At 41.7% G+C, this 46,132-nt stretch carries 30 protein-coding genes, 1 other RNA gene and 4 pseudogenes (2 of these 35 running past the window's edge); 23 read left to right on the plus strand and 12 right to left on the minus strand.

Translation table 11 applies throughout. From position 1 onward, the window contains the following. From ACX6CI_RS20625 to ssrA, 5 genes are all read left to right on the plus strand, one after another. Nucleotides 1–1,569 carry the 3' portion of a M48 family metalloprotease gene (locus ACX6CI_RS20625; protein ID WP_458775543.1) on the plus strand. Its footprint begins 279 nt before the window's first position, so only the last 1,569 of its 1,848 coding nucleotides appear in the window; its start codon lies beyond the left edge, outside the window; it ends in the stop codon at nt 1,567–1,569. 8 nt (nt 1,570–1,577) lie between these two features. After that, nucleotides 1,578–2,420, plus strand: coding sequence for a deoxyribonuclease IV (locus ACX6CI_RS20630; RefSeq protein WP_458775544.1), 843 nt, complete (start codon nt 1,578–1,580; stop codon nt 2,418–2,420). A gap of 175 nt (nt 2,421–2,595) precedes the next feature. Continuing rightward, entirely contained in the window at nt 2,596–4,398 is a 1,803-nt protein-coding gene (locus ACX6CI_RS20635) for a GspE/PulE family protein (RefSeq protein WP_458775545.1), read from the plus strand. Between the two features lie 242 nt (nt 4,399–4,640). After that, nucleotides 4,641–5,102, plus strand: a complete 462-nt coding sequence (smpB, locus tag ACX6CI_RS20640; RefSeq protein ID WP_458775546.1) for an SsrA-binding protein SmpB — start codon at nt 4,641–4,643, stop codon at nt 5,100–5,102. Between the two features lie 40 nt (nt 5,103–5,142). Then, nucleotides 5,143–5,508, plus strand: a transfer-messenger RNA (tmRNA) gene (ssrA, locus tag ACX6CI_RS20645). Nucleotides 5,509–5,902: 394 nt separating this feature from the next. Here ssrA and ACX6CI_RS20650 read toward each other — a convergent pair. Beyond that, nucleotides 5,903–6,364, minus strand: a pseudogene (locus ACX6CI_RS20650) (Abi family protein); the annotation flags it as partial. Between the two features lie 378 nt (nt 6,365–6,742). On the opposite strand from ACX6CI_RS20650, the gene istA reads away from it, so the two are divergent. Beyond that, nucleotides 6,743–8,296, plus strand: a complete 1,554-nt coding sequence (gene istA / locus ACX6CI_RS20655) for an IS21 family transposase (RefSeq protein WP_458774165.1) — start codon at nt 6,743–6,745, stop codon at nt 8,294–8,296. Nucleotides 8,297–8,306: 10 nt separating this feature from the next. Beyond that, the gene (istB, locus tag ACX6CI_RS20660; RefSeq protein ID WP_458774164.1) at nt 8,307–9,044 is read left to right on the plus strand and encodes an IS21-like element helper ATPase IstB; all 738 of its coding nucleotides are present in this window, start codon (nt 8,307–8,309) and stop codon (nt 9,042–9,044) included. Nucleotides 9,045–9,214: 170 nt separating this feature from the next. Here istB and ACX6CI_RS20665 read toward each other — a convergent pair whose 3' ends face one another. The 4 genes from ACX6CI_RS20665 to ACX6CI_RS20680 form a co-directional block, all read right to left on the minus strand. After that, nucleotides 9,215–10,537: an IS1380 family transposase gene (locus ACX6CI_RS20665; protein WP_458775547.1), complete on the minus strand. Its 1,323-nt coding sequence runs from the start codon at nt 10,535–10,537 to the stop codon at nt 9,215–9,217. 665 nt (nt 10,538–11,202) lie between these two features. Continuing rightward, nucleotides 11,203–12,360: a tyrosine-type recombinase/integrase gene (locus tag ACX6CI_RS20670; protein WP_458775548.1), complete on the minus strand. Its 1,158-nt coding sequence runs from the start codon at nt 12,358–12,360 to the stop codon at nt 11,203–11,205. Nucleotides 12,361–12,654: 294 nt separating this feature from the next. Continuing rightward, a complete protein-coding gene (locus tag ACX6CI_RS20675) occupies nt 12,655–13,860 on the minus strand; it encodes a hypothetical protein (protein WP_458775549.1) in 1,206 nt (401 codons plus the stop codon). An 81-nt stretch (nt 13,861–13,941) separates the two neighbouring features. Next, nucleotides 13,942–14,175: a hypothetical protein gene (locus ACX6CI_RS20680; RefSeq protein ID WP_458775550.1), complete on the minus strand. Its 234-nt coding sequence runs from the start codon at nt 14,173–14,175 to the stop codon at nt 13,942–13,944. 535 nt (nt 14,176–14,710) lie between these two features. Between ACX6CI_RS20680 and ACX6CI_RS20685 the strand changes: the two genes are divergently transcribed. The 4 genes and pseudogenes from ACX6CI_RS20685 to ACX6CI_RS20700 all read left to right on the plus strand — a co-directional run. Continuing rightward, nucleotides 14,711–15,667: a hypothetical protein gene (locus tag ACX6CI_RS20685; RefSeq protein ID WP_458775551.1), complete on the plus strand. Its 957-nt coding sequence runs from the start codon at nt 14,711–14,713 to the stop codon at nt 15,665–15,667. Between the two features lie 1,244 nt (nt 15,668–16,911). After that, nucleotides 16,912–17,841 carry a methionyl-tRNA formyltransferase gene (locus ACX6CI_RS20690; RefSeq protein WP_458775552.1) on the plus strand — a complete coding sequence of 310 codons (930 nt, stop codon included), beginning with the start codon at nt 16,912–16,914 and terminating at the stop codon, nt 17,839–17,841. Continuing rightward, entirely contained in the window at nt 17,829–18,563 is a 735-nt protein-coding gene (locus tag ACX6CI_RS20695) for a hypothetical protein (RefSeq protein WP_458775553.1), read from the plus strand. Before ACX6CI_RS20690 ends, ACX6CI_RS20695 begins: the two co-directional genes overlap by 13 nt. 431 nt (nt 18,564–18,994) lie before the next feature. Beyond that, nucleotides 18,995–19,213: pseudogene (locus ACX6CI_RS20700) on the plus strand (ATP-binding protein); the annotation flags it as partial. Nucleotides 19,214–19,423: 210 nt separating this feature from the next. On the opposite strand, the gene ACX6CI_RS20705 reads toward ACX6CI_RS20700, so the two are convergent. Next, a complete protein-coding gene (locus ACX6CI_RS20705) occupies nt 19,424–20,041 on the minus strand; it encodes a hypothetical protein (protein WP_458775554.1) in 618 nt (205 codons plus the stop codon). 736 nt (nt 20,042–20,777) lie between these two features. On the opposite strand from ACX6CI_RS20705, the gene ACX6CI_RS20710 reads away from it, so the two are divergent. Further along, nucleotides 20,778–21,935, plus strand: a complete 1,158-nt coding sequence (locus ACX6CI_RS20710; protein ID WP_458775555.1) for a Fic family protein — start codon at nt 20,778–20,780, stop codon at nt 21,933–21,935. Nucleotides 21,936–22,028: 93 nt separating this feature from the next. Here the strand turns inward: ACX6CI_RS20710 and ACX6CI_RS20715 are convergent, their stop codons facing one another. From ACX6CI_RS20715 to ACX6CI_RS20725, 3 genes are all read right to left on the minus strand, one after another. After that, nucleotides 22,029–22,634: a mobile mystery protein B gene (locus ACX6CI_RS20715; protein WP_458775556.1), complete on the minus strand. Its 606-nt coding sequence runs from the start codon at nt 22,632–22,634 to the stop codon at nt 22,029–22,031. A gap of 7 nt (nt 22,635–22,641) precedes the next feature. Beyond that, entirely contained in the window at nt 22,642–23,130 is a 489-nt protein-coding gene (locus tag ACX6CI_RS20720; RefSeq protein ID WP_458775557.1) for a mobile mystery protein A, read from the minus strand. Nucleotides 23,131–23,563: 433 nt separating this feature from the next. Continuing rightward, the gene (locus ACX6CI_RS20725; protein WP_458775558.1) at nt 23,564–24,214 is read right to left on the minus strand and encodes a YceH family protein; all 651 of its coding nucleotides are present in this window, start codon (nt 24,212–24,214) and stop codon (nt 23,564–23,566) included. A 738-nt stretch (nt 24,215–24,952) separates the two neighbouring features. Between ACX6CI_RS20725 and ACX6CI_RS20730 the strand changes: the two genes are divergently transcribed. From ACX6CI_RS20730 to ACX6CI_RS20780, 11 genes and pseudogenes are all read left to right on the plus strand, one after another. Then, nucleotides 24,953–26,233: a restriction endonuclease gene (locus ACX6CI_RS20730; RefSeq protein ID WP_458775559.1), complete on the plus strand. Its 1,281-nt coding sequence runs from the start codon at nt 24,953–24,955 to the stop codon at nt 26,231–26,233. 25 nt (nt 26,234–26,258) lie between these two features. Then, nucleotides 26,259–29,072 carry a type I restriction endonuclease subunit R gene (locus ACX6CI_RS20735; protein ID WP_458775560.1) on the plus strand — a complete coding sequence of 938 codons (2,814 nt, stop codon included), beginning with the start codon at nt 26,259–26,261 and terminating at the stop codon, nt 29,070–29,072. After that, nucleotides 29,069–30,469: an RNA-binding domain-containing protein gene (locus ACX6CI_RS20740; RefSeq protein WP_458775561.1), complete on the plus strand. Its 1,401-nt coding sequence runs from the start codon at nt 29,069–29,071 to the stop codon at nt 30,467–30,469. Before ACX6CI_RS20735 ends, ACX6CI_RS20740 begins: the two co-directional genes overlap by 4 nt. Before the next feature lie 55 nt (nt 30,470–30,524). Then, nucleotides 30,525–31,205, plus strand: a pseudogene (locus ACX6CI_RS20745) (type I restriction-modification system subunit M); the annotation flags it as partial. Between the two features lie 95 nt (nt 31,206–31,300). After that, nucleotides 31,301–32,716 carry an IS1380 family transposase gene (locus ACX6CI_RS20750; protein WP_458775562.1) on the plus strand — a complete coding sequence of 472 codons (1,416 nt, stop codon included), beginning with the start codon at nt 31,301–31,303 and terminating at the stop codon, nt 32,714–32,716. A gap of 207 nt (nt 32,717–32,923) precedes the next feature. Next, nucleotides 32,924–33,910, plus strand: a pseudogene (locus tag ACX6CI_RS20755) (HsdM family class I SAM-dependent methyltransferase); the annotation flags it as partial. After that, nucleotides 33,907–35,589 carry a restriction endonuclease subunit S gene (locus ACX6CI_RS20760; RefSeq protein WP_458775563.1) on the plus strand — a complete coding sequence of 561 codons (1,683 nt, stop codon included), beginning with the start codon at nt 33,907–33,909 and terminating at the stop codon, nt 35,587–35,589. The pseudogene ACX6CI_RS20755 and the gene ACX6CI_RS20760, both read left to right, overlap by 4 nt. After that, nucleotides 35,589–37,304 (plus strand): restriction system-associated AAA family ATPase, encoded by a 1,716-nt coding sequence (locus ACX6CI_RS20765; RefSeq protein ID WP_458775564.1) that lies wholly within the window; start codon nt 35,589–35,591, stop codon nt 37,302–37,304. Before ACX6CI_RS20760 ends, ACX6CI_RS20765 begins: the two co-directional genes overlap by 1 nt. Before the next feature lie 2 nt (nt 37,305–37,306). Continuing rightward, nucleotides 37,307–38,386, plus strand: a complete 1,080-nt coding sequence (locus tag ACX6CI_RS20770) for an HNH endonuclease signature motif containing protein (RefSeq protein WP_458775565.1) — start codon at nt 37,307–37,309, stop codon at nt 38,384–38,386. 38 nt (nt 38,387–38,424) lie between these two features. Continuing rightward, nucleotides 38,425–41,712 (plus strand): SNF2-related protein, encoded by a 3,288-nt coding sequence (locus ACX6CI_RS20775; RefSeq protein ID WP_458775566.1) that lies wholly within the window; start codon nt 38,425–38,427, stop codon nt 41,710–41,712. 381 nt (nt 41,713–42,093) lie between these two features. Next, nucleotides 42,094–43,509 carry an IS1380 family transposase gene (locus tag ACX6CI_RS20780; RefSeq protein WP_458775562.1) on the plus strand — a complete coding sequence of 472 codons (1,416 nt, stop codon included), beginning with the start codon at nt 42,094–42,096 and terminating at the stop codon, nt 43,507–43,509. Between the two features lie 254 nt (nt 43,510–43,763). Here ACX6CI_RS20780 and ACX6CI_RS20785 read toward each other — a convergent pair whose 3' ends face one another. The 3 genes in view from ACX6CI_RS20785 to ACX6CI_RS20795 are tightly spaced (at most 12 nt apart) and all read right to left on the minus strand, a layout consistent with a single transcriptional unit that may run on beyond the window. Next, nucleotides 43,764–44,630 (minus strand): isocitrate lyase/PEP mutase family protein, encoded by an 867-nt coding sequence (locus ACX6CI_RS20785; protein WP_458775567.1) that lies wholly within the window; start codon nt 44,628–44,630, stop codon nt 43,764–43,766. Nucleotides 44,631–44,642: 12 nt separating this feature from the next. Next, the gene (locus ACX6CI_RS20790) at nt 44,643–45,914 is read right to left on the minus strand and encodes a TRAP transporter large permease (protein WP_458775568.1); all 1,272 of its coding nucleotides are present in this window, start codon (nt 45,912–45,914) and stop codon (nt 44,643–44,645) included. Between the two features lie 11 nt (nt 45,915–45,925). Continuing rightward, on the minus strand, nt 45,926–46,132 hold the end of the coding sequence (locus ACX6CI_RS20795) for a TRAP transporter small permease (protein WP_458775569.1). The gene runs 393 nt beyond the window's last position; the window shows 207 of its 600 coding nt (coding positions 394–600); its start codon lies beyond the right edge, outside the window; its stop codon occupies nt 45,926–45,928.

Genomic DNA, 46,132 nt, shown 5'->3' on the forward strand with positions numbered 1-46,132 from the left:
TTTTCTGAAAGCGTTCCATCGCTTGTAAGCTTTGGTGGGTTGCTCCTTTTTGTCATATTTCTTATGGCCATGTGGCATCGGGCTCGGCCAGCCTATGAGAGAGTCTTTGGCAGGAAGTATTCTACAACTTCTTTTTTGCTCTCAAATATTAAGGCGAATTTACCCATTGTTTTGCCGTGGATGGTGTTATCTCTTTTATATGATCTAATAGCTCTGCTTCCCTTGCCGGGATTGCAGAGTGCAGTGACCTCAATCTGGGGAGATCTGTTGTTTTATGGTTTGTTTCTTATATTTATTGTGGCGTTTTTCCCGCCTCTTGTTCGATCGTTATGGGGGTGTAAGAAATTACCGGATGGAATACTTAAAGAACATCTCGATGATTTTTGCAAAAAACAAAACTTCACTGCAGATTTCTATCTCTGGCCTCTCTTTGAAGGGAGGGTGCTTACTGCTGCTGTGATGGGAATTGTCCCGGGGCTGAGATATATTCTTCTTACCCCGGCTCTCATTGAGACAATGAGCCTTTCCGAACTTGAGGCAATTCTTGCCCATGAGATTGGCCATGTAAAAAAGCGACATCTGCTTTTGTATATTTTTATTATTGGCGGATTTAGTCTACTGGCCGGACTTCTTGCTGAGCCGCTCATTCATATGGTGTTGGGTATGGGGTTTCTCAATGGTCTTATGGTTAGGTTCAATTTCTCAGCAGAGCTGGTGGTGACGCTTGTGGGAGCCGTTCCGCTATTGTTTGCCATGGTGCTCTATTTCCGTTTTGTTTTTGGTTATTTTATCCGAAACTTTGAAAGACAGGCCGACCTGTATAGTCTTGAGGCTGTTGGGGATGGAACTGCACTTATCTCAGCATTCGAAAAAATTTCTATGCTCTCTGGAAATATCAGGGAACAGCATAATTGGCATCATTTTGGTATTGGAGAACGTATAGATTGCCTCGAGGCTGCTACTGAGAAGCCTGAAAGAATTCAGCAACATAACAAAAAGGTTCGAATGAGCCTGTTTGCTTTTGTAGCTGTTCTGCTCATAACCGTGGTGGGAGTTAAGCAGCTGCCAACGGAGTTGCTTGAGCAGAGATATGAGGAGAATTTCACCGAAGCAATACTTATGCAGCGTGCTGTGCAGGAGCCTGAACAGGCATTATGGCAACGGCTTATCGGCGATTTGATGCTGAGTAAAAAGATGGAAAGAAAAGCCTTTGTCGCCTATGAGAAGGCGTTGAGTCTTGATCCTGTTAATCCGGAGATAATGAATAATCTAGCCTGGTTGGTGCTTACCAGTGAAGATCTGTCTCTGCGAGACCCACTAAAGGCATTAACCCTTGCAAGGAGTGCAGCGACCATTCATGAGAAGGGATATATCCTCGATACCCTGGCCACTGCTTATTGGGCGAATGGTCTTGTGGCAGAGGCCCTGGCTGCAGAAGAAAGGGCCATGGTCGTGGATCCTGCCAAGAGGCGATTTTATCAGGCCCAGATCAGACAGTTTGCGTCGGTAAGCTACGAAGAATCTCTGAAAGTTGTAGATAGTTCAGAGGAAGAAACGATCATGAATTAAGGAGTGTTATGCCATTATTAGGAGCCCACGAATCAGTGGCAGGTGGAATATATCGCGCATTTGAGAGGATAGAACAGGTTGGTGGAGATTCTTTGCAGATTTTCACCAGAAATCAACGGCAATGGAGTCCAAAATCACTTGCTCAGGAGGAGGTTGAACTCTATAAAGATGCCCATGAAAAGAGTGGAAACATTCCTGTTAGCTCCCATGCCTCCTACCTGATTAATCTGGCTACGGCTAAAGATGAGTTGCTTGAAAAATCTATCAACAGCCTGGTCCTGGAGTTTCAAAGATGCCATGATCTTGGTATACCCCATGTTGTTATGCATCCCGGTTCCCATGGGGGCGATGGCGTAGAAGTTGGTCTTGAACGGTTTGTTAGAGGGCTTGATAAAGCGTATAAGAAAAGTGGCCTGGAAGTGACCTTGTTACTTGAGACAACAGCTGGGCAGGGCACGAGTCTTGGTGCTCGGTTTGAGGAGATTGCATATATTATCGACAATTCAGAATTTCCCGAACTTTTAGGTGTTTGTGTCGATACGTGCCATATCTTTGCCGCAGGTTATGAGTTGCGTACAGAAGATGGGTATAGGGAAACCATGGAAGACTTGGACAACAGTTTTGGTTCAGAAAGGGTGAAGTTTTTTCACCTTAACGATTCGAAAAAAGAGCTCGGCTCCAGGGTTGATCGGCATGAACATATTGGAAAAGGGGAGATTGGTATAGCAGGCTTTAAAAATGTTCTTACTGATCAGCGGTTCAGCGGGTTGCCCATGACCCTTGAAACACCAAAGAGTGACTCTTTGGTGGAAGATACTGAAAATTTACAGACACTTCGGTCTCTTTTATAGTATTCTATCTTTAGATAGTTGGAAAAGTGAGGCAGCAATTCGTAGGAATTACTCGTCAGTACAACAAGTGTCACCTTTGAACGAATATGGTTTAACGAAAAGGTGTGTCGTAATTATTGAAAAGTTTTTGATACAATGTTTATGGGAAATACGGGTGCTATAAAAAGGGGTTTAGATGAAGTTTCTCAACAGTGAAGCCTTACTCGATGTTTTAGAAAAATATAAGGTGCTCACCCCCAAGCAGCGACAGTTTGTGGTTCTTGAAAAAGGAAAACAGCGACAGAAACTGCTGCAACAGGCGGCTAAAGATGGAACGGCGGATAAGAGCTATCCTGACATGGTCGATATTATTGGGGGCTTTAATCTGAAGATGCAAAACGGCAAAGATCGGCTTGTGGATGAAGAGTTGATTATGCGAGTCGTTGCAAAAGATAAAGGTTTACCGTTTAAAAAACTGGACCCTCTTGAGCTGGATATGGATGTGGTAACTAAGACCATCCCCCGTAACTTTGCAATCAGGCAGCTGATTCTTCCCTTTAAGGTTGAGGAAGGTGTTCTCGATGTGGCAATTTATAATCCGGACAATGATGTGGCTCTGAGGGACATTGAGCACGCCAATCAGACAAAGGTTCGGCCTCATATTGCCACTCGTTCCGATATTCAGAGAATTATTGCTGAATTTTTTGGCTTTCAAAAATCAATTAGTGCTGCAGAAGACCAGTTTGGTGTGGCGCCAGGTGCTAGTGCTCCAATTGATATTGGTAATCTTGAGAGGTATGTAAAGATATCATCGTCAAAAGGGATCACCTCCTCTGATCAACACATTAAAACTGCGGTAAACCATATTTTCCATTATGCACTCGAGCAGCGGGCCAGTGATATTCATATAGAGCCGAAGCGCAATGTTACTATGGTTCGGTTCAGAATAGATGGTGGGTTGCATACTATTTATAACCTGCCCAAAGCAGTGCATTCTGCGCTTATTTCCAGGATAAAATTTTTAGCTCGTCTTGATATCGCTGAAAAACGAAGACCTCAGGACGGTCGGATAAAAATCGGAGAAACGGGTGGTAGGGATGTGGAGATTCGTGTGTCCACAGTACCTGTATCTTTTGGTGAGAAGATCGTTTTGCGTATTCTCGATTCTGATATGATCTTTCAGAAGGTTGAAAATCTGGGATTTTCGATGCGAGATTTGGAGGTGTATAATTCTTTTATAGCCTCGCCCCACGGTATTATTCTGGTGACAGGGCCTACCGGGAGTGGTAAGTCAACCACGCTCTATTCAACGCTTATGGAAATAGCAACGCCGGAGAAAAATATTGTTACGGTGGAAGATCCGGTTGAGATGGTGCACGAGGAGTTTAACCAGATTGCGGTACAGCCGCTCATTGATATTACTTTCTCTTCAATTTTAAGAAATATCCTGAGGCAGGATCCGGATATCTTGATGATTGGAGAGATTCGAGATCAGGAGACAGCAGCCCATGCTGTACAGGCCGCGATGACAGGGCATCTTGTATTCTCGACTTTGCACACTAATGATGCGAGCTCATCAGTTGCACGTCTGAGGGATCTGGGGCTTCAGCCATTTATGATAGCATCGACCCTGCTTGGCTGTATGGCCCAAAGACTCGTCAAGACCATCTGTTCTTCATGCTCTGAGGAGTTTATCATCGAAGGGGCTGAACTCAAAAAACTTGGATTTCCAGTGGTTGAAGCGGGGCCAGTGAGTTTAAAGCGAGGAAAAGGATGTCGCGAATGTCGGGGCACCGGGTATAAAGGGCGATGCGGAATTTTTGAGGTTCTTCCCATGTCACCCCAGATTAAGAAGATGGTAGTCGACAATGCCCACTCTCTTGATTTAAGACAGATTGCAATACGTGAAGGAATGACTACATTACGCGAAGACGCGTGGGATAAGGTGAAACGCGGTATCACGACGTATCAGGAAGCTTTGAGGGTTACTTCTGATTAGAGTCATTCTAAAGAATGTCTCCAGTCAGTGACAATATGACAGTAAGTGCTAATTATTGTAAGTTCCGTTTAAGCACCATGACTCTTATCCCGGCCACCTCATAAGTCACAAAGTGTATATGTAATTAAGGATGTCCATCGGTCCTGGTCTTAAGATCAATGTTTCCGCCGGGGTTAGTGTGCTGACTACTTAATCGGCAAAGTTTTTTTCAGTGTAACGGTACATAATAAGAGTATTTCTAAATGGGCATAAAAATAGTAGCAAAAAATAAAAAGGCGTTTCACGAATATCATATCGACGCGACCTACGAAGCGGGTATGGTGCTTTCCGGCCCTGAGGTGAAGTCCCTTAGAGCTGGACGGGCTAATATCCGTGATGGGTATGTTCGTATAGATGCAAAGGGTGAGGCGTATTTGTATAATGTTCATATCTCACTCTATACATTTGCCACTCATAATCCCAATGAACCGCTTAGATCGCGGAAGTTGCTACTGCATCAGAGGGAAATAAAGAAACTAATTGGTAAATTGAATGAAAAAGGCCTTGCCCTGATACCACTCAAGATATACTTTAAAGAAAACGGTAGGGCTAAAGTTGAACTTGGTCTTGCTCGTGGTAAAAGGCAGTACGATAAACGCGCAACGCTTAAAGAGCAGCAGACGAATCGTGAGATTCAGAGAGCAATGCGCCATGATAGAGATTAAAAGTCGAAGATATTAATATTAACCATCCCACAAAAGTTAAGGGGGCGAAACGGATTCGACGGGGATGTGTAAGCTCATCGTTGCATGCCGAGATTCTATCCACTCGTAAAATTGATAGAACATAAATATAATCGCAGACGATTATAACTACGCAGTAGCAGCTTAATACCTGTCATACTGCCGTCCCACCAGTCTTCGCCCGTAAGGCTGGATTCGGGGCGTCGACTCAACGGGCTGGTCATCTGTTAGCCGTCTGTCTTTCAGTTGATGAGATTTAACAGTCTAGCTTTTAGAAATCTATGTTCCGACCGAGTTCTAAAAGCGAAACCTAAAGTCCGGAACTAAGCATGTAGATACGAGAGGGGAGCATTTTCGGACGCGGGTTCGACTCCCGCCGCCTCCACCAGGTAAATAGCTGAAATCATTGAGATTGTTTCTCTTTGATTTTGGCTATTTTCTTTCCCATTTAATAAATTTTTAACTTTGTAGATTGTGCGTGGTATAAATCTTTTTGGTGGTAACCCAAATTTCGATCTTGGGAAATTGGTTAAACCTTCAGGGAAACCCATTGATTGCAACTTTATTCCTTGGCTTATTGGCAGGGTATCAATGTGATCAGCTATTTTTTCTATCCAGGTTGAACTTGGGCCTATTTTTTTTGTCAGATACCATAGTATACAGATGCATCCATACACTCTTTTTCTCGTGTCAGTGCTACTAATGGAAAGTCGGTTAAAGTATGGGTCTCTTTTTAGTCCTGTTAAACTTAGAGGGTTATTCAAACGGAAATTCCATACCCTTGAGTGATGAGCACATTTGTTTCTTAAAGTATTGAGTTCTTTTAACCAGTTGTTTAAAGTTTTTTTATTTTCTACTCCAATTCTTTTACAGATAGTATCTTTGTGTTTATCTCCTAATATATTAAAATAGTTTGACATTAACCCAAAGTCCCATGTCTCGACCACAACCCAGAATGGGATTTGTCTGTAATTTTTTTTGTGCCATTCTATATATACGTCTTTACTCCTATTGATACCATCCTGATTCTTTTTAAGCCATTCTGCCCAGTTGTTTCTCGTAATTTGGCCTCTTGTGTAGTTACTCTTGGCTTTGGTATCAATGAATAACTCATTTCGGTAGGCCAATGGATCTAAACGGCCTAATTCATGTGCAATTATTGATCGAATATGGATTTCAATTCGTTCAATTGCGTCAATAAGCAGTAATCTAAGTTTTTTGTCAAATATGTAGAGGTTAATAATGTTCCTGAATCCGTGACGCCAGAGCTACAATCCCTTTCAAGGTTAACGCTGGGCCATAACTAGTAACTCTGACACTGCTTACATTCCAAATAGCATAGTGTTAGAGTTCCTTTTCTCATTTTTTGGAGAAATCATCCCCTTAAATAATCATTTCTCCTGCACTAAGACACAACTCTCTCTTTGTATCTCATACTTCATCTACTCAAGTGAGTATTCCAGCTGATCCCGGCCATCCATTCCATTTGATCCCGGCCGGTGATTCCATTTCATTCCGGCCACCGATTCCAGACGATCCCGGCCATTAAATTGGAGAGTAGCGACGCATAAAACCAGATGGTAGATGAACCATTTTTTGATGATTTTTCAAAGGAGGGTTCAATGCCAGGCAAGAGGTTATCTATGCGAAAAATACGAGAGGTGTTACGCCTCAAATACGAGTTAAAGCGCAGCAACCGTGAAATTGGCTTAAGTTGCGGCATTGGCCGTAGTACTGTCGGCGATTATATCCAACGCGTAAAACAGGCAGGCCTTGAATGGCCACTCCCTGAGGGGATCAGCGATGCATCTCTGGAGCATCAACTTTTCCCCGCTCCAACTCCAAAACATAGCTCTAAGTTATTCCCTGATTTCCACGAAGTGCACAAAGAGCTGCAATCCAGGAAACATGTCACCCTGATGCTGTTATGGCAGGAATACAAGGAACAGCACCCGGATGGGTACCAGTACAGCTGGTACTGTCACAGCTATCGGGAATGGACCGCCAGGCTTGATGTGGTAATGCGTCATGAGCACAGGGCTGGTGAAAAAGTGTTTGTGGATTATGCCGGGCAAACAGTGGGCATTATCGATGGGGCAACCGGAGAAATACAGAAGGCACAGATATTTGTCGCTGTCCTGGGCGCCAGTAACTACACCTATGCTGAAGCGACGATGAGCCAGAAAGTCGAAGACTGGGTAGGTTCCCACATTCGCGCCTTCTCCTTCTTTGGTGGTGTTCCGGAGCTGGTAATCCCGGACAATCTCAAGAGTGGTGTGAGCAAAACATGCCGATACGAACCTGACATCAACCTCACTTACCATGACATGGCCAACCATTATCAAACAGCGGTTTTGCCGGCCAGGGTAAGAAAACCAAGAGATAAAGCAAAAGCGGAAGCGGGTGTTCTTCTGGTGGAGCGCTGGATTCTGGCACGACTTCGAAAACACACCTTCTTCAGTCTTGGCGAACTCAACAAGGCTATCAAAGGGTTACTTGACTACCTCAATGCAAAACCCTTTAAAAAGCTCTCTGGTAGCAGGAAAAGCCGTTTCCATGAAATGGAAAAACCTGCACTGCAACCACTCCCAGCTTACCCTTATGAAATTGCCTATTGGAAAAAGGCTACCGTTCATCTCGACTATCACGTGGAGGTGGAAGGACATTATTACTCCGTCCCCTATAATCTGGTGAAAAAGCAGCTCGACATCCGTTATACAAACACAACTGTGGAATGTCTGTACCGTAATCAGCGGATAGCCAGTCATATTCGCAACCAGTCTCCTGGTCGCCATACAACCATCAGAGAACACATGCCGCCAAAACACCAGAAATATGCTGAGTGGAATCCGGAAAGATTTATCCGCTGGGCGGCGAAGATCGGACCTCAGACAAAGGTCCTAACTCAGACACTTTTAGTACAGAGAGCCCATCCTCAACAGGCCTACAGATCTCTATTAGGGATCTTGAGATTGGGGAAGTCTTATGGAGATGGGCGGCTGGAAGCTGCATGTGAACGTGCTCTACAAATCAACGCTCTCTCATACAGGAGCATAGAATCAATCCTCAAGAGTGGGTTGGATCAAAGACCGCTCAAGGCAGAGGAAAACAACTCCAAACCGGTACAACACAGCAACATACGTGGTGCTGATTACTATGACACAACTTTGCATTAAGGAGGCAATCATGCTGCTTCACCCAACTCTTGAAAAACTGAAAACTTTGAAATTTACCGGTATGGCCGATGCCCTTGATGAACAAATGCAGATGGACTCTTTGGATGACATGGGCTTTGAGGAAAGACTGGGCGTTCTACTTGACCGGGAAATGGCTGTAAGAGAAACACGACGAATGAAAACCCGCCTCCGTAAGGCAAAACTGCGCCAGGACAGCTGCATAGAAGATATAGATTTCCGCCACCCCAGAGGCCTGGATAAATCTCTTGTCATGAGACTGGCGGGTTGCGACTGGATTAAAGACCATAACAACCTGATAATCACCGGTCCAACAGGTGTCGGCAAAACTTATCTGGCGTGTGCTTTTGCAAACAAGGCCTGCCGGGAAGGGTTTAATACACTTTACCTGAGAGTGACTAAGCTCTTTGAGGACCTGAGTCTGGCTAAGGGGGATGGGCGGTATCTGAAACTGCTCACCTCATTTGCAAAGGCGGATTTACTGGTTTTAGACGACTATGGTTTGGACCACCTGAATCGGGAACAACGTCATGATTTATTGGAAATACTTGAGGATCGTCACGGCCTCAAATCAACTATGGTAACCAGCCAACTCCCTGTTGATCACTGGCATGAGCAGATCGGAGATCCAACACTGGCTGACGCCATTATGGACCGACTGGTGCACTCTGCACACAAAGTAAAACTTAAAGGAGAATCTATGAGAAAAAAGAAAGCAAACTTGACGTGAACACAGACTACGAGGTAAGGAACAAATAACAGCGTCGCTTCGCTCCGACTACCCGGCCGAGATCCTCTGGAATGGGTAGCCGGGATCACGTGGAATAGGTGGCCGGCTTCCTCTGGAATGCGTGGCCGAGATCAATGGAATACGCACTCAAGGACAGCTTTTGCTAAAAGCTAAGGAACAAGCCGCTGGTATATAGACTTGTACATCAAGAACCACGGATTGCACTTGCCGAGCTTTATGAAATTTTGATTACTTCGCCGGACATATTTACAAGCAGTCAAAATAAGATCACGAATGACACTTTTTATCCTGCGCCGTTGTACAGTAAGCTTAACTGGCGAAAGCTCTTTTAGCTCAATCATCAACGACCCAATGGTTCTCAGGCAATTAAACGCTAGCATCGACAGCAGGAGAACCAAGCTGTTAGTGCCGAAATTGCTTGACGGCAAACGTTCGACGTCCATATCTGACTTCAACTCACTGTGAAATTGCTCGCTGGTCCCATGATCGTGGTATAACCTAATGATCTCTTCAGCATCCTCACACAAATTTGTCCAATACGTATCAACCTCCAATTCAGGGAATAAAAGATAATTTCCTGCCTTGTCAATTTCTCTCACAGTAACTTCAAAGGCTACAGGAACAGGAGAGCATTTTTGATTCGCTGGCTGTTTAGAGTAGAGAACACCCCTGTAAACAGTTTTTCCCGGTCGTGGTACACTCTTCTTGCCTAAATCCATAGCCGTTTTAAGCCACTGCTCACGAACTTCTTTGCGAAGGTTGCGTTTGATGATAAAGTTGCATTGACCTTGAATGAGCTCAAGGTTTTCCGCGCTATCATTACCGGAATCCAACCGCAAAAGCACTTCACTTTTTAACCCAAGCTCTTCGATGAAACCTAAGCCACGCTTTAAAAAATCAACTGTTCCTGACTGACAATGCTGTTTGCCAGGTCGTAGCTCACAATCAAGCATAAATCCTTCTCTTCCAAGGTAGCCAAACATCGGTGCGTAGCCGTCATAGTCCTTATAGGTGCGAGACACATTTTGTTTTTTGGTTCGAGAGTTATCCAGGGGAGATACGTCGCAGTCCCATGGAATATAACTGCCGAGTTGTGTCTTCACTCTGCTAAACTGCTGATTACTCAGCAAAGCAAGGTTTACTTTACGAATGCTAGAGTCGAATAGCCCAGCACCTTCATCAAGCCGTTGCCGAATCCTTTCGACTGAGGCCAAACCTTTGATGTTTAATGAAGCAGCAAAAAACTCATTATTTTTGAAAATATTCAAGTCATCAAAAGATGTTCTTCCCTGGCACAGCAACCCAAGGTAACTCCTGATTATCAACGAATTACAATAGATAGGTCTTCTTTTGCCTGTCTGGATTGCATCTACAGCCTCGTTCAGTCCTGACTTATCAAGCAATGCACCAACGAGGGCCATACCACCGGCACTGTTGATTTTTTCAGAACTTTGTTCTATTTTGAATTTCATGGATAATCTTTTTGGTGAAGTTATATATGCAGTTTGGCGACCGCATTAATATACCTAAACTTAAGAGGTTATCCTATTTTTTTTGCTATTTTGCTCATATGTTCGTCACGGATTCAGGATGTTGTCAAAGGTAGTATCTTCAAAGAAAGCATTTGCTCGAAGTTGAATCTTGGTAGCTTCATTAAAAACAGGTTGGCTCAGATGATTTAAAACTGGTTTTCTGCATGGATACCAAAAACCACTCAAACGATAGTAACCAATTTGCAATAGTTTTCGACTAGCCCTTGCCTCATTATTGACAATCATTCCTCTCTGTTTGAGAAGATCTACGAGGTTTGGGTAGGTTTGGAAAGGCTTCGGGAGCGTTAGTATGCGGAATTTTCCTTGAGTAAATGAACTTACTGTACTGGGGGGAAGGGAATAAGGTGCAAGAGGTCCAATTGGATTCAATGTACTTTACCTTAAAAAAACGAAGGCCCAGCCGTGGAATAAATCTTGTCTAAAAATAGACAAGTCTAAACTAGGGGACTGGGCTCTGTTATATATATTATTACTCATAAATGTCCACTAATCAACCATTAAACACCATTACACACCATTTAACACCATTAAACACCATTAAACACCAATACCGTATTTGATGTGTAAGTCTATCCATGTATCTGTTATTGCTTTAATTGTTGTTGTTGTTTTGCTATTTGGGCTAATCGTTTTTCCTTTTCACAGGAAGATTTTTGATAAATTTCTCGAATGTCATCAGCTCCTACCCTGAAATATCTTTCAAATGCTTTGTTTGTTTGATGCATTGTGCCTTGTTTGATTTGCTCAGGTGAAAAATCTTTTCTCAAGGCAACAGCAGAACTATGACGAGTACCACCATAAAGATCTACCCCTTCAATGCCAAGATTTTCACAGGCTTTTTTCCACCATTTGTAAAAATATTTTTCACCATATTTCTGCCCTTTTTTGACACCACTTTTGCTGTCTTCATGGCGGAAAAAGTGTGACCTTGGAAAACCAGGTTTGATTTGCTTGAAGAGTGCAACATCTTCATCAAGAATAGGTACAGGTTTTGTTTCACCAGTTTTAGAGTGATGAATGTAGATATATCGATTTTCAGTATCAACATCTTGTTCACGAATTTTGATGAGTTCTCCTGGGCGAATGGATATGTAAGTACAGAGCCATTTGACCCCGAGCCATACTTTGTATGGTGCAATACGATAAATTTCCTCAAGAATGGCCTGTTGAGTCTCTTTTCCAACAGTCTTCCTATATGAGAGCTGCACTCTTACTTCTGGAAAATTAGGGGCCTTGTCGATAACCTCACGCCTAACTAACCATTGAAAGAAGTCATGAAGACCCGACTTCATATTGGCAATGGTTTTACTGGAAAGGGTGCGGCCATGAAGTAGAAGGAAGTCTTCAATTTCACCAAAACGAATTGTTTTGATGTTTTGATTTCCCCAGGCATCACAAGCCTTCATCATGTAATTGTGGAGGTTTCGATATGAACTTGGTTTTACAGTTTCTCGTTTTATATCGAGCCATTTACTGGCAAGAGTCATAAAGGCGAGGGGCTTTTCCTTGGAGTAATCACGCTCATCAAAAGTATTCTCATCTGTCTTGTATCGTAGACCAGTGAGAAAGCGCATTGCAGATTCATAACTCTTGAATCTTCGCTTTACCTTATCGAAGTGAACACGAAAGCTGGTTGCGAGCTGATCTGGATGATCTGGGCAACAAACCTTCTTACGGCCATCATCTTTGAGCGTACCACCGCAAGTGCCACATTTTTGTTCAGAATAGATTCCACCCTTCATACATAATCCTCCGGTCAGGATAGTAGAGTGGAATCTATTGTTTGTCAAACAGGATTGCATCAGCTCTTATTTGCTTAGAGAGTGATAACAAGCAGATCTGACCACATATTTGGTCATTTCAGGATTTAAACAACCGCATTCAACGCAAAAGTATCTTGTGAAATATGCGTTTGTTTGGCGGTAAGGCGATGACGATAAATCTACCGATATCAACATTGCCGAAGCTTCAAAAATCCATGAAGTGGGGCTATTGCAGGAAGGACATTTTGGAAATCTCATATAATCCTCCGTTTGCTATATGTTGACGTAGATCTCGTTCCGTTTGCGCTTCATCCTTTCAGTGAATTTATATTGATCGTCGTTATAAAGACGAGCGAGGTCCTCTGCTAATATCTTTTGGCTTAAGGCGATGATTTGGTCTATGTTGTCAGGGTTAACGTCGTAAAAGGTGGTGGCTGTCATTGCCATACCTCTTAAATTGGCCCTGACTTGATCTAAACTTTTATTTTGACGCCGTTTTTTTCTGTCAATTTCATGGACACCTGACCAGGAAACGTTAACCACTGATTGCCAAAAATCGGAGTTGATGGCCTTTGACTGATTGTGGTTTCTGTTAACGGTTTGTTGGCAAAAACGTGACCAAGACTCAGTACAATATTGCCAAAGAGCATGTAGAGCGAATACCAAATCTTTAACGGTCTGAACTTTGTTTTCGAATTCATTTAAAACCGTTTTTCTAAGTTGAAATTCTACTCGTGTTACTGGATATGTATTGTACGGAACCGATTCCCAAATTTCCGCAAATACGATTTGTTTATGGGGAGAATTTTGGAGCTCTAGTACCTTGTCGTAAATACGGAGCATGATATCACCCTTGCCCAGACATATTCCTGAAAGGTTTCTTCTGTGGTAATGAACGTTGAATTTATGAACTCTGCTGATCCATTTATCTTCATTTTCAATTCCAAGGCTTTTGATATCGACATTTATGAAATCGGCTGCAAGGTGTACTTCTGAAACGGATTCTCGAACAAACGTTGCACCAAGAGCTTTGAGCCAAGAGCAGATTCGTTCATAAATAGTGAAAAATCCAGGACTCCAACAAGACAAAGAGCCGATTTCCAGTCGAGCGTTTGGTACTACCCCATCACTTTTACGTGTATTGAATAGAAGGGTAAGATCTCCTGTGGTAAGTCGGTAAGTGTATCTGGAAGTCCCAGTTCTGTGAAGGTTCCAATCAAACCCGCCTGGAGCATGATAAGGAATGGTTAGTTCTTCACCAGTTTGAAGATGGGCTTTTAAGGAATCAAGTTCTGGGAAAGGAGTAGTAGAGTCCCAATCTAACCAAAAAGATACTTTTAGAAAATCTAATCCATTTACTACTATAGGGGGGCATGTTATTCGGGTTTTGCCCCCTTGTTTACCAGAAACAATATTTGCATTTGAAATTTGATTATCGGAATTGACAGAAGACGGACTACAATTGTAAGATGTGGGCATGCTGACACCTCCTTAGGTGTTGGTTGCGGCCTACTAGCTGGAGCATTCTTCGCGGGATAGATCCAGTTAGTAGGCTTTTTATTATAACTTAGATGAAAACTTTTCTTTGAGTTCTGCAGAGATAGCTCTAAAACCCATTACAAGCCTGACCAGACCTGTTTTTTTTAGTACTTTCAAATCATCTAATGCCATGTAGATTAAGTTTCTTGACAGTCGTGAAACTGAAAGATCTAATTCTTTGGCATATTTCTCTAGTTGCTCTTTAACTTCTCTATCTACGATTACGCTTATTGTTACTTTATCATCTGGAAGCATATAATCCTCATTGTTTGTGTTAACTGGTTATGAACTTATCTGTACCAGTGCGGGTTGAAGCAGTCAAGGGAAATTATTTTATAAAGTGAAATTTAATATCAGACCTTATCATCTTTTCTTCTCACTCAACGCTCAAGTCGCTAGTCGTTCGTCGTCAATTTGTAAGGTCTGATATTAAATAAACATGCAACTGGAGTGAAATTGAATACAGCAATTGTGTAGTTAAAAAATAATTTCGCGCACTACATCGGAGATAGCATCGAGAAAAACAATTGAGGGTACATTGAGCTACGCTAAGAGTTGTTCAGATGTCTGCTCTCATCGAGGTAATTAACTACGTCTGATGAAGAGGGAGGTATCTCCTAAGTGTGACTTATATTGGGATCGTGATATTTCCCTCAGCCACTCTTGCTATGTGGCAATCTTTTTAGGGCTTTTCCGTGACGGAGTGGTGTGGACAATAGTATGTGACTCGCCTCTGGACTCGGCCCTAAAGCTATTGCAGTTTGATTTTTCTTTTACTAAAAAGACTATTATGAAATTAAAAGTTGCAAAACAAAAAGATGAAAGGCATCGGAAAATTGGCCGGAATCTAGTGCTAGCCCAAAGGCTTGAAGGGTTGTTGAAGGCTTTGATATTTAGAGCGAACCTAACTTTAACATCAAACCCTCAGGGTAATGATTTTCCATCTCCTGAAGAACAAGCGAAACAGCAACTGGAACTTGTTAAAGGCAAAACCTTGGGTAATTTGGGGAAAAAATTGAACCAGTCTGTGTTGAATCTGCCCGCCAAATATCCTTCTCTTGAATGTGATTCAGAGTTGTTAACAGTATCATTGAGGCTTTCATATGGAACGAGTGAACAGCAAGATCGACTTAAAAATAAACTCGAATTAGTTAGGATTGAACGAAACAAATTAGTCCATGAACTTTTCATATCATTTGACCTGAGCACAACTGAAGGTTTGGCTGATTTGGATAAGTTTTTGGAACGGCAACACCAAAGTTTACTTCCATTAGTTGCCGAATTTGAAACGGTAAATAACCACTTTTTAGACATAGCAAAACAAATTTTGGCAAGACAGGCGGATTCTAAAATCCCCGAAGATTCTTACAGGTTGGAGTGTGCAACTAAGCTGGTAGTTTGCCTTTGTCTATTTGAAGTTGATATAAAAAAAACTGGCAGGTTTGAGTGGATCAGTCTTGCCGCCGCTAAGAAATATCTTAACATCGATTTTCCTGAAGCCATACCAGAATGTCGGAGACATTATAATGTTAAGTCGTTGAAGAAAATACTTCGAAAGGTTGGTGTTTTTGATGTGCAACGTTTCCCAACTGTTCAAGAAAAAGAGATGGTTTTTTATCGTATGAAACATCAATATTCGATAGAAACAGATGAGGAGGGAGAAGTATACCTATGTAGAAAAGATCCCACCAACTCGGGAGGAACTTGTGAGGAAAAAGTCAGTCTTGGAATGACAGTCAAGAAGTAAGGTCTTAAGGTTATCTTTTACCAAGAAATACAGTTCGTGAACCAACGATAATTGCACCCTTCGGAGCAATCGCGATTCCCATTTTTTTCCCGGTACTATATGAGGTACTGTTTTTACTGGTAGGATTAGGGTTCGACTCCCTTCGCCATTGTTAGTAGTTGTTGTAATAGCTGCACATTTTATAGTTTCGCACAATGCCTGTTTTGGTAGGTTATCAGTAGGTAATTGCAAATAAATAAAATTAAAAAGGATAATCCCATATCGGAGTTATCCCTTTTGTTTGGGGGGAGTCAGTTACTATTATGCACGATGTCCAGCATAAATAATTGAGAAAATGCGGTGAAAATATGAAAGATTTGGGGTTGTATAGCGAATATAGCTATCGTCGATTATTGACTTCAATAGTATAGACCTGCTAGCCTTGTTATAGTAGGGATAAAAAACTAAGAATAAATCAAACTATCGATATGATAAATACCACAGTAAGTATAGTCGGTGCAGTTGTTACATTAGTGGCTTGGTTTTCTTGGTCATTTTTGAGTGAAACTCGACGGAATCATGGAATGTGGGTGGCTTTCTTAATGCCTCTCGCTCCTATTATCATCCCAGTTCTCTGGATAATTTATATTTTCATCAAGTATTCTTCGTTTCTTGTCTTCATTATGCTTGGACGACAAGAATATCACGATGAATTCATGAGGGAACTAAAAACTCGCTCTGGAGTGTTTCTGCTTTTTTAATCATACATGAAGATCCAGTATATATGGTTTTAGGTGGCCTATAATTGGTAGTTTTACAGCTAGAAATTGAAAGAACGTCAGTAGTATGTTCGTGAAAGCGACCAGGTTCGTAGAGTTATACAGGCCTGTATCTATTGGTAGGTTTTGGGGTTCGATTCCGGCGACTCCAACATGTGAAAATTTGTAATTGCAGAGAATTTGTCTCTTTGGTTGATAATGATCTGTTGCCTGTACTGTATTCTTCAGCTAGGGTGAAAAGAGAGAATTTCAGCTTGAATCTGGAAAAGGAGAATTAGTCAAGACTCCGCGGAATGGATTCTGTCTCTCCCAGAGATCTCACGTTTTGATTCTCTAGCTTGACCATGTTGATTTTTTGCTAAAGGTGGTTTCTTTGACCAATGATACCTTATTGCTTACTAGCCAAGGTGAAAAATCTGGAGCATTTGTTGATTGGTTAGCTGTTTTAGGCCAAAAAAACTTATATAGACAAATAGAGGACGCTTTATGACCATAAAGGGTAAATGTGTTTTGTTGGGTTGCCTTGAAGAAACAAGAGACACACTGGCTTACCTTACTCGACTAGGAGAAAAGCCTGATCACATAGTATCAATTACAGAGGAAGAAGCCAGGAAGCAAGGTGCAACTAATTACGTAGACCTTTCAACCATTGCCGTTTCATTGGGAATTCCTTTTACTCATGTTAATTTATATTCGATGCAAGACGAACAAGACGGTCGACTGTTCGAAGAACTAAACCCCGGTGTACTATTGGTGGTAGGCTGGCAACGTTTGGTGCCAGATTCGATTTTGCAAAGCGTGGCCATAGGGAGCATTGGTTTTCATGGTTCATGCAATATACTACCTTGGGGGCGGGGCCGCTCACCCATCAATTGGAGTATCATCGAAGGACGCAATCGTTTCGCACTCCATATGTTCTTACTTAAGCCGGGGGTAGACGATGGTGATATCATAGCTATCAAGGTCTATGATATTAACGAGTCAGATACATGCCGTTCAGTGTATTATAAAACTGCGTTAGCCCAGGCAGAATTATTAGCTAATAGCCTCCCATCACTGCGTTCTGGAGAGTGTAGCGTTATGTCCCAACGCGGCAGGCAGTTCCATTATCCTAAACGCACTCCTGCAGATGGTCGCATCGATTGGACCCAGGATGCAATGCAAATATGCCGATTGATCCGAGCTGTAACGTGGCCATACCCTGGTGCCTTTTCGCTTCTTGGTAACAAAGAAGTGAGAATTTGGGAAGCCGCTCCATTTTCTTACGATTTTTTCGAGGATGCCCAACCAGGCACTGTATGCTTTGTCCCAGAGAATGGTACTGGTGAGTTTGTTGTTAGGGCTGCTGATGGTACAGTTTTAATTACAAAATCAGAGGGAAGTGAGCAAGTGGAGGTTGGTAAATGCCTAGAATAATCACTGCTAGTGATCATGATTTCTCCCATCAACGCTTAAGGGAAATGTATCAAGGGTTTTTGAACAAAGGTTATGCTCCCTTGTTTTTTGGCCAAGAGAAGGGTGCTAATAATCCATATATTTTGTGGCGTCACGACATAGATTTAGAACTGCCAGCCGCAGTGAGCATGGCAGAATTGGAGGCCTCCGAGGGGATCAAGTCAACATACTTTCTAATGACCAGAAGTTGGTTCTACAATCTATTCTCACCACAGGGCGTGGAGACTGTTCACCGGATAGCGGAACTCGGACATCAACTTGGCCTACACTGCGATTTACAGGTGCCACGAGATGCAGCGATGAGTTCCGCAGAAATTGAAGATATTGTTGGACGTGACTTTGCTCTTCTAGACTCAGTATTCCCAAAAATATTTAATCGAACGGTTTCTTTTCACAACCCGCCAAGCTGTCTATTCCGAAGGGACTTTGATGACTTTTACAGTACATATCAACCTGCTTTTTTTTCCTCAATAAAGTATCTTTCTGACTCGAATCGAATTTGGCGCGAAGGGCCTCCTGAAGTATGGGCAAACCCCAAAGACCATCCAGCACTTTCAATCCTTTTGCATCCTGTAATTTGGAATTATCCTGGTGGCACAATGCAGGAAGGGATGGCAATTTTCTTAGAAACTCAAAAAACCTTAACAAGAAAAATGCTGATTCTAGACGATGTTTTAGTATAAACAGTCTGGCTGGTTTCCCATTTTTTTCCCGGGAAGTTGGAAAAGCCTGTTTTTACTGATAGGTTGCGGGTTCGACTCCCGCCGCCTCCACCAGTAAAATGGCCTTTAAGGTCTGTGAATACGGGGATTTAGCCGATTGGCTATTTCCCCGTTGTTCGTTGTGGTGTAAATTTGGGGTAAAAAAATCACACCTCTTTCAAATCAATCAAATTGAGGAATAGATTGATCTGTTTTTTGTAAGAAAACATTCTCCATGAACGCCGCACCATCATCTCTTTGATAATTCCGAATATACGAATAGTACCTTTCAAGAATCATTTTCATACTCTCGTGACCCATCATAGACTGTACCCAGCCTGGCAATTCGCCAGCATCTAGTATCAATGTAGCAAATGTATGACGAGTTTGATAAAGAGAGCGTGGGGTTAATCCTGCCTTTTTCAAAGACAGGTGGAGCTCTGCTATTTCACTTAATCAGCACTCTGTACGAGCGGACCTCAATCATTGTTACGACAAATCTAAACTTTGGCGAATGGTCACAGGTTTTTGGCGATGCCAAAATGACCACGGCTTTACTGGACCGATTAACACATCACTGCGATATCATTGAAACTGGCAATGAAAGCTACCGGTTGAAAAGCAGAGAATAGAATTGTTGCGGGTAGCCGCCCAAGGTTTTTCTTTCGCTCCGACGAACTACACTTTGGCCCATTTTCGCTACAGAAAAAACTTGAGCTACCTTGGTTGCCAGACTCAAAATTAGAGGTGAAATGTACAATATTTTTTGACTTTTGGGGGGGCAGTTTTGGACGCTGAAAGGGGGGCAATTTTGATTGCTGATTGACAATAGAAAGAGATTGTTATGTTTCTTTAATCACTGGTTGTGGAGGTCGATCATTAAGAATCAGATAGATGAGTAGAAATGAAAATATCATCACTTGTATGCTAAGTAGAAAGAATGTTGTAATGATCTGGTTCGAGAGGTTTTGTTTTTTCAAAGTAAGAAGGTAACTTTTCTCATTATTCCTCATAAAAATACGTTTATCAGCTTTGGTTGGGGTATGGAGGGAAAATAAGCCATCGTGTGTCATAAACGGTAGAGCTACACCGTATTTTTGGAAGACTATATGACCGACAGCGCTCCTTTCTTTCTCGCTCTTTCCTGAGACAAGCAATTTGGCAAAATCAGGATCAATTTTATTTCCTGTATGCTCCAGTAATGAATTGAGCGTTGAGTGATTTTGGACGAATGCGTAAGCTAGTATCGTATTATTAAAACAGAATATTCCAATAAACACTAAAGAGTATAATTTTTTTCCTTCAGCTTGAAGGGTCCAGAAACTCACTGTTAAAAAAATAGACAGAAGAATCAGTGAAGGGTATATGATCATAGGCTGAATGAAAAGACCATTCGCAAAGATATAAGCGATGAGTATAGATATCCACAGCAACACTGTAATCGAGGGCAAGTATTTCATTTAACATACCGGATTTTGTTTTTGTAAAATAGACTTCTAGTGCAGTCACATCTTACCATGCAAAGGTGATGTGAGAAACTCTTGTTTATATGGACAGTGAAACCCTCAGCTGAGATCAAAGACATGGCACGTAACTTCATTACAGATACAATTGTATAAATTGACCTTGTTTAGTGAGTGAGAAATTCCCGATTTTTTCCCAGTAGTTTGGTAAAGCCTTTGATTGTTGATGGGGTTAAGGTTCGACTTCAGCTTTCTCAGTCAAGTGCATTAAATCATAGCGTAAAATATGATTCCAGAGCGTTGAATCCTATCTTTATCCACTCACATTATCCACAAGGTAATGAACGAGAGGTTATAAAGATGGGTTTTTTTGTTTCTAGTCCAACGTACATGTATCAGAGTCCTTCTGGTTACATCTTCAGGCTGCGGATTCCAAAAGATCTTAGAGCAATTATCGGTAAGGGAGAGTTCAGGTATTCCTAACGTACTGGTGCGCTGAGCATTGCAAGGCAAAGAGCACGGAGTATTGCTTCCTGCATTCAACAGCTATTCTCCAAGTTTCGAGCAAGAATTTCATTCTGGACTCAGGGTACGGTTAATCAGGCTGTTAAGGATCATGTCAGAGCCATACTGGAAAGTGATGAAAAGTGTCGTTCTGTCTCTACTAAACTTTCTATCGCAGGAGACCAATCTAAAGAGAGGTGTATCCCTGAGTCAACAGAGATAGAGCATAATGAGTCTAGGCCATTACATTACTATTTCGACAGTTGGGGAAAAAGCTGAAGCTTTTATTCCAGCAGAGTTGCCGCCAATACCACCTATTAAGTGGTCATCTGAACTCAGGGAAAAATTTGATCAGGCTCTCCTAGCTCTTGGGCGTCTAGACAGTGTATCGGTCTTGCTTCCGGAGACATCACTCTTCCTTTATATGTATGTGCGCAAGGAAGCCGTGCTTTCTTCAATGATTGAGGGAACCCAGGCATCATTATCTGATTTGTTGCTGTTTGAATTTGAACATCAGCCGGGTGTACCCCTGGATGATGTTCAGGAAGTAAGTAACTATGTGGCAGCCCTTAATCACGGGTTCAATCGGTTGAATTCAGATTTTCCACTTTCACTTCGGTTGTTGAAAGAGATCCATAGTGTGTTGCTGTCGAAGGGGCGAGGTAAAGAATGTGATCCCGGCGAGTTCCGCAGAAGCCAAAATTGGATAGGCGGAAGCCGCCCAGGTACAGCTGCATTTGTTCCACCACCTCCCGATCATGTTCAGGATTGTATGGGCAAACTTGAGCTATTTTTACATGACCAGCCAGAAAAGACCCCGGTACTGATCAAAGCGGTATTGGCACACGTTCAGTTTGAAACCATTCACCCTTTTCTTGATGGTAATGGGCGGTTGGGACGTTTGATTATTACCTTGTTGCTCTGCTCCGAGAAGGTTCTTAAGGAACCGATGCTCTATTTAAGCTTATACTTCAAGACGCATCGTCAGCGGTATTATGAGTTGCTGAATGAAGTTCGACGGACTGGTGATTGGGAAGCGTGGCTTGATTTCTTCGCCGATGCTGTAATTCATACGGCAACTCAAGCGGTGGAGACCGCTCAGCAGCTGATGAAGCTTTCGGCCGAAGACGGGCAACGCATTAACGGGTTAAAACGAATTTCCGGTTCTGCGCACCTCATTCATAAAGCGATGCTGGAACGTCCAATGGCTTCACCGAGCTGGATACAGGAAAAGACGCAGTTGTCACCCGCCACCGTCAATGCTTGCTTGCGTGAATTGGAACGAATTGGCCTCGTTAAAGAGGTTACTGGACAGAAGCGAAACCGTCTTTATTCCTACTTGGAATATATTCGAATTATGAATGAAGGCACTGAGTTGCCGACCTGATTATATGCAGCTTTCCTGTGGAAAGCTGCATATATTAGAATGAATCAAACTTATCTATAATGTTGCACAGCTCAAATAACTTTATGCCGACTCCTAATTATCTCTACCTACAAGATAACTTATCAATGGTTGATAATTATTCCGATCTGCCTGTCTCAACGAATCTATATATTCCCTTCGCTCTTCACTTTGTTGATCTATATCTCCTGTTGCCCAAATTATTGGCTTAAGACCAAGGCCTTTTTCCCTAAGACAGTTCGTAAATATACGAGAGTGTCGTCCATTGCCATTGGGAAAAGGATGTATTTTGACAAGTTGGTGATGAATTCTTGCTGAAAGCTCCAGCAATCCATAATGCTCAAATTCAATCCAGCACTTTATATCTTCAAACAAGTTGTGAAGGTTCACCCTGATCTGATTAGGAGCACAACCAATATTTTTCTCTGTGGTACGAAAATCACCAGCCCAGCTCCAAACCCTGTTGAACATTTTCTCATGCAAAGCTCTTGCAAAATCAAGAGATAATATCTCTTCTGATGATAAGGTTGGCTGACTTGACAACCATACCAAACAATCTGCAACATTGGCATTTTCAAGAGCATTTAACTCATCACGGGTTTCAATATGGGTATAAATCAAGCCCTCGATCTCATCTGGATCTAACGGAGTAGCCCCTTCTGGTTCTGTAAAAATAGGCATAACAACTTTATCCCCACAGGGATTTCCCTCCCTCTCGCTTAATTTCATTTGCCAGAAATGTTATCTGTTCTTCCTGGGCTTCATTACTTATATGCTGTGACTCAAGATACATGTTTTGATGAGTCTTCTGGATTATTTCAGTCGCTTTTTTTCGGGCCTGATCATCTATCAATTGCTCCGGATCTTTCCTAGGGACAACACAGTATACTATTTCAGCGTCTAAGCCTTCCGCCAGTTCCTTCAACTGATTTATAGTGATATCCCCACTCGCTTCTTTTCTTTCAAGTATGGAAATTTTATTACGGGTATAACCCATCTTTTTGGCAAACAGAGCCCCAGACATTCCTAATGTCTGACGGATTGTTCGAATCCAGCCATCCTTTGGTGGTTTTGGTACAATAGCATTACGTGCTGATTTTACTTTCTTAATTAACTGTTGCTGCACTACATGCCTTGTAGAATCAATGCGGTTTGATTTTGTTCTTTTGTTAAACATACGGCACCTCAATGTGGCTAAATAACAATACGGGTCTACTGAGACTGTATCATTAAATTGATACGATGTAAAGATTTGTGTATCGTTGTACGAATACACTTATGTGAAAGATGTATCAATATTTAAATATTCGATGTTGTGATAATGTTAGCAGGAGAGCAAGGTTTCAAGAAGGTTGCGACTGCAATATGTATCATGCCTATATCCCGATATCGGGCATGATTAAAGGTAATGTGTGATTATTTTTCGATCTAGTTAACCTAGAATTGGACTGGGCTATGTTTGATTTCAGAATCATTTCGCACTCGCCGCGCCTCACTTGTTCGTTGATTCAGGGTGCTGTCCAGATTCTTTATCGTGCATTTACACACGAATATGGGTTCTACCCTTTTAAGGAATCTTAGAATCGGGTTTCTGCAGTAGGTTCACTGTATCACTCAAACTGTGATTTAAAAGCTTCAAACTCAAGCTGGAGGTTCTGCAATTGCTGATGCAGGTTGTCTATTTGCTCTTGAAGATCATCAGTGCTGTTATTTTCTTTCCGGACAATTACTGTTTCAACTTTCCCCTGGGGAACTGTCTCAACGTTAGCTTCATCCAGATCCCCACTTAACAGATGTGTGTAGCGAGATTCTTTACGGCCCGGTTGACGGGGCAGCTTTTTCACCAGTTCCATGTCTTCAAGAATGGAGATAGTTTCCTGAACCTCATCAAGGTTGTTAAAAGTATACAGGCGTTCTGTTCGCCCACGGATTTCACCAATGGTTTGGGGACCGCGCACCAAAAGTATACAGATGACGGCTTCTTCGCGATGTGTGAATTTCAGCTCTTTTGAGAAAATCTGTTCGTATTTTGGAACTCGGCTTACGTTACTTTGCCTGACCAACTTCCTCTCTTGTAAACCGTTCAATGCGTAAATAACCGTTTCTTCGTCAAACGATACCACTGGATTTCTGTTGGACTTCTGGTTGCAGGCATTTGTTAACGCATTGAGTGAAAGAGGGTAGTAATCAGGCGTTGCCATTTCCTTTTCCATCAAACATCCAAGCAATCGAACTTCGTTATCAGTAAGTAAAATATCCATATTTTTCACCATTATTTAAGATCACCTTAAAATTTACGGAAACATAAAACGGAACACTAAGAAATATCAAATAATGTGAGTAAATATAAAATCCTGCCGTTTTTACAGCTTCGAGGGAACTGGGCCCGATAACAGCAACTATCAGGCTTATAATTAAAAGAGCTGAATTCAAGTCATAGCCCCCAACGAAAATTATCAAAACGGGTAGTAGGATAAAGAATGAGATGCAACAGCAATTGGCCTAATTCATGTTCCAATGCTATTTGTAGTTATACCTTGGAGGCACTTGTGATTCAACTGTGAATCCAGTTGGGCTATATTGTATAAGTCTTATTTGGTTGCCATCCTATAGTTGGAAGACCTGAAAAAATGGGTTAACGGTATTCTTGACGGTATGAGAATCATTGATAAGTGAAAATGAGTACAATAACAGCAAAGTACTTTTACTTCTTGGTGGAGGCCGTGTCTATCGTTTCAGATTCAAAAAAAATAGTGTTGTTCAATCTTAACAATGACCAAACAGTTGGTTATACTAAAATGTCACTGCATATTGCCTAGTACTGCCGAAAAGGTGACAGGTTAACTGTCTCGAATTTATTTGTAATTATAATTGGTTATTGATAGTGTTCTTGGTTGGCACGTATTAGGCGTGTTTCTCTAGTGATATAAGCACTTCAGGTTATGTTTTAGACTGCAAAAAATGAATCATCCCAACCACAAACTTTTGTAGGCGCGTATATGACAAAAACTAGAAAACGGACTTTTAAAGAAGTAGCAAGTCAAATTCTCAAAACGAAAAACGAACCGCTTACTGCAAAAGAAATTGTCGATATTGCCCTCCAGGAAGGAATTCTTTCAACCGAAGGTAAAACACCTGAAGCCTCAATGTCAGCCCAGCTATATGTTGATATCAATAACAACAAAAAAACAAAATTCAAAAAGGTTGGAAAAGGCTATTTTGCTCTTATAGCGCAAAAAGATTCTTCTTCAACCCCGCTACTCCTCATTGAAAAACAAAATAGTCTTGTAAAGAAAGCATTGATGCAAAAACTTTATGAGATGGACCCTTATCAGTTTGAGTTTCTTGTGGCGGATCTGCTACAAGCCATTGGATACGAAAATGTCGAAGTCACAAAAAGAAGCGGTGATAAAGGAATAGATGTTACCGCAAACCTGACAATGGATGGTATTACTAGTGTTAAAACGATAATTCAGGTGAAGCGTTTTAAGGAAGGTAATAATATCTCTGGTAAGGTGATTACCCAGCTGCGTGGAAGTGCCGAAGTGGATCAGCGTGGATTAGTAATAACTTCGTCTGATTTCACAAAAGATGCTGTGGTAGAGTCAAAGGCTTCCAATAAGATGCCGGTTTCCCTGATAAATGGAGAAAAACTTCTAGATCTTCTTATAAAATATGGGGTTGGGTTAAAAACAGAAACAGTAGATCTTTATTCAATTGATACTGAATATTTTGAAAGTGCTGAAGATACTGACAGTAAAACCTCTGATGTTGGTAAAAATCGAGGTCTTTGGCCGTTACCGGGTGGAACCACTTCATACGTTGATACTTTGGATAAATTTTTAGCAGCAGTAGCCAATGGTACCAATACCAAAGAGTCTTTAAACAAGTGGTATAAATCTAATTTTGAAAATGTGAACAGTGATAAATCTGTTTATGGCTATATCGGTGTTCCCCGTGTGATGGGGCTAACCTATGTTAAAGATGGTCATGTACTGCTGACAGATGAGGGCGAAAAGGTTCTCCAAACAAAAGATCTATCATATCTCTATGAGGTTATTTCTAATAATGTCTTGGCCTTTGATGATATAGTAGAGTTTTTGAAAACAACAGACGCTCCTCAGAGCGAGCATAATATTTTAGAATACCTAAAAGAAAATTTTGATATCAATTGGCAAACCTTTGCCCAGGTAAATTTTCGCCTTCTTTGGTTGATTAACTTAGGGAAGATCAAGAAAGTTGAAGAAGGTTATGAATACATCTCCTCAAGTATAAAATAAGACAGTTCATATTGGTCAATAACTAGTGAAAACCGAACAACAAACCAGGCAACAGATTATCGATCAACAACTCCTTCAGGCTGGTTGGGATGTGTCAAACACCTCTCAAGTCATTGAAGAGTTTGAAATTGATGTGAATAGATCTGAAATGGCTGGTGAGTTGTCAACCGCAGAACCATCTTCGAAATATCAAGGTTACCAATATAGTGATTATGTACTTCTGGGAAAAGATGGTAAGCCGGTTGCTGTAGTTGAGGCTAAAAAAACCACCAAAGATGCAGCCAATGGTCGTGAACAGGCCAAGCAGTATTGTCAAAATATCCAAAAGGAAAAAGATTGCGAACTTCCTTTTTGCTTCTATACCAATGGTCTGGAAATCTATTTCTGGGACTTAGGCAACTACCCACCGCGAAAAATTATTGGTTTTCCAACCCGTGATGATCTCGAACGTTTTCGATATATACGTCGTAACAAAAAACAACTCAGTCAGGAATTAATTAACACAGATATTGCTGGCCGAGATTATCAGATCCGTTCCATCAGGGCGGTATTAGAAGGTATAGAAAAAAAGAAACGTGATTTCCTGCTGGTGATGGCAACAGGAACAGGAAAAACCCGAACCTGTATTGCCTTAACCGATGCTCTTATGCGCGCTGGACATATCGAGCGGGTCCTCTTTCTGGTTGACCGCATTGCCCTCCGTGAACAAGCTCTTGCAGCTTTTAAAGAACACCTCCCAAATGAACCTCGCTGGCCAAAAGTCGGTGAGAAGCTCATTGCCAAAGACAGGCGAATCTATGTGTCAACCTATCCAACCATGCTCAATATTATAAGGGATGAGAGCAACAGGTTATCACCGCATTTTTTTGATTTGGTAATAGTGGATGAGAGTCATCGTTCGATTTACAATACCTATCAGGAAGTTCTGAACTACTTCAAAGCTATAAATGTAGGCTTAACCGCCACGCCAACTGACGTTATCGATCATAACACCTTTGATCTTTTCACCTGTGATGATGGTTTACCAACCTTTGCTTATACCTATGAAGAGGCGGTAAACAACATACCGCCCTACCTGAGCAGCTTTCAGGTGATGAAGATCCAGACCCAATTTCAGGCAAAAGGTATTTCGAAACGGACAATAAACTTAGAAGACCAAAAACGACTGATCCTCCAGGGAAAGGATGTCGATGAGATCAACTTTGAAGGAAGCCAGCTGGAAAAAACGGTTGTCAACAAAGGCACTAATACTCTCATTGTTAAAGAGTTTATGGAGGAGAGTATTAAAGATGTAAATGGTGTTCTGCCAGGTAAGACCATTTTCTTCTGCGCCACCAAAGCCCACGCACGACGTCTAGAAGAAGTTTTTGATACCCTTTTTCCTCAATATCACGGCGAGCTTGCAAAAGTACTTGTCTCAGATGACCCCCGTGTTTACGGAAAAGGTGGCTTGCTCGATCAATTCACCAACAGAGATATGCCACGTATCGCTATAAGTGTAGATATGTTGGATACTGGGATCGATGTCCGTGAAATAGTCAATCTGGTATTTGCAAAGCCTGTATACTCGTATACTAAATTCTGGCAGATGATTGGTCGTGGAACCCGTCTTCTAGAACCCACCAAAATTAAACCGTGGTGCACCGAGAAAGATATCTTTCTCATTATAGATTGCTGGGATAATTTTGAATATTTCAAGATTGAACCAAAGGGAAAAGAGCTCATTACCCAGCAGCCTTTACCTGTAAAAATGGTCGGATTACGGCTGGATAAAATTGAGAAATCATTGGCGCTTGCTCAGACAGAAATAGCAGATAAAGAAATCGACAAGCTTCGCCAGCAGATACAAAATCTTCCATCTTCTTCGGTTATCATTATTGAAGCAGCTACATCACTAAATCAGATCGACGATGATAACTACTGGTCAAATCTGACCCTCCAAAAGATAGAATTTTTACACCGAGAAATTAAACCTCTATTCAGAGCTGTTTCTCAGGTGGATTTCAAGGCCATGCGTTTTGAAAAGAATGTGCTCGAAATTTCACTAGCTCACTTGAGTGGTGAAGAAAAGAAGTTCTCTACTCTCAAAGATGCACTCATTTGTCAAATTGGCGAGCTTCCACTCTCTGTAAATATAGTTGCCAGACACGAACAACTGATCAAGAGTGCCCAACAAAACCACTATTGGGCCACCTGTACAGATTCAACTTTTGATGAATTGGCAAGCACTCTTGGGCCATTAATGAAGTTTCGTGAAACTCAAAGTCCGGGGGAAGGTCCTGTTAGCTTGGATCTTACCGATAAACTCTTTAATAAAGAGAAGGTAGAGTTTGGGCCAGAGAATGAGGCCGTAAGTATCAGCCAGTATCGTGAGATGGTTGAAAGTCTGATCTTAGAATTAACAGAAAGTAATCCCATACTGCAAAAAATAAAAACTGGTGAATCGGTATCAGTAGAAGAAGCGGAAGATCTCGCTAAAACCCTGAATGAAGAGCACCCACATATCACTGAGAGTCTTCTTCGTCTTGTTTATAAAAACCGGAAGGCGCAATTTATAGAATTTATCCGTCACATACTAGGTCTTGAAACCCTTACCAGCTTCCCCGAGACAGTCACCCAATCGTTTGATCAATTTATTATAACCCATACAAATCTTAACAGTCGCCAGCTGGAGTTCTTGAGTTTATTGAAAGACTTTATTATCGAGCGGGAGAAGGTTGAAAAGCGGGATCTCATCCAATCACCCTTTACCATTCTTCACCCTCAGGGGATTCGGGGTGTGTTCAGACCTGTAGAAATAGAAGAAATTTTACAACTCACTGAGAAACTGGCTGCATGAGATATAAAACGACAACAGAAGATGAGCTGGCCCTTATCCTTGAAGAGGGAGAAGGCTATACTCTTGAATTTAAACGAGCTGTTAACTCTGATCTTTCCAAAGAAATGGTGGCCTTTGCCAATGCATCAGGTGGCCGTATCCTCATCGGCGTGGATGATGACAATGAGATTCATGGCTGTGACATTTCAAGTAAAGCACTCTCTCAGGTAGAAAGTATCGCTTCTGCTTGCGATCCACCAGTAGCAGTGCAGCTTGAAAAACTCCCCCAACACAATATCCTGGTTATTCATATTCCCGAGGGTGCCAACAGGCCCCATCGTTGCAATAAGGGTTTTTATTTGCGAAATGGTGCCAGCTCACAAAAAATGTCCACCCAGGATATTACCGCCTTTATTCAGGCAGAAGGGAAGGTTCGTTTCGACCAACTGCTTAGGCGAGATCTTGACTGGCAGGAAACACTTGATCAAAACCGTCTCAACCACTATTTACAGCTCGCAAATATTTCACCAAAGGATGATATTGCCAACCTCCTGACTAACTTGGGTGCTGGTGAATATATAGATGAAGAGTTTTCTCTCAATCAGACAGGCGTTCTCTTTTTTGCTAAAGAACCAACCCGGCGCTTATTTCATGTAAATGTTGTTTGCGCTCTTTTTAAAGGGACTTCCAAAGCCTATATCCTCGATCGTAAAGACCTTAATGGTAATATCTTAGAGAATGTGGAAGACGCTCTCATCTTCCTCAAAAAGCATTTGCAGATGCGGTGGGAGATTACAGCCGAAAGCACTCGAAGAAAAGAGATTTTGGAACTACCCGAAGTAGCCCTGCGCGAGGCTATTGTCAACAGTGTCTGCCATCGAGACTACATCGAAGAGGGCGCAAATGTGATGGTGGAGATATTTGATGACCGGGTTGAAATATATAACCCCGGTGGGTTGCCCAAAGGTTTGCAGGAAAAAGACTTCGGCCGTCGCAGTGTCTGCCGTAACCCCAATATTGCAAGCCTCCTTTTGCGCTGTAATTTCATAGAAAAAATGGGATCCGGGATTGAGCGCATTCATTCAGCCCTTGCAGAAGCCCATTGTCCAGAGGTGAAAATCTACTTTAACACCATGTTTACTCTAGCGTTTCCACGGCCAACTTTTTTAGCAGAACAGCCTGTAAATAAAACAAAAGCGTCGGAGAAAGCGTCGGAGAAAGCGTCGGAGAAAACGTCGGAGAAAATTGTCCAGCTTGTACAAGATGACAATAAAATCACCATTGCAGAGCTTGCTGAGAAGGTTGGGGTTACAACCCGTTCTATCGAGCGGAATTTGAAACAACTCCAGACAGAAGGACGATTAAAACGGATTGGCCCCGCCAAAGGTGGCCATTGGCAGGTAGAAGATGCTGAATGACTAATGCCGCCAAATGAACACCAATACATTCAAGATTTTTTAAGGATAGATTTATATGTTACAAAATAATCCCATTTTAGTATCAAAGATAAAAGAGTTGTGGCAAAAATTCTGGAGCGGTGGCATTTCAAATCCGTTGACTGCTATTGAGCAGATCACCTACCTGCTCTTTATGAAGAGGATGGATGAGCTTGATGATGATCAAATGCAGAATGCAATTTTTGCTGAGGAACCTTTCGCATCCCGTTTTGATGGTACATGGCTAGCGCCGGAGTATCGAGATAAAACGGAGGAAGAGCAAAAAGCCTATAAGCTGGATAAGTCAACTCTTCGTTGGACTCACTTTTCAAGGATGAAGGCTGAAGAAATGCTCACTCATGTGCAGACCAAGGTGTTTCCTTTCCTTAAAGATCTAAATGGTGATGAGGCAAGTTTTACCCACCATATGAAAAATGCGGTCTTCATTATTCCTAAACCATCTCTATTAGTGGAAGCAGTCAAAATCATCGACGATATTTTTGAGGAGATGAAAAAGGATGCCGATGAAAATGGGCAAACCTCTCAAGATATTCAGGGTGATGTGTATGAATACCTCCTCTCAGAGATTGCAACAGCTGGTAAAAATGGGCAGTTCCGGACACCTCGTCATATTATCAAACTAATGGCAGATCTTGTTCAACCAAAATATGGTGAACGCATCGCAGATCCTGCTTGTGGAACTGGTGGATTTTTACTAGCCCGAATTTCTCATTAATTAGAACAAAAAAGGCCACAAAAGTGGTATATTTAACGTTATCTCAAGACGTTAGATAATCCAACAAAGGTGGCCTTATGGAAACAGAGTGTACAAAAAGTTACCGTTCATTTCAAGTCCTGGGAAAAAGAAGGATTGTTGCTGATTTCAGTGGTGGAACCATAACTTCCGATGGAGGGGCGCTGTTACTTCGAGAAGTTGAGCAACGAACAGCAATTCTCCAACGTTTTTCAGAATGTTTTACGGACTATCGAGATTCCAAACGTATTGAACATAGCGTACTATCTCTGGTTTCCCAGCGGGTTATTGGCATGGCTTTGGGATATGAGGATCTTAATGACCATGACCGTCTGGCCAGTGATAAAATGCTTGCTGTAGCAGTAGGTAAAAAAGATCCCCAAGGCCTGGACCGTAAATCCATAAAAGACAAGGGCAAGCCCCTGGCAGGAAAAAGTACCTTGAACAGGTTGGAATTGACAGCAACCGATGCAGATTCGAAGAGTGCCTACAAAAAAATTGTCCTGCAACCAGAATCTGTAGACAATCTTCTAGTTGATATCTTTCTCGAATCACAAACAAAAATCCCTGAAGAAATAATCCTTGATGTTGATGCTACTGATAATCCCTTACATGGCAATCAGGAAGGTAAATTTTTCCACGGTTACTATAAAGCGTATTGTTACTTACCGTTGTACATTTTCTGTGGAGAACATCTGTTGTGTGCACGGCTCCGGACTGCCAATAATGATGGCGCAGCTGGTACAGTTGAGGAGGTGGATCGCATAATCGCGCGTATTCGCTTATCTTGGCCGGACACTCGAATAATTATTCGTGGTGACAGTGGTTTTTGTCGTGAAGAGATCATGGTCTGGTGCGAAGATCATGATGTTCACTTTCTTGTTGGAGTTGCTAAAAACAACCGCCTTGCTGAGGAAATTGCAGAAGAACTGGCGCTAGCCAAAGCGTTGTATCAATGCAGTGGAAAAGCGTCACGCGTGTTTAAGGATTTTTGTTACAAAACTTTAAAAACTTGGCGATGGCATCGTCGAGTTGTAGGAAAGGCTGAACATTTGGCCAAAGGATCAAATCCACGATTTGTCGTTACCTCGTTACCAGCTGAACTCTATGGTGCTCGTGATTTGTATGAAATGATGTATTGTGCCCGGGGTGATATGGAGAATCGCATAAAGGAGCAGCAGCTGATGCTCTTTGCAGCAAGAACCAGTACCAAGAAAATGCACAGTAATCAAGTTCGACTCTATTTCTCCTCTCTGGCCTACGTTCTTACTCAAGCCCTGCGTCGTCTTGGCCTTGAAGGTACTGTGATGGCAAAAGCTCAATGTGACACCATAAGAATTAGATTATTCAAAATTGGAGCAAGGGTGAGACTGACAGTAAGAAAGGTTTGGATAGCATTTGCCGAAGGATATCCCTATAAGGAGATCTTCGATCAGGTTTTGAAAAATATCGGCAGAATACCCATCAGGCATTAACTGTGAATTCTGAATGAGCAGTGCAATCGACAGTTGAGGTGCGTTCTCTGGAGAAAATAACTCAAGGATTTTCGCTAGAAATGGCCTCAAAATAACCGGCGTTGGTTGATTGCTAGTGCTGAGATTTGAAAGGTCGCACTAATTCATCTTTTTATAGTAAATGAGCCACCGCCTCCGCGAAATTTTACACCTTATGAGAAATCCGGGCTAGGTGCCTATCAATATGTTGTTTCACAGATGGAGAAGCAAAAGGGGCGGAAAGTACAAAAAGATGAAGATGGTTTTGAGCGAACTTCTGTCAGTACAAGTCTAGATGAACAACGTAGAAAGGTTCTTAATGATAGTTTGTATGGCTACGATATAGATTCAACCATGGTACGTTTAGGCCTGATGAATTTAATGATGCACGGCCTTGCTGAACCCCATATTGATTATAAAGATACTTTAAGCAAAAGCTTTAATGAGCCAAACCAATATCATGTCATCTTGGCCAACCCGCCATTTACCGGCTCCATTGATAAAGGCGATATTAACGAAGATTTAGGTCTCAGTACTACCAAAACGGAATTGCTTTTTGTGGAGAGTATTTACAATATGCTCAGAAGGGGGGGCACTGCCGGTGTGATTGTTCCGCAAGGTGTACTCTTTGGTTCTGGTAAAGCCTTTGTGGCAGCAAGAAAGATTCTGGTGGAACGATGTGAGCTAAAAGCAGTTATCACCCTGCCCAGTGGTGTTTTTAAACCCTATGCAGGGGTCGCCACAGCAATTCTAATTTTCACAAAGCAATATGATAAAGACGATAACCTAAATGAACCAGGTACTGAATATACATGGTTTTATGATATGCAGAGTGATGGTTATTCGCTGGATGATAAACGTTATAAACTCGAAGGCTATGGCGATTTACAAGATGTCATTGAAAAGTATAATCAAAGGGATTTAGAAAAAGATACTGATCGAACTCAGAACTTCTTCATGGTGCCCTATGCTGAAATTGTAAAGAAAAAGTATGATCTCAGTTTTAATCGTTATAAGGAAGAGGTTTTTGAAGAGATTATATATGAAGAACCTGAGGTGATTTTGCAGAAGCTCATTGACAGTGAGGTTGGCGAAGATATAGATGATGAGATCTTGAAAAAAATTGAAGGTGGTATTGTGAAGGAGCTGTTGGCGCTGAAGGAGCTGGTTGGATGAAAACTGTTCAACTGGGTGACATATGCACTGTAGTTTCTGGATCTACCCCTAAACGTGCAATAAAAGAGTACTGGGGTGGAGATATACCATGGGTTGCTCCAAAAGAAATAAGCTCACTGGAAGGGGCATACTTAAATGACTCAAAGGAAAAAATAACCGCAAAGGGCTTGAAGTCATGTTCGGCGACCATGTTACCTAAAGGGTCTTTACTGTTAAGTTCAAGGGCACCAATTGGTTTGTTGGCTATAAATAATATCCCCGTTTGTACAAACCAGGGCTTTAAAAGTTTGATCCCGTCTGAAGGTGTCCATGTTCAGTTTCTATATTATTATTTGAAGAGCAATGTTAAAAGCCTTCAATATAAAGGGGCTGGCGCCACTTTTAAAGAATTGTCAAAAGCTGCTGTAGAGCGTTTTGTTGTACATCTACCAAATTTTGATGACCAAATTCGAATAGCCACACTATTAAGCCGAGTCGAAGCATTAATTGCCACCCGCAAAGAAAATCTCTGTCAATTAAAAGAATTTCTCACAAGCACCTTTTTAGAAATGTTTGGTGATCCTGTTAGAAATGAGAAGGGGTGGGCCACCGCTGATTGTCACAAAGTTGTTATTGGAATAAAATCGGGTACAAGTTATGGCGGTGAGGACAGATCGGCACTCAAGGACAATGAAATGGGTGTGTTGAAGATCAGTGCTGTTACGCAAGGATTTTTTAACGCTAATGAATTCAAGGCTGTAGATCGAAGGAAAATTAAAAAACAGGTTATTACAGTAAAAAAAGGTGATTTCCTGATAAGTCGAGCCAATACTTACGAGTTAGTTGCTGCTTGTTGTGTCGTCGATAAATCAAATGAAAAACTGTTCTTGCCGGATAAGCTTTGGAGGCTGAGTTTTGATGAGAAAAGAATTAATTCACAATTTTTTAATTACCTACTGAAAAACAATTCGTTTAGAAATATTGTCAGGAAACAGGCTTCGGGTGGGCATGAGTCTATGCTGAACATATCAATGGAAAAATTTCGTCAGTTAAGAGTGATTGTCCCAGATAAATTTATCCAGGATAAATTTGCAAATATTGAAGGAAAAGTTGGAAATCTGCGGAAGCATTATCAGCAAAACCTAGTTGAATTAGAAAACCTCTACGGAGTCTTAAGTCAAAAAGCATTCAAAGGCGATTTGGATTTAAGCAATATTCCAACCGAGGGAGTTGACTCTAGCAATGATACTGAAGAAAAAATTACTTCTGTTCTTCCTCTTGTAGAGGTTCCTGGCGAGAAAATGCCTCATATAAATGCGTTAACATCTATTGATTCAAATCATCCCGAGCTTCAGCATGAGTATGGTCTCCCATCCATAGATTTCATGGTAGGTGAAAACAAAGCAGAGGAAGATGACAAGGACATCGACATTGCAAACCCTTCTATCAGAAAGAAATATGTAAGCAGCCTCCTGAGTACCTACTTATCAGGCCAGAAAGGGGGGCATTTTTCTATGGATGATTTTTCTTCCTTAATTGATGACAAATTTGAACAGCTCTCTACGGACGAAAATCAAATTCTGATGGATGTGGTTGACTATGATTCAATTCGCAATTCTTTGTTCCAATTGTTGGAAAATGGTCAAATAGAGCAAAAATTTAATGAGACTTCCAACAAGGTGGAGTTGAAGATCAAGTAATGAAACTCTTACGACTCAAAATAGATGAGCCTTTTCGTAGCCTGCAAGCTGGTTTTGAACTTCATTTTCTTCGAGAATGGGATTTGTCAGAAAATCTTGATAAATCTGCACCATATGTCTTGGCTGGCCCAAATGGCAGTGGTAAGTCAAATGTGCTGGAACTCCTCGCAGCGATTTTTTATCATTTGGAATGCCAGTTTCTTGAATTTCGTCCCACATCTTTTGATTACGATAAAGAAAGTAACCCTGAGGGTTTTCGAGATGAACAAGCAACACCAAATGGTTTTAAGCTTGAATATCAAATTGAAATTCCAGATCATCTGAGAAACGGAGTTAAGGATGAATACGCCCATATAAAGGTTGTGAAGTCAATCGAGAACACCAAGGTTGGCGCGGAATTGTACTGGATCAATAATGATGAATATGGTGTCGAGAAACCTCTGCCACGGACCAATGCCAAAGCACTTTTACCTGATTATGTGCTGGGTTATTCATCAGGTGAAAATGAAATACTCAGCCTTCCATTTTTCAAGATGCGGTTTATTCAGCTTGATGAATATTTAGAGAGCTTACGTGAACGACTCTCATACCCTGGTAGATCGGAATCGCGCCATACATATCTTGATAACACCTTTAGTCAGGCCATTTTGCTGTGTAACCTCCTTTTTCAGGATGATGACACGCTAGAACCTTTTAGGCAAGAGGTTGGGGTGGAATCTCTCCAACAATTTAGAATCATTTTAAAACTCTCAATTGCAATTCCTCCTGATCAACTAAGTTATTTTAACTCTTTTCCTGATGAACTCGTTTTTAAGGGCGTTGATGATGCGAACCGTGAAGTTATCGATTTTGATATTCTTGCAGGGTTCACTGATTTGGTTGAACGATTGAAGAATTGTGCTACTAGCTTTTATCATGATGTTGAAGCTAATACGCTATGCTTGGATTATTGGGTTAACAAATCAACAAAAGATGCTTTTAAAAACAATTTTGAAAAAGCAATTGATCTTTTTCAGGCCTTTCAAATACTTCTCACTTTGAACCTCTATTCGGTGAGTGAGGAGCTTAAAAAGGATTTGTATACCTCTAATAGCCTCTATGTAACTGAAACAGTCCCAATCCTGCCATCCGATGAACGAGTAATGCGTTTTAAGGATGTGGTTTTGAAAAAGAAAGGTGTGGATGGCGTTTGTTATGCGAAATCCCTCTCCGATGGGGAACATCAGTTTCTTCACAGTCTGGGCCTTTTCTTGTTGTATAAGGATACCAACAGCCTGTTCTTACTTGATGAGCCAGAAACTCACTTCAATCCTGAATGGCGTTCAAATTTTATCACTAGACTCCGCGATTGCTTCTCAAATGCTGATACTGATAAAGAGCGCGAAGTATTAATCACGACCCATACCCCTTTTCTGATTTCAGACAGCAAGAAGGAACAGGTGTTAATCTTTAAAAATGAAAACGGTGAAGTCGAGGTAAATCGGCCAGAGTACAATACTCTTGGAGCATCTGTGGACCAGATAACCATGTTGTCTTTTGATAAATCTGAAACTATCGGTGGTTATGCCACCACAAAGATAAAGGAATTTGAAAATCGTTTTTACAAGGATGAAAATCGAGAGGATTTAATTAAAGAAATCAATCGAGAGTTGGGTGATTCAATAGAAAAAATGCTTCTTATTAAAACCATACGTAAATCATTAAAGGAAAAGTAGCCGTGTTATTTTCTTATACTTTTGTTGCACATGACATAGAAAAAATGCACGCTTATGTCGAATATGTTTTTCAAGAAGTGTGGTGCAGAGCGGGTACTGCTGAGTATGGAATAGAACTTTTTGATGGAATGCCCGATCTTAAAAACATCATAGAGGAGTTGTGGAAACAGGAAGAACTTGCAGGCAAGCCAATTAAATCTGCCCAATTTTTTTTAACAGGGATAAATGAAATATTTAATGAGTTTAAAGCACTAGAACAAACTGATGTAGATAAATTAAAAAATTGGTTCTCGGCTAATAACAATTTGGAAGAGTGTTGTCGTAATTCAGTGGGTGTAAGGCCTGTTAAATATAAGGAAATTCAACTTTCATATCCATTAATAGCGGGTAAGTTAAAGCCTTTTTTTATGGGTTTGTATTCAACTGATTTTTTGTCGTTAAAGGTACTGAAACAACATTTAAACCTGCTTTCCGAACATTATAGAAAATTTGTAATAGAAAATGATGAAGACGTTTGCCCATTTTGTGGGTTGTACCCGCTTGATGGTCAATATAGCGATTCACGTGAAGCATACGATCACTATCTACCCAAAAGTAAATATCCTTTTAACTCAATAAACTTTAAAAATCTTTTTCCTTGCTGCTCTTCATGCAACTCTAAGAACAAAGGGGTGAAGGACCCTCTTGAAAAAAATGGGATGAGAAGAAAGGCATTTTATCCGCTTGATAGCTCTATTCCAAAACTTACTTTGGAAATCACAATTTCTTCAAGCGATTGGCAGAAAATTATTCCTGCTGAAATAGCGTTGACTATTGGTCCAGATGAGTGGAGAGAGGAAATTGAGACTTGGAAAGATGTTTATAACATCGACTCAAGGTACAAAGATTTTGTTTGTCGGAAAAATGCAGGTAAAGCATGGTTGAGTCAAGTACAAGCATTGAAAATTAGAGACCGAAGTATAAGTGAGTATTTTGAGGATCTAAGTGCCAATGAGGTTAGTTATCCTCATTCTGACTATAATTTTTTAAAGAAACCTTATTTAGAAGGGTGCCAAAAAGCAGGCTTGTTTGATGAGGTGTAGTGACTGATTGATAACGAAAGGTAATAAGGGAGGATTGTGTGATTTCTGGTACTCCGCTAAGTCTGTTCGACAAGCAGGTTGAACGTTCAGCAAAACGCCGAAATATTAAGGATTGGCCGGATTGCAGTCGTTTTCCATATAATTTTAATGGTGAACGAGTTGAGAATGTTGTGCGTGCAGACCTTAAGTCCTCTATAGCACCACTCATCATTACAGGCTTTACTTCTCTAGATTATTTGATTGATTTCGTAGCAGATCTACCCGCAAATTCCCCTAAAGAAATTTCCATTCTTCTCGGCAGTGAGCCAACACCAGCACGCAGGAAAGACTATAGTTTAACATCATCCACCTTTCCCCAGGAGGTTATTGATTATTGGCTGGAGGTGGGTATCTCGATGTTGCTATGCCACAAGATCATTCTCTTTGTGAATATGATCAAGAGTGGGAGAGTCTTGTGCAGGTATATTCCTGATAGAAATAAAAAACTCCATGCAAAAATATATGTTTCTGATGCTGCCATAACCATAGGGTCGAGTAACTTCTCGTTCACAGGGCAGCGAAGCCAGATGGAGGCAAATGTCCGTTTTGAGGCAGCAAAGGATAAGGTCAGATATAGAGAATCTCTTCAGATAGCAAATAACTATTGGGAGCTTGGTGAAGATTATAATGAGGAGTTGCTGGATTTGCTTGAAAGGCTCCTGAAAGTTGTTTCATGGCAGGAAGCACTTGGCCGAGCTTGTGGAGAATTGCTCGTTGGTGATTGGGCATTAAAATATATTAAGAATGATTATGTGAGCAGTGGCAAGCAGTTATGGCCATCGCAAAAATCTGGAATTGCCCAGGCGTTATGGATGGTTGAAAATGTTGGCAGTGTTTTGGTTGCAGATGCTACGGGTTCTGGAAAAACCAGAATGGGTGCTCACCTGTTACGATCAGTAATGGATAGGATTTGGAGTACCGGAAGGGTGCGAAAGGATGTGACTGTCCTTGTGTCCCCGCCCAAAGTTGTTGAAGAAGCCTGGCAAAGAGAAGCTGTGGAGTGCGGGTTGCCAATGTCCACATTATCCCATGGTATTTTGAGTAGAAGTGAATCTGTGAAGGCCAAAGATGCCATTAATACCATCCGTAGAGCACAATCCCTTGCCATTGATGAAGCGCATAATTTTTTGAATCATAAATCGTCCAGAACCAAAAGTCTTTTTGGGAATATGGCAGATGTTGTGGTGATGTTTACCGCCACCCCAATCAATAAAGGTGTGAGAGATTTATTACGAATTGTAGATATTCTTGGTGCTGATAATCTTGAAGACTCCGCTCTTGATCTTTTCGACCGTTTAGAAAAACGAATGCGTTCTAATAGGCAGCAATTTGCAACTACTGCGGAAGAAAGCAGGTTGTTGCAGCAAGAGGTGCAAAGATTCACTCTTCGTAGAACCAAGGCTATTTTTAATTCTCTTGTAGATGAGTCTCCAGAGCTATTTTGTGATGATACGGGTAAGCAGTGCAGGTACCCAATTCACAAACCGAAAACATATACGACCGGTGAAACATCTCAAGATCAACAGTTGGCGGGGGAAATTCGTGAATTAGCAAGTCGGTTGAAAGGGTTGGTCAATTTACAAACTGGAATTGATGTACCTAAGGGCTTTCATGGTCAGATTGATGAAGAAAAGTATATTCAAGGGAGGTTACAAGGGGCGAAAGGGTTAGCTGCCTATCAAATAACCTCCAGATTGCGTTCTTCAAAGGCCGCATTGGTCGAGCACCTTTTGGGAACTCAAGCAGCATGTGACAGGTATGGCATACAGGACCCTGAGAAGGTCACTGAAACTGGAAATGTATTATCAAGTCTTGAGGAGAGAGCGGGCATTATACCAGAGAGCGAATTGATTGGTAAATTGCCTGACTGGCTGCGTGAGAGTGAAGCGCACAGAGTTGCTGTGAGTGAAGAACTTGCAATATATAATAAGATTCTGGAGTGTACGTATAAAATAAGCGATAATCGGGAGTGTGCCAAAGCAGCGAGACTTTCTGGGCTTTTGGCCAGTCACAGATTGTTGCTGGCATTCGATAGCTGTCTCATTAGTCTTGAGATAATTAAGAAGCATATTGAAGATATTGGTGACGATACACGGTCAATAATTGCTACCGGGTCGCTGGCAAAAAATAAGGAAGAGGTAAATAAGCTTTTCGCTTTGGGGTCAAATGCGAAGGGTGTCATTGGCCTCTGTTCTGACGCAATGTCTGAAGGGTTGAATTTACAGCAAGCTTCTGCTGTTGTTTTGTTGGATATGCCTAGTGTTATTCGTATAGCAGAGCAGAGAGTAGGGCGTGTGGACAGAATGAACAGTCCACATGAGGAAATTGAGGTTTGGTGGCCAGATGACAGCGATGCTTTTTCATTAAAGACAGACAAAAAGTTTTTCAGGAGACACCAAGAGGTAAAGGATATTTTAGGTTCAAATCTGGATTTGCCTGAAAATATTTTACCTGAAGAATTAAATGAGACTGAGCCTTCAACAGCTGATGAAATGATCCGTAAACTTGAGGAGCTGGATAAGGTTGGGACCGGCTGGGATGGTATTCAGGATGCGTTTCAACCAGTAAAGGATCTTGTTGATTCTGAAAATGGTCTTGTCCCGGTTGAAGTGTATAATCAAGTAAAGCGATCGAAGGCAAGAGTTGTGTCATCGGTGAGCTTAATTAAGTCTGTCCGGCCTTGGGCCTTTTTTGCGATTGGAGGTGTTGAACGCGGTGCTCCCAAATGGGTCTATCTTGATAGTTTAACGGCAAAACCAACAACAGGTCTATCTGAAATTGCTTGTCGATTAAGAGAAGAACTTGGGGGCAATGCTGAGGATCGGAAAATGGACAAGTCAGCATCCCAGCTTATAGAAAAGTTTCTGAATCAATTATTGAAGACTGAAACAGAAATCTTACCAAGGAAAAAACAACGGGCATTATACGAGATGGGAAAAGTTCTTTCTTATTATGACGAAGTTGCCAAGAAAAATGAAGATTGGGATAGAAGAGAGCTTGTTGGGAATATTCTTCAGTTATTAGCTGTCCCTGATCAAAGTGAGGGGCGTCCAGATTTAGACAATGTTGCAGAAGCGTGGCTCGATTTGACACGTGATGTTTGGTATAAGAAGCTGCTAGAAAAAAGAAGGCAGTTCAAGCCTTTAAGGTTAAAAGATATTCGTAAAGATCTTCGGCAGAACCCATTGGATGATAAACAATTGTATGAGGCTTTTTCTTCAATAAAAAGTGCTCAGCCAATTCATGCTAGAGTTGTATCTGCAATTGTGGGTGTGCCAGATAATTGAATACTTTTTTGTAGGCTCTAAATTTGGTACCAAAGCTATTGTAGAAAAAGACTTTTATTTTGGCCTAATTTGTTATCACAACCGTGAGGGAATCCGCAGCCATATAAGATGAATATTGGGGTAGTTAGTGACACGTTTAAGACGGTATTTATGACGGTATCTATGTCTTCTGGTAATTTATAAAAAAAAGTTGATTACAGACTGTTATAGGCTTTGTGTTGTGGACGCCGCCTCCATCATTTTGAAGTTTAAAGAAGTTCAGTGAAGAGCAAAACCTCAAGAGCTAGCCCGAATTTCTCATTAATTAGAACAAAAAAGGCCACAAAAGTGGTATATTTAACGTTATCTCAAGACGTTAGATAATCCAACAAAGGTGGCCTTATGGAAACAGAGTGTACAAAAAGTTACCGTTCATTTCAAGTCCTGGGAAAAAGAAGGATTGTTGCTGATTTCAGTGGTGGAACCATAACTTCCGATGGAGGGGCGCTGTTACTTCGAGAAGTTGAGCAACGAACAGCAATTCTCCAACGTTTTTCAGAATGTTTTACGGACTATCGAGATTCCAAACGTATTGAACATAGCGTACTATCTCTGGTTTCCCAGCGGGTTATTGGCATGGCTTTGGGATATGAGGATCTTAATGACCATGACCGTCTGGCCAGTGATAAAATGCTTGCTGTAGCAGTAGGTAAAAAAGATCCCCAAGGCCTGGACCGTAAATCCATAAAAGACAAGGGCAAGCCCCTGGCAGGAAAAAGTACCTTGAACAGGTTGGAATTGACAGCAACCGATGCAGATTCGAAGAGTGCCTACAAAAAAATTGTCCTGCAACCAGAATCTGTAGACAATCTTCTAGTTGATATCTTTCTCGAATCACAAACAAAAATCCCTGAAGAAATAATCCTTGATGTTGATGCTACTGATAATCCCTTACATGGCAATCAGGAAGGTAAATTTTTCCACGGTTACTATAAAGCGTATTGTTACTTACCGTTGTACATTTTCTGTGGAGAACATCTGTTGTGTGCACGGCTCCGGACTGCCAATAATGATGGCGCAGCTGGTACAGTTGAGGAGGTGGATCGCATAATCGCGCGTATTCGCTTATCTTGGCCGGACACTCGAATAATTATTCGTGGTGACAGTGGTTTTTGTCGTGAAGAGATCATGGTCTGGTGCGAAGATCATGATGTTCACTTTCTTGTTGGAGTTGCTAAAAACAACCGCCTTGCTGAGGAAATTGCAGAAGAACTGGCGCTAGCCAAAGCGTTGTATCAATGCAGTGGAAAAGCGTCACGCGTGTTTAAGGATTTTTGTTACAAAACTTTAAAAACTTGGCGATGGCATCGTCGAGTTGTAGGAAAGGCTGAACATTTGGCCAAAGGATCAAATCCACGATTTGTCGTTACCTCGTTACCAGCTGAACTCTATGGTGCTCGTGATTTGTATGAAATGATGTATTGTGCCCGGGGTGATATGGAGAATCGCATAAAGGAGCAGCAGCTGATGCTCTTTGCAGCAAGAACCAGTACCAAGAAAATGCACAGTAATCAAGTTCGACTCTATTTCTCCTCTCTGGCCTACGTTCTTACTCAAGCCCTGCGTCGTCTTGGCCTTGAAGGTACTGTGATGGCAAAAGCTCAATGTGACACCATAAGAATTAGATTATTCAAAATTGGAGCAAGGGTGAGACTGACAGTAAGAAAGGTTTGGATAGCATTTGCCGAAGGATATCCCTATAAGGAGATCTTCGATCAGGTTTTGAAAAATATCGGCAGAATACCCATCAGGCATTAACTGTGAATTCTGAATGAGCAGTGCAATCGACAGTTGAGGTGCGTTCTCTGGAGAAAATAACTCAAGGATTTTCGCTAGAAATGGCCTCAAAATAACCGGCGTTGGTTGATTGCTAGTGCTGAGATTTGAAAGGTCGCACTAATTCATCTTTTTATAGTAAATGAGCCACCGCCTCCGCGAAATTTTACACCTTATGAGAAATCCGGGCTAGTAAGGCTTTCGGGGTTTTCTTGTTTGGTGTGGTGGAGGCCGTGTCAACGACGAGAGTTAGAATAACGTTCTTCTTCTTGATAATAGTCATCAAAACCGATGATTTTTCTTACTTTTTCAAAATCCATTATATCGGATGGTTGTGAGCCATTTTGTAGAGCTTGTAGTGATTTTTTAATGGCTTGCATGGCGGCTGAAATTAAGGTTAACGGGTAGGCCGCAATACTAAATCCTAAGGCGTGTAATTCGTCCGGTGATAAAACCGGTGTTTTACCACCATCAATAATATTGGCCATTTGCACACCGGGAATCTCCTTGCAGATGGTTTTCATCTCCTCAATACTTTCGGGAGCTTCAATGAAGATTATGTCCGCTCCAAGTTCAGCATATTTTTGCCCTCTTATGATTGCTTCATTTAAGCCATGGACAGCTCTTGCGTCAGTTCTTGAAAGAATAAGAATGTCCTGGCCTTCATTTCTTGCATCAACAGCGGCAGCGATCCTTTCAAAGGCTTCATCTTGGTCAACGACAAGTTTACCTTTCGTATGGCCGCAGCGTTTGGGTGCCACCTGATCCTCAATCATTACTGAAGCAAATCCAGCTTGGGCATAGCCTTTGACGGTACGATACACATTCATTGCATTACCGTAACCTGTATCACCATCGCCTAAAACGGGTATGGTGACGGCATTGCAGATATTTCTGCCTTGATCGAGCATCTCTCCATAGGAAATGAGGCCGGTATCTGGCAGGCCTAAACGAGCAGCAGCAACTGAAAACCCAGACATGAAGGTAAGTGCAAATCCCGCCTGCTCTATCATTTTAGCAGTCAGGCCATCATAGCAGCATGGCATAATGTGGCACTGATCCTTTGCAAGCAGTTCTCGTAGTTGTTGAGCAGGGGAAGTCATAATCGTTATTAATTAAAGGTTGTAGGGGATGTACGTTGCCATTCCTGGGAAAAACCAGAGCAACACCACGGTGGCCAGCAGAATTAGAATAAAGGGCCAAACACCCTTGATCACTTCTCCAAGAGGCACTCTGGCAACAGCCTGGATAACAAATAGATTTAAACCAACTGGTGGTGTGATGAGTGCGCATTCAATCATGACGACAAACAGTACTCCAAACCAGATTGGGTCTATCATTAAGGACTCAAGTGATGGGTATAATACCGGCATCATAATGAGTAACATTGATAAGGATTCCAGGAAAAATCCCATTAGTAATAAAACAGCACAGACAATCAGGACAAAAAATCCGGGTTGGGTGATGTTCATAGCAATGGCTGATGAAATCTCTTGTGGAATCTGATAGAGCGTTATTGCCTTACCAAAGAGTTTTGCCCCGGCAATGATGAGGAAGATGGTCACGGTGGTAACCATTGAGGTACGAACTGCTTCCTTCAGCTTGGACCGGTTCATTCGTCCCATTGCAAAAACGATAACCAGGGCAACGGCAAAACCAATTCCTGCCGATTCGGTGGGCGTGAACCAACCAGCATATATACCACCAACCACAATTGCTGCGAGTAGTACTGTTGGGAACGCCAGTAGTGTGGCATCCCTTCGTTCCTTCCACGTTGCTTTTGCAATGGGTTGATACCCTTTGCCAAACTTGGCATAAGCAAAACAAAAGAGAATAAAACAGAAGGCCAGAAAGAGTCCTGGTCCAATTCCAGCAAGGAAGAGGCTGACAATTGATTCTTCGGTGATCACACCATAAACAATCATTGGAATGGATGGAGGAATGAGAATCCCCAACGTTCCCCCAGCAGCCATCAATCCAAGAACAAATGGCTTATGATAGCCTCTTTCTGTCATTTCAGCGATAGCCACGGTGCCAATGGTTGCTGCAGTTGCTATTGAAGAGCCAGAAATTGCGGAGAAAAGGGCGCAGCTAATAATTGTCGCAACACCGAGTCCTCCAGGCCAGTGACCAACCCAGCTCTGTACAGCCCTGAATAAATCGGTGCCTACTCCGCCCTTGAGTAAAATATTTGACATTAATAGAAACAGGGGGACAGCAAGGAGGATAAAACTATCCATGCTACTAAACAGCGACAAGGGAACCATGGACAGGGTGAACCCTTTCATCACAAGGAGCAGCAGGCCAAGTCCTCCGAGCGTGAAGGCAACTGGAACCCGAAGAAGAAGCAATATGACAAGTGATGCAAGTATAAGGATCGAAGTCATTTCTACTTCCTCTAAATTTTATGTTCTGCGCTAAGGACAACTTCATCGCCCTTTGCGAGTTTAATCATTTCTACAACTGCCTGGAGCCAAAGAAGACCAAAGCCAACAGGTACAGCACTTTCAGTAATCCACTTGGGGACACCGAGCATGGTTGACGTTTTCCGTCCAATCTCAATGGATTCGAGGACAACTTCTGTACCAGTGTAGGTGGCCACGGC

This window comes from Desulforhopalus glucosivorans (assembly GCF_054397165.1).

Bases quoted from the DNA above. Each gene is read 5' to 3' on its own strand.
- istB (WP_458774164.1), top strand. From the start codon at position 8,307: ATGCTGCTTCACCCAACTCTTGAAAAACTGAAAACTTTGAAATTTACC.
- ACX6CI_RS20740 (WP_458775561.1), top strand. From the start codon at position 29,069: ATGAGATATAAAACGACAACAGAAGATGAGCTGGCCCTTATCCTTGAA.
- ACX6CI_RS20750 (WP_458775562.1), top strand. From the start codon at position 31,301: ATGGAAACAGAGTGTACAAAAAGTTACCGTTCATTTCAAGTCCTGGGA.
- ACX6CI_RS20730 (WP_458775559.1), top strand. From the start codon at position 24,953: ATGACAAAAACTAGAAAACGGACTTTTAAAGAAGTAGCAAGTCAAATT.
- ACX6CI_RS20765 (WP_458775564.1), top strand. From the start codon at position 35,589: ATGAAACTCTTACGACTCAAAATAGATGAGCCTTTTCGTAGCCTGCAA.
- ACX6CI_RS20675 (WP_458775549.1), bottom strand. From the start codon at position 13,860: ATGCCCACATCTTACAATTGTAGTCCGTCTTCTGTCAATTCCGATAAT.
- ACX6CI_RS20630 (WP_458775544.1), top strand. From the start codon at position 1,578: ATGCCATTATTAGGAGCCCACGAATCAGTGGCAGGTGGAATATATCGC.
- ACX6CI_RS20690 (WP_458775552.1), top strand. From the start codon at position 16,912: ATGACCATAAAGGGTAAATGTGTTTTGTTGGGTTGCCTTGAAGAAACA.
- ACX6CI_RS20760 (WP_458775563.1), top strand. From the start codon at position 33,907: ATGAAAACTGTTCAACTGGGTGACATATGCACTGTAGTTTCTGGATCT.
- ACX6CI_RS20695 (WP_458775553.1), top strand. From the start codon at position 17,829: ATGCCTAGAATAATCACTGCTAGTGATCATGATTTCTCCCATCAACGC.
- ACX6CI_RS20710 (WP_458775555.1), top strand. From the start codon at position 20,778: ATGAGTCTAGGCCATTACATTACTATTTCGACAGTTGGGGAAAAAGCT.
- ACX6CI_RS20705 (WP_458775554.1), bottom strand. From the start codon at position 20,041: ATGAAATACTTGCCCTCGATTACAGTGTTGCTGTGGATATCTATACTC.
- istA (WP_458774165.1), top strand. From the start codon at position 6,743: ATGCCAGGCAAGAGGTTATCTATGCGAAAAATACGAGAGGTGTTACGC.
- ACX6CI_RS20635 (WP_458775545.1), top strand. From the start codon at position 2,596: ATGAAGTTTCTCAACAGTGAAGCCTTACTCGATGTTTTAGAAAAATAT.
- ACX6CI_RS20715 (WP_458775556.1), bottom strand. From the start codon at position 22,634: ATGCCTATTTTTACAGAACCAGAAGGGGCTACTCCGTTAGATCCAGAT.
- ACX6CI_RS20665 (WP_458775547.1), bottom strand. From the start codon at position 10,537: ATGAAATTCAAAATAGAACAAAGTTCTGAAAAAATCAACAGTGCCGGT.
- ACX6CI_RS20790 (WP_458775568.1), bottom strand. From the start codon at position 45,914: ATGACTTCGATCCTTATACTTGCATCACTTGTCATATTGCTTCTTCTT.
- ACX6CI_RS20680 (WP_458775550.1), bottom strand. From the start codon at position 14,175: ATGCTTCCAGATGATAAAGTAACAATAAGCGTAATCGTAGATAGAGAA.
- ACX6CI_RS20725 (WP_458775558.1), bottom strand. From the start codon at position 24,214: ATGGATATTTTACTTACTGATAACGAAGTTCGATTGCTTGGATGTTTG.
- ACX6CI_RS20720 (WP_458775557.1), bottom strand. From the start codon at position 23,130: ATGTTTAACAAAAGAACAAAATCAAACCGCATTGATTCTACAAGGCAT.
- ACX6CI_RS20670 (WP_458775548.1), bottom strand. From the start codon at position 12,360: ATGAAGGGTGGAATCTATTCTGAACAAAAATGTGGCACTTGCGGTGGT.
- ACX6CI_RS20685 (WP_458775551.1), top strand. From the start codon at position 14,711: ATGAAATTAAAAGTTGCAAAACAAAAAGATGAAAGGCATCGGAAAATT.
- ACX6CI_RS20780 (WP_458775562.1), top strand. From the start codon at position 42,094: ATGGAAACAGAGTGTACAAAAAGTTACCGTTCATTTCAAGTCCTGGGA.
- smpB (WP_458775546.1), top strand. From the start codon at position 4,641: ATGGGCATAAAAATAGTAGCAAAAAATAAAAAGGCGTTTCACGAATAT.
- ACX6CI_RS20785 (WP_458775567.1), bottom strand. From the start codon at position 44,630: ATGACTTCCCCTGCTCAACAACTACGAGAACTGCTTGCAAAGGATCAG.